The 51,341-nt window shown below is 71.4% G+C and carries 50 protein-coding genes and 2 pseudogenes; 28 read left to right on the top strand and 24 right to left on the bottom strand.

Annotation, left to right across the window (positions count from 1 at the left end):
• From ABT186_RS35600 to ABT186_RS35620, 5 genes are all read right to left on the bottom strand, one after another.
• The coding region (locus tag ABT186_RS35600) for a DUF5682 family protein (protein ID WP_351928590.1) at positions 1 to 518 on the bottom strand (518 nt) is incomplete at its 3' end.
• Complete coding sequence (locus ABT186_RS35605; RefSeq protein ID WP_351235964.1) at positions 505 to 1,632, bottom strand: ATP-binding protein; 1,128 nt, start codon at positions 1,630 to 1,632, stop codon at positions 505 to 507. The genes ABT186_RS35605 and ABT186_RS35600, both read right to left, overlap by 14 nt.
• The gene (locus ABT186_RS35610; protein WP_351928592.1) at positions 1,629 to 6,494 is read right to left on the bottom strand and encodes a hypothetical protein; all 4,866 of its coding nucleotides are present in this window, start codon (positions 6,492 to 6,494) and stop codon (positions 1,629 to 1,631) included. Before ABT186_RS35610 ends, ABT186_RS35605 begins: the two co-directional genes overlap by 4 nt.
• Positions 6,491 to 7,372: a DUF4132 domain-containing protein gene (locus ABT186_RS35615; RefSeq protein WP_351235968.1), complete on the bottom strand. Its 882-nt coding sequence runs from the start codon at positions 7,370 to 7,372 to the stop codon at positions 6,491 to 6,493. Before ABT186_RS35615 ends, ABT186_RS35610 begins: the two co-directional genes overlap by 4 nt.
• 106 nt (positions 7,373 to 7,478) lie before the next feature.
• Entirely contained in the window at positions 7,479 to 9,512 is a 2,034-nt protein-coding gene (locus ABT186_RS35620) for a HEAT repeat domain-containing protein (RefSeq protein ID WP_351235978.1), read from the bottom strand.
• 161 nt (positions 9,513 to 9,673) lie between these two features.
• On the opposite strand from ABT186_RS35620, the gene ABT186_RS35625 reads away from it, so the two are divergent.
• Positions 9,674 to 11,059: a rhodanese-like domain-containing protein gene (locus ABT186_RS35625; protein ID WP_351928594.1), complete on the top strand. Its 1,386-nt coding sequence runs from the start codon at positions 9,674 to 9,676 to the stop codon at positions 11,057 to 11,059.
• A complete protein-coding gene (locus ABT186_RS35630) occupies positions 11,056 to 11,802 on the top strand; it encodes a sulfite exporter TauE/SafE family protein (protein ID WP_351235972.1) in 747 nt (248 codons plus the stop codon). Before ABT186_RS35625 ends, ABT186_RS35630 begins: the two co-directional genes overlap by 4 nt.
• Positions 11,803 to 11,839: 37 nt before the next feature.
• On the opposite strand, the gene ABT186_RS35635 is transcribed toward ABT186_RS35630, so the two are convergent.
• A complete protein-coding gene (locus ABT186_RS35635) occupies positions 11,840 to 12,127 on the bottom strand; it encodes a metal-sensitive transcriptional regulator (protein ID WP_351235974.1) in 288 nt (95 codons plus the stop codon).
• Between the two features lie 76 nt (positions 12,128 to 12,203).
• Here ABT186_RS35635 and ABT186_RS35640 point away from each other — a divergent pair, with 76 nt between their 5' ends.
• Together ABT186_RS35640 and ABT186_RS35645 are read left to right on the top strand one after the other, a co-directional pair.
• Complete coding sequence (locus ABT186_RS35640) at positions 12,204 to 12,803, top strand: rhodanese-like domain-containing protein (RefSeq protein WP_351235976.1); 600 nt, start codon at positions 12,204 to 12,206, stop codon at positions 12,801 to 12,803.
• A gap of 147 nt (positions 12,804 to 12,950) precedes the next feature.
• The gene (locus ABT186_RS35645; RefSeq protein WP_351928596.1) at positions 12,951 to 14,075 is read left to right on the top strand and encodes a sulfite oxidase; all 1,125 of its coding nucleotides are present in this window, start codon (positions 12,951 to 12,953) and stop codon (positions 14,073 to 14,075) included.
• A 383-nt stretch (positions 14,076 to 14,458) separates the two neighbouring features.
• On the opposite strand, the gene ABT186_RS35650 is transcribed toward ABT186_RS35645, so the two are convergent.
• A complete protein-coding gene (locus tag ABT186_RS35650) occupies positions 14,459 to 15,925 on the bottom strand; it encodes a nucleobase:cation symporter-2 family protein (protein ID WP_351233129.1) in 1,467 nt (488 codons plus the stop codon).
• A gap of 59 nt (positions 15,926 to 15,984) precedes the next feature.
• Positions 15,985 to 17,367 carry an FAD-dependent oxidoreductase gene (locus tag ABT186_RS35655; RefSeq protein ID WP_351233127.1) on the bottom strand — a complete coding sequence of 461 codons (1,383 nt, stop codon included), beginning with the start codon at positions 17,365 to 17,367 and terminating at the stop codon, positions 15,985 to 15,987.
• Positions 17,368 to 17,589: 222 nt separating this feature from the next.
• Between ABT186_RS35655 and ABT186_RS35660 the strand changes: the two genes are divergently transcribed.
• Entirely contained in the window at positions 17,590 to 18,054 is a 465-nt protein-coding gene (locus ABT186_RS35660) for a DUF6214 family protein (protein ID WP_351233125.1), read from the top strand.
• Positions 18,055 to 18,083: 29 nt separating this feature from the next.
• On the opposite strand, the gene ABT186_RS35665 is transcribed toward ABT186_RS35660, so the two are convergent.
• A complete protein-coding gene (locus tag ABT186_RS35665) occupies positions 18,084 to 18,767 on the bottom strand; it encodes a TetR/AcrR family transcriptional regulator (RefSeq protein WP_351233123.1) in 684 nt (227 codons plus the stop codon).
• Positions 18,768 to 19,025: 258 nt separating this feature from the next.
• Between ABT186_RS35665 and ABT186_RS35670 the strand changes: the two genes are divergently transcribed.
• Positions 19,026 to 19,271, top strand: coding sequence for a DUF2630 family protein (locus ABT186_RS35670; RefSeq protein WP_351233121.1), 246 nt, complete (start codon positions 19,026 to 19,028; stop codon positions 19,269 to 19,271).
• Between the two features lie 13 nt (positions 19,272 to 19,284).
• Here ABT186_RS35670 and ABT186_RS35675 read toward each other — a convergent pair whose 3' ends face one another.
• The 4 genes from ABT186_RS35675 to ABT186_RS35690 form a co-directional block, all read right to left on the bottom strand.
• Positions 19,285 to 19,983, bottom strand: a complete 699-nt coding sequence (locus tag ABT186_RS35675; RefSeq protein WP_351928598.1) for an HAD family hydrolase — start codon at positions 19,981 to 19,983, stop codon at positions 19,285 to 19,287.
• Positions 19,984 to 20,016: 33 nt separating this feature from the next.
• Positions 20,017 to 20,724 carry a phosphatase PAP2 family protein gene (locus tag ABT186_RS35680; protein WP_351233117.1) on the bottom strand — a complete coding sequence of 236 codons (708 nt, stop codon included), beginning with the start codon at positions 20,722 to 20,724 and terminating at the stop codon, positions 20,017 to 20,019.
• A 69-nt stretch (positions 20,725 to 20,793) separates the two neighbouring features.
• Complete coding sequence (locus ABT186_RS35685; protein WP_351233115.1) at positions 20,794 to 21,729, bottom strand: M56 family metallopeptidase; 936 nt, start codon at positions 21,727 to 21,729, stop codon at positions 20,794 to 20,796.
• Positions 21,730 to 21,843: 114 nt separating this feature from the next.
• Entirely contained in the window at positions 21,844 to 22,398 is a 555-nt protein-coding gene (locus ABT186_RS35690; RefSeq protein WP_351233113.1) for a DUF5134 domain-containing protein, read from the bottom strand.
• 137 nt (positions 22,399 to 22,535) lie between these two features.
• On the opposite strand from ABT186_RS35690, the pseudogene ABT186_RS48115 reads away from it, so the two are divergent.
• Positions 22,536 to 22,775 (top strand): annotated as a pseudogene (locus ABT186_RS48115) (FUSC family protein); the annotation flags it as partial.
• Between the two features lie 103 nt (positions 22,776 to 22,878).
• Positions 22,879 to 23,571 carry a carbohydrate-binding protein gene (locus ABT186_RS35695; protein WP_351928600.1) on the top strand — a complete coding sequence of 231 codons (693 nt, stop codon included), beginning with the start codon at positions 22,879 to 22,881 and terminating at the stop codon, positions 23,569 to 23,571.
• Here the strand turns inward: ABT186_RS35695 and ABT186_RS35700 are convergent.
• Both ABT186_RS35700 and ABT186_RS35705 read right to left on the bottom strand, forming a co-directional pair.
• Positions 23,550 to 24,323 carry a VOC family protein gene (locus tag ABT186_RS35700; RefSeq protein ID WP_351233111.1) on the bottom strand — a complete coding sequence of 258 codons (774 nt, stop codon included), beginning with the start codon at positions 24,321 to 24,323 and terminating at the stop codon, positions 23,550 to 23,552. The two genes, ABT186_RS35695 and ABT186_RS35700, sit on opposite strands and share 22 nt — an antisense overlap.
• A 62-nt stretch (positions 24,324 to 24,385) precedes the next feature.
• The gene (locus tag ABT186_RS35705) at positions 24,386 to 24,778 is read right to left on the bottom strand and encodes a VOC family protein (protein ID WP_351233109.1); all 393 of its coding nucleotides are present in this window, start codon (positions 24,776 to 24,778) and stop codon (positions 24,386 to 24,388) included.
• A gap of 72 nt (positions 24,779 to 24,850) precedes the next feature.
• Here ABT186_RS35705 and ABT186_RS35710 point away from each other — a divergent pair, with 72 nt between their 5' ends.
• Positions 24,851 to 25,399 carry a GNAT family N-acetyltransferase gene (locus tag ABT186_RS35710; protein ID WP_351928602.1) on the top strand — a complete coding sequence of 183 codons (549 nt, stop codon included), beginning with the start codon at positions 24,851 to 24,853 and terminating at the stop codon, positions 25,397 to 25,399.
• A 48-nt stretch (positions 25,400 to 25,447) separates the two neighbouring features.
• On the opposite strand, the gene ABT186_RS35715 is transcribed toward ABT186_RS35710, so the two are convergent.
• Positions 25,448 to 26,131 (bottom strand): glycerophosphodiester phosphodiesterase, encoded by a 684-nt coding sequence (locus ABT186_RS35715; protein ID WP_351233105.1) that lies wholly within the window; start codon positions 26,129 to 26,131, stop codon positions 25,448 to 25,450.
• 378 nt (positions 26,132 to 26,509) lie between these two features.
• Here ABT186_RS35715 and ABT186_RS35720 point away from each other — a divergent pair, with 378 nt between their 5' ends.
• From ABT186_RS35720 to ABT186_RS35740, 5 genes are all read left to right on the top strand, one after another.
• Positions 26,510 to 27,907 carry a DUF6421 family protein gene (locus tag ABT186_RS35720; RefSeq protein WP_351233103.1) on the top strand — a complete coding sequence of 466 codons (1,398 nt, stop codon included), beginning with the start codon at positions 26,510 to 26,512 and terminating at the stop codon, positions 27,905 to 27,907.
• A gap of 35 nt (positions 27,908 to 27,942) precedes the next feature.
• Complete coding sequence (locus ABT186_RS35725; protein ID WP_351233133.1) at positions 27,943 to 28,689, top strand: SDR family NAD(P)-dependent oxidoreductase; 747 nt, start codon at positions 27,943 to 27,945, stop codon at positions 28,687 to 28,689.
• Positions 28,686 to 29,756, top strand: a complete 1,071-nt coding sequence (locus tag ABT186_RS35730; protein ID WP_351233101.1) for a threonine aldolase family protein — start codon at positions 28,686 to 28,688, stop codon at positions 29,754 to 29,756. The genes ABT186_RS35725 and ABT186_RS35730 overlap by 4 nt, the downstream gene beginning before the upstream one ends.
• An 84-nt stretch (positions 29,757 to 29,840) precedes the next feature.
• On the top strand, positions 29,841 to 30,434 hold the full coding sequence (locus ABT186_RS35735) for a transglutaminase domain-containing protein (protein ID WP_351233099.1): 594 nt from the start codon (positions 29,841 to 29,843) through the stop codon (positions 30,432 to 30,434).
• Positions 30,435 to 30,442: 8 nt separating this feature from the next.
• Complete coding sequence (locus ABT186_RS35740) at positions 30,443 to 31,135, top strand: B3/B4 domain-containing protein (protein WP_351233098.1); 693 nt, start codon at positions 30,443 to 30,445, stop codon at positions 31,133 to 31,135.
• A gap of 6 nt (positions 31,136 to 31,141) precedes the next feature.
• Here ABT186_RS35740 and ABT186_RS35745 read toward each other — a convergent pair whose 3' ends face one another.
• Entirely contained in the window at positions 31,142 to 31,870 is a 729-nt protein-coding gene (locus ABT186_RS35745; RefSeq protein ID WP_351233096.1) for a lysophospholipid acyltransferase family protein, read from the bottom strand.
• A gap of 237 nt (positions 31,871 to 32,107) precedes the next feature.
• Between ABT186_RS35745 and ABT186_RS35750 the strand changes: the two are divergent.
• The 5 genes and pseudogenes from ABT186_RS35750 to ABT186_RS35770 all read left to right on the top strand — a co-directional run bounded on the left by ABT186_RS35750 (position 32,108) and on the right by ABT186_RS35770 (position 35,319).
• Positions 32,108 to 32,520: pseudogene (locus ABT186_RS35750) on the top strand (TlpA family protein disulfide reductase).
• A 129-nt stretch (positions 32,521 to 32,649) separates the two neighbouring features.
• Positions 32,650 to 32,730 (top strand): putative leader peptide, encoded by an 81-nt coding sequence (locus ABT186_RS35755; protein ID WP_351928618.1) that lies wholly within the window; start codon positions 32,650 to 32,652, stop codon positions 32,728 to 32,730.
• Between the two features lie 81 nt (positions 32,731 to 32,811).
• Complete coding sequence (locus ABT186_RS35760; RefSeq protein WP_351233092.1) at positions 32,812 to 33,321, top strand: flavin reductase family protein; 510 nt, start codon at positions 32,812 to 32,814, stop codon at positions 33,319 to 33,321.
• Between the two features lie 193 nt (positions 33,322 to 33,514).
• On the top strand, positions 33,515 to 34,300 hold the full coding sequence (locus tag ABT186_RS35765) for an electron transfer flavoprotein subunit beta/FixA family protein (protein ID WP_351928604.1): 786 nt from the start codon (positions 33,515 to 33,517) through the stop codon (positions 34,298 to 34,300).
• A 56-nt stretch (positions 34,301 to 34,356) separates the two neighbouring features.
• The gene (locus ABT186_RS35770; protein WP_351928606.1) at positions 34,357 to 35,319 is read left to right on the top strand and encodes an electron transfer flavoprotein subunit alpha/FixB family protein; all 963 of its coding nucleotides are present in this window, start codon (positions 34,357 to 34,359) and stop codon (positions 35,317 to 35,319) included.
• 60 nt (positions 35,320 to 35,379) lie between these two features.
• Here ABT186_RS35770 and ABT186_RS35775 read toward each other — a convergent pair whose 3' ends face one another.
• Positions 35,380 to 36,288, bottom strand: coding sequence for an endonuclease/exonuclease/phosphatase family protein (locus tag ABT186_RS35775; protein WP_351928608.1), 909 nt, complete (start codon positions 36,286 to 36,288; stop codon positions 35,380 to 35,382).
• Between the two features lie 220 nt (positions 36,289 to 36,508).
• On the opposite strand from ABT186_RS35775, the gene ABT186_RS35780 reads away from it, so the two are divergent.
• Positions 36,509 to 37,813: a DUF6986 family protein gene (locus tag ABT186_RS35780; RefSeq protein WP_351928610.1), complete on the top strand. Its 1,305-nt coding sequence runs from the start codon at positions 36,509 to 36,511 to the stop codon at positions 37,811 to 37,813.
• Between the two features lie 58 nt (positions 37,814 to 37,871).
• Here the strand turns inward: ABT186_RS35780 and ABT186_RS35785 are convergent, their stop codons facing one another.
• Both ABT186_RS35785 and ABT186_RS35790 read right to left on the bottom strand, forming a co-directional pair.
• The gene (locus ABT186_RS35785; protein WP_351235023.1) at positions 37,872 to 38,645 is read right to left on the bottom strand and encodes a hypothetical protein; all 774 of its coding nucleotides are present in this window, start codon (positions 38,643 to 38,645) and stop codon (positions 37,872 to 37,874) included.
• A 7-nt stretch (positions 38,646 to 38,652) separates the two neighbouring features.
• Positions 38,653 to 39,717, bottom strand: coding sequence for a LacI family DNA-binding transcriptional regulator (locus ABT186_RS35790; RefSeq protein ID WP_351235025.1), 1,065 nt, complete (start codon positions 39,715 to 39,717; stop codon positions 38,653 to 38,655).
• 221 nt (positions 39,718 to 39,938) lie between these two features.
• Between ABT186_RS35790 and ABT186_RS35795 the strand changes: the two genes are divergently transcribed.
• Positions 39,939 to 40,892 (top strand): ROK family protein, encoded by a 954-nt coding sequence (locus ABT186_RS35795; protein ID WP_351928620.1) that lies wholly within the window; start codon positions 39,939 to 39,941, stop codon positions 40,890 to 40,892.
• Positions 40,893 to 41,112: 220 nt separating this feature from the next.
• Here ABT186_RS35795 and ABT186_RS35800 read toward each other — a convergent pair whose 3' ends face one another.
• A complete protein-coding gene (locus ABT186_RS35800) occupies positions 41,113 to 42,108 on the bottom strand; it encodes a phospholipase D-like domain-containing protein (RefSeq protein WP_351928612.1) in 996 nt (331 codons plus the stop codon).
• Between the two features lie 244 nt (positions 42,109 to 42,352).
• Here ABT186_RS35800 and ABT186_RS35805 point away from each other — a divergent pair, with 244 nt between their 5' ends.
• The 3 genes from ABT186_RS35805 (at position 42,353) to ABT186_RS48120 (ending at position 44,381) form a co-directional block, all read left to right on the top strand.
• Complete coding sequence (locus ABT186_RS35805) at positions 42,353 to 42,547, top strand: hypothetical protein (RefSeq protein WP_351235029.1); 195 nt, start codon at positions 42,353 to 42,355, stop codon at positions 42,545 to 42,547.
• Between the two features lie 197 nt (positions 42,548 to 42,744).
• On the top strand, positions 42,745 to 43,785 hold the full coding sequence (locus ABT186_RS35810) for an NUDIX hydrolase (RefSeq protein WP_351235030.1): 1,041 nt from the start codon (positions 42,745 to 42,747) through the stop codon (positions 43,783 to 43,785).
• Positions 43,786 to 43,868: 83 nt separating this feature from the next.
• Entirely contained in the window at positions 43,869 to 44,381 is a 513-nt protein-coding gene (locus tag ABT186_RS48120) for a hypothetical protein (RefSeq protein WP_502973428.1), read from the top strand.
• A 140-nt stretch (positions 44,382 to 44,521) separates the two neighbouring features.
• On the opposite strand, the gene ABT186_RS35820 is transcribed toward ABT186_RS48120, so the two are convergent.
• On the bottom strand, positions 44,522 to 45,877 hold the full coding sequence (locus ABT186_RS35820) for a dipeptidase (RefSeq protein WP_351235032.1): 1,356 nt from the start codon (positions 45,875 to 45,877) through the stop codon (positions 44,522 to 44,524).
• Between the two features lie 192 nt (positions 45,878 to 46,069).
• On the opposite strand from ABT186_RS35820, the gene ABT186_RS35825 reads away from it, so the two are divergent.
• Positions 46,070 to 47,302 (top strand): geranylgeranyl reductase family protein, encoded by a 1,233-nt coding sequence (locus tag ABT186_RS35825; RefSeq protein ID WP_351928614.1) that lies wholly within the window; start codon positions 46,070 to 46,072, stop codon positions 47,300 to 47,302.
• Here the strand turns inward: ABT186_RS35825 and ABT186_RS35830 are convergent.
• Entirely contained in the window at positions 47,292 to 47,741 is a 450-nt protein-coding gene (locus tag ABT186_RS35830; protein ID WP_351235035.1) for a nitroreductase family deazaflavin-dependent oxidoreductase, read from the bottom strand. The two genes, ABT186_RS35825 and ABT186_RS35830, sit on opposite strands and share 11 nt — an antisense overlap.
• 272 nt (positions 47,742 to 48,013) lie before the next feature.
• Here ABT186_RS35830 and ABT186_RS35835 point away from each other — a divergent pair, with 272 nt between their 5' ends.
• The 3 genes from ABT186_RS35835 to ABT186_RS35845 all read left to right on the top strand — a co-directional run bounded on the left by ABT186_RS35835 (position 48,014) and on the right by ABT186_RS35845 (position 50,926).
• The gene (locus ABT186_RS35835; protein ID WP_351235037.1) at positions 48,014 to 48,706 is read left to right on the top strand and encodes a TetR/AcrR family transcriptional regulator; all 693 of its coding nucleotides are present in this window, start codon (positions 48,014 to 48,016) and stop codon (positions 48,704 to 48,706) included.
• A gap of 319 nt (positions 48,707 to 49,025) precedes the next feature.
• A complete protein-coding gene (locus tag ABT186_RS35840) occupies positions 49,026 to 50,264 on the top strand; it encodes a sensor histidine kinase (RefSeq protein WP_351928616.1) in 1,239 nt (412 codons plus the stop codon).
• Positions 50,261 to 50,926 (top strand): response regulator transcription factor, encoded by a 666-nt coding sequence (locus ABT186_RS35845; RefSeq protein WP_351235041.1) that lies wholly within the window; start codon positions 50,261 to 50,263, stop codon positions 50,924 to 50,926. The genes ABT186_RS35840 and ABT186_RS35845 overlap by 4 nt, the downstream gene beginning before the upstream one ends.
• On the opposite strand, the gene ABT186_RS35850 is transcribed toward ABT186_RS35845, so the two are convergent.
• Positions 50,887 to 51,198 (bottom strand): DUF6332 family protein, encoded by a 312-nt coding sequence (locus tag ABT186_RS35850; protein ID WP_351235043.1) that lies wholly within the window; start codon positions 51,196 to 51,198, stop codon positions 50,887 to 50,889. The genes ABT186_RS35845 and ABT186_RS35850 overlap by 40 nt on opposite strands.
• Between the last annotated feature and the right edge of the window lie 143 nt (positions 51,199 to 51,341).

A 51,341-nucleotide genomic window follows, 5' to 3' on the forward strand; every position in this document is an offset into this window, starting at 1 on the left:
GCCCACAGATCGTCCTCCGCGCGGCCGCCGGCCCGTGCCCGCAGGGCAGCGGCCAGCCTCCCAGGCGCACCACGGGCACCCTCGTTGTCGGCGGGCGCGCCCGCCGACGCGGCCCGCTCCCGTCGGCCGAGCGGCAGATCGAACGGAACGACGGGCACCCCCTCCTCGCGCGCCCAGCGCATCGCCACCAGCTCCGGCGAGAACTCGGCGAAGGGCAGGAAGACCAGCCTGCCGTCCTCATCGCTCCCGGCGAGAGCCACCGGCGGAACCGTTGCCGGATCCGCCAGATGTTCCAGCCACGGCGCGAACTCCTCCGGCAGCTCCACGAACACCACTTCCGGAGCCGCCTCGGACAACATCGCCGGAACCGCCGCCGCGAGCGCGGGGGAATGGTGCCGTACCCCGATCAGGAAGGGTGCACGGCACCGCGCGAGCACCTCGCGGGCCGCCTCGGGTGCGTCATCCGGGGCAAGTCCGGTGCCCTCGGACGCCGCCCCGGAGCCGTCACCTGAGTTCATCGCGCAGTTCCCACAATGTCCGCCACAGCGCCGCCCCCTGCTCCGCGCGCCGCCGCACCGGACCGTCCCAGTAGCCGAGCAGCCGGGCATGGTCGGCCGGATCGTCCTTGCGGACCGTGCCCAGCAGATGCCCCGGCAGCGTCCGTACGACATCCCGGCCGTCCCCGAGGTACGCGGCGCCGAGCCCCATCGACGTGGCGACCTGTACGGCCTCCGCCGTCGACATCACCGTGGTGGGACGCTCCACCTCCCAGCCTTCCGCACTCCTTCCGGACCGCAGGTCCCGGAACGCGGTGACCAGCGCCTCCAGGACCGTGTCGTCCACGGCGAACCCCGCCCCGGAGCGCTTCAGCGCCGCCGTGGCCTGGCTGCGCACCAGCTCCGTCTCCGCGTCGAGGTCGTCGATCGGGCCCACCGTCTCGAAGTTGAAGCGGCGCTTGAGCGCGGCCGACATCTCGGACACACCCCGGTCGCGCAGATTCGCCGTGGCGATCAGCGTGAAGCCCGGCACCGCGTGCACCACGCCCGCACCGCTCTCCTCACCCGCCAACTCCGGTACCGACACGCGCCGTTCGGACAGCAGCGACACCAGCGCGTCCTGCACCTCGGGCAGACAGCGGGTGACCTCCTCGACCCGGGCGACGGCACCCCGCTCCATGGCGGTCAGCACCGGCGAGGGCACCAGGGCCTCGCGGCTCGGGCCCTTCGCGAGCAGCATCGCGTAGTTCCAGCCGTAGCGGAGCTGGTCCTCGGTGGTCCCGGCGGTGCCCTGCACGGTGAGGGTGCTGGTGCCGCACACCGCGGCGGCCAGCAGCTCGGACAGCATCGACTTGGCCGTGCCCGGCTCGCCGACCAGCAGCAGGCCGCGCTCCCCGGCGAGCGTCACCACACACCGTTCGACGAGTCCCCGGTCGCCCACGAACTTGCGTGACACGACCAGTCGCCGTCCGTCCGTTCCGGTCAGCTCCTCCCCGTCCGAACCGCACACGAACGTCACCACGGCACGCGGCGTCAGACGCCAGCCGGGCGGCCGTGGCCCGTCGTCGTACCCCGCGAGGAACGCCAGCTCCTCGGCGTAACGGTCCTCGGGCAGTTCGATCTGCCTCGCGCTCATCGGTTGCCTCCGCTCCTGCCGCGCCGGCCGCCCCGCCCGGCGAACTCCTCGAACCCCGGCGCGTCCCCCTCGACGACCCTCCGCCAGGCCCGCGCGAACAACCCGGGCACCGGGCAGTCCGGCACCACGAACCCGTACCCCGACTGAGGCAGCAGGGGCGTCTTCCAGCTCTCGACGGGCAGTTGCGGTGCCCTGGCCTCCAGCCAGCCGCCCGGCAGGAAGTGCGAGCGTCCGGCACGTGCCCGCTTCGCCTCCACCACCAGTCCGGCGGCGGCCAGTTCGGCCCTGGCCTTCTTGAGCCGGGCGGGCTTCCAGCCGGTCCAGGCCGCCTGGTTGCGGTCCGTCGGATCGGGCAGCGCGAGCAGCATCAGATAGATCGCGGCCGCGTCCTGCGACAATCCGAACCGCTGCGCCGCCTCGGCCGCCAGTTCAGGGGCGCTGTGCGTCGGGTCCTGCGCCGCACCGGGTGGACCGTCCGCCGTGACCAGCGCGGTGAACTCCTCGCTCAGCAGGGTCCGCAGCGCCTGCACCTCCATGGCCGGCCGTCCCAGCGCCGCGAGCAGCTTCAGCGCCGGATGGTCGGGTCCGCCGCCCTCCGCCAGCACGGCCGAGGGCCGGACCCACACCGTTTCCCACTCCTGCCGCACCGGCACCAGCACGATCGCCGAGCCCGCCCGCACCAGACCGTCGGCGTCCGCGCCGCCCCGCTCCGGCAGCCCGAACGACTCCCGGATGCGGCCCGACGCCGGGGTCCCGTCCAGTCCCCAGCTCACCTGCAGATCGAGCAGCAGCCCCGGGTCCGTGAGCCGCTCGCGCAGCACACCCAGCGTGCGCGGCAGCACCGCCCGCAGCGGATCCCCATAGGGCAGCCGGTAGGCGAGCCAACTGAGCATGGTGACGTAGGCGGCGAGTTCCCGGCCCGTCAGCAGCGCATGCTGGTCCGCCGCCTCGAGCCCGCCCGCATACCGCTGCTCCGTACGCCCCGTCAGTTCCGGCCGGGTCTCCGGGTTGAGGACGGAGTCGAGCATCCGGCCCGGTCCGATCTCGGCGACCATCCGTGCGACGAGTTCGGGCGGAGCGACCAGGCGCTTGCCGCGTCGTTCGGTCCACACCTGCACCACCGGCTCCAGGTCGAAGCCCTCGTCCCACAGCCTCGCCACCTGCGCGGGGTCCCGGGGCAGTAGCGCCGCGCAGTACAGCTGCCGTTCGGGGACGGTGAGTTCCCCCAGCGCGCCCCGTGCGGCCTCGGCCTCCGCGCTCTTGGCGCCCAGCGGCTTGAGGTAGTCGGCGGACAACAGGTTCGACCTGCCGTACCCGCTGATCCCCGGCAGCCCGAGCAGCAGCAGTGCCCCCGCCACTGCGCTCACCCCGACCCGGTCGGCGAACTCCCGCGCCTGCTCGTGCCGGTAGGGCAGCACACCCCGCTCGCGCACCAGGGCGACGAGCCGACGCAGCGCCGGCGCCCACCGGCCGTCGTCCGCCGTGCCCCGCACCTCGGAGGAGACGAGCGCGAAACCCTCCCAGGGTCCGAAGGCACCGCTCGGGTCGTACTCCACGGCGTTCCAGAACGCATCGTCGCCGTCGACCTTCTGGCAGGACAGGATCAGCAGCCGCCGCGCACCGGAGACCAGCAGCTCGCCGAGCCGCTCCGGACGCTCGGTGCGTGAGGCCTTCAGCTGCACCACCCGTAGCCGGCCGCGCGGGTCGACGAACACCGAGTCGTCGCCCACGGACAGCACCACGTCGAGGAACTCGAGCAGGGCGGCCCGGTGCGCTTCGTCCGTCGTCGGCGAGGCTGCGCGCAGCCCGAGCGCCACCATGCCCGGTCCGGTCAGCGTCAGCCAGGCCACGCCCGTGCCGGCCAGCGGGACCCTGCCGGCCGCGGTGTGGGCGCCCAACGCCGTGCGCAGTGCCAGGAGCTGCTCCACCGCGGTGGTCGCCTGGTCCTGCCGGCCGAAGTAGTAGCCGTAGGAGTGCTGGCTGCCGGAGAGCGCCTGCATCCCCTCGCGCAGCGCCTGGTCGAAGGCGTGCCGCACCGTCACCTCGGCGTCCTTCGGTGAGGTCGCGGCGTGCCGGGCACGCTCGGCGATGGTGGCGATCCGCTTGGCGCAGCGGGCGGTCTCCTCCACCAGCCCGGCCACACCGAGGGCCAGCCGCTCGTCCGTGACGGCCGGGAGCATTCTCGCCACCGCCTCGGCCGGAGTCTTGCCCCCGCGGACGGCGGCCAGCAGTGCCGCGGCGTCCGCGTCGGTCACCGCCCGCAACGCGGCCGAACCCCGCTCGTCGCGCGGCCGGAGCGCGTGCCAGTACCACAGCGGCGGCACGAGGCGCGTACCGGCCGCGTGTGCGCTGCCGCGGTCGCCCTCGCGGATGTGGGCGACCGCCACACCGTCGGCGTCGTACAGATGGATGTGGGAGTGGTTCCAGCGCCGCACGGGGTGGACGACGGCACCGCCCGGCAGCCGCAGGGGTGGCACAGGCGTCCCCTCGGTCGTGGCCGGGCTGCGCGTCCCGTCGGCCGAACAGGCGGTCCGTGTCCCGGACTTCTCGTCGTGCGTCACCCACCAGCCGAGCAGCCCGTCCGCGGTGCCGAACGGCGACCCCATCAGACCAGGCTGCACCGGCAGCAGACGGCACTCGGCCTGGGCCAGGCGCACGCCCGGCCGGGCACCGGCGAGGGCCGAGTCGAAGAACGCCGGCACTGACGCCCGTCCGCGCTTCGCCGACGTCGGGTCGTACTCGTACCAGCTCCCCTCGTGCAGCACCCAGTACGAGATGCCGTCCGAGGCGACCTCCCGGCGCTGCTCGGCGAACGAGGTGTCCCCGGCGTGCACCGGCCGTCCGCCGAAGCAACGGCCGCCGTCGGGGAGCGCCAGCGACACGGGATCGCTTCCGTACCAGCCGGCGGGCAGTCCGGCCGGGGTGAACACGTCGGCGGGGCGGCCGGACCAGGCGGCACGCCGCTCCTTGCCGTACCCGGACGCGATCAGCCACTGTCCGTCCACGAACCGCACGGTCGGCTCGCTGCGGTGCGGTCCCTTGGACGGCAGCGTGAGCGCACGCGTGTCGAGGACGGCGTCAGGGCCGACGAGCGCCACCTGGGTGCCGACGCGGACGATCAGCGCAGGCCAGGCGTCCGTGCACCGGTACGAGGAGTTGTGCGGATACGCGTGGTGCTGTCCCGCGGCCATCGGATTGACCTTGCCGAAGGTGCCGAGGGCCTCTTCCAGCGCGGGCCAGCCCAGTTCGTCGAGGATGCCGGCGCGCAGGGTCCGGCCCAGCACCGGAGCCGGGTCGAAGGCGGTGATGCGGCGCACCGCGTCGGGTGCCGTGGCCAGCACGACGGGCGCGGAGAACCGGCCCACCCTGCTCAGCAGGTCGTCGAGGCCCGGAAGTCCGATCGGGCGCGTCAGGTCCTCGGCGCGTTCCTCCAGCCAGCCCGCCAGCACCGTGCGCAGCACCGGGTGCTCGGCAAGCCGCTTCAGCCGCGCCGAAGGACCGGCCGCGGGGCCGTCGGCCAGGGACAGGTTCTCCACGCCCTTGCGGAGCAGAACGGCGAACCGGGGGTCCGCCGCGAGGGCCGCCAGGTCCCGGCGGCCCTCGCTGTCGTCCATGATCCAGTAGCGCAGCTCCAGTTCATCGGTCCCCGGATCGGGGTCGGCCACGGGCACGCCCGCCGCCAGCGCCGCGTCGAGGAGGTCGAGGTCGACCGCCGAGTTGTAGCCGTACGCCCGCAGCAGCCGCAGCGGTCGCCCACCCCCGATCAGCCGCGGCGCCAGCCGCTCCACCAGGGCGAGTTCCTCCGGCAGCCGCCGCTTCTGCCGCCAGCCGCGCTGCCGGTGTCCGGCCCACGCATTCAGCCAGTCGGCAGCGTCCACCGTCCCGTCCAGCAGCAGATCGAACGCCCCGCACCTTTCAAGGAGCGCGAGCCAGGCCGCGTCGAACTCCTGCTGCTGGTCACCGCCCGCCGTCGGCAGCAGCGCGAGCAGCCGTTCCCGTACGGCACGGTCGTCCTGGGCCAGCTCCGCCAGCACCGGCAGGGCGGCCTTCCAGAAGCTGCCCGCAGCGCGGTTCATGACCCCCGAGTGGATGATCTCGGCGAGCAGTGACCGCTCCTCGGTTTGCGCATCGAGCCCCGCGGCCTTCGCCAGCCGGCGCAGGTCCTCCAGCATGCCCGCGTACGGGGCGATCCCGGCCGCGCAGCGCTGCAGCGAAAGCGCCCGGAACTGCTCGTACGCCTTCTCTCCCGACAGCCGGGCGGCCAGCCCCTTGGCATGGTCGCGCAGCGCCTTCCCGCTCAGCGCGCCCGCGCCCGCGAACTCCAGGAACACCTCCCGCAGTCGCTCCTCGTCCACCTCCAGCGCATGCCGCTGCTCGGCGGCGCGCGCCTTCCCGAAGAACGACGAGGCGTGCTGGCGCGACTCCGCCGCCAGGAACAGCCGCGCCACCTGCTCGTAGTACGTCGGCAGGAAGTGCGGCACCGAGCGGTCCAGCCGTTCACCGATCTCGTCGAAGCCGTCCTTCGCGTGCCCCGGCTTGGTGGACACCAGACGGGTCAGACGCTCCATCTCCTTGACGACGGCGAGCGCGTGATGCCCGTTCGCCGGGTCGTTGACCAGCGCCCAGGCCGGGAAGCCGAGCGACTGCCGTTTCACCCGCCCGACCGGCACCGACGCCCCGGCCCCGAACCCCAGGTACTCCAGCGCCAGATCCTCGGCCGCACCGATCGCCTCCGGCACCAGGCGCACCACCGTGCGCCCCTCCAGCACCGGGTGCTCGTACGCACGGGCGGTCAGCACGTCTCCGGTGCCGGCGCCCAGCGGCAGCACCCCGCCGGCCTCCAGCACTTTGTCCCCGCTCACAGGTCCCCCTCCTCGTCCTCGCCCTTCACCACACGCCCCGCATGCACCAGCGCCGCCATGCGCACGCCCTCCGACCAGGCCACCGGCCCCACCTCGCGCAGGGGCAGCCGTCGTCCGTCGCCGGCCCGCCACTCCAGGCCGCCCGTGAGCGCCTCGTACTCCGGGTAGTCCTCGCCGAGCCAGTACGCGGCCTCCAGCGCGACGCCGTCCTCGACCAGCGGGCAGACGACGTACCCGCCGCGCACCCGGTAACCGAAGGAAGCCGCCCGTGCCGTCGCGTGCCGCAACTGGTCGAACCGCGCGTTGGCATAGGCACCCCACTCCTGGGCGCCGTCCTCAAGATCCTCCGGCTTCGCCCAGACCTCCCGGAACAACTGGGCCACGGCCTGCTCGACCCCCAGCTCCGCCGCGAACTCCCGCAGATCCTCCAGGTCTTCGAGGAGGACCGGGTGCGGTATCACCACGGTCTGCGCATCCAGCCGCACCGAGTCGCCGTCCAAGTCCACGACACCCAGGCCCCGTTCGGGATCGGCGTCGCGCAGAAACCCGGCGCGCTCCATGTCGGCGGTGCCGTCCGCGTCCACCGGCGCGACCACCAGGTCCCGCAGCGCCGTCTGCCATGCCGTGTCGGGCCAGACCCGGGCAAGCAGCTCCGCCGGCACCGGCAGGCACCGCACGAGCCAGGCGTCGGCCTGGACGCGGCACTCCTGCGTGTGCCGCTCCAGCCATTCCGCCAACTGCCTCAGCCGCACGACCTCCGCGTCGTCCCGCAGTTTCGCGGGTACCTGCTTCAGCGTCCGCCCCGCGGCGTTCCGGCACCGCACCTGTGTCCCGTCCAGCGTGACGGCGTACCCGCCCGATGTCTCGATCCAGCCCATGGCAGGACCCCTCCCCGATCTGCGTTCCTGCGATGGTGATCACAGTAGGGGAGGGGTCTGACAATGCCCCGTCGGAGCTGGCGAAGCCGCCTCTGACCTGCGGAATCTATTCCCCGGCCAATGCCTCGCGGCAGGCGCTCAGCAGTTGTTCGTCCTGGAGCACGTCATGGCTGCCGTATCCCCCGGACCGGGCCATGTGTCGTCGCGGTGTGGCCAGTTCCGTGCGCAGCAGATCGTGGGCGGGCGCGGCGGCCGGGCCCATCTCGGCGAGGCACGCGGCGATGGTGCGGCGCGTGTACGGGTTCTGCTCCCAGGCGGTGCGCAACGCCTGCAGGACGGGATCCGGATCGCCCTCGACCCGCCACAGCGCGCACGCGGCCGTCGTACCCTCCCACACGTCGTCGGACACGGCCATGGCCCGCAGCCCGGGCACGGCGGACCGAGCCTCGGCCCCGATCCGGCCCAGTGCCTCGGCGGCCGCCCGGCGGCGATGCGTCCGTTCGGCCCCCAACTCCCGTCGCAGCACGGGCAGTACGGCGTCCGTGTCTCCTTCGACGGACCACAGTGCCGTGGCCGCCGTCAGCGCGCACGCGCCGTCCAGCAGCCCACGCAGCACGGGTATCGCGTCCTGGGCACCGAGGGCGCCCAGGACGCGCGCGGCCGCTTCCATGAGCGAGTCACGGCGCGGCAGATCGTCGGGCGCGCCGTACAGCAGGCGGAGCACCTCCGGCAGCGCGGCGGGATCACCCACTCGGCCGAGTGCCCCCAGGGCGGTCTCGGCGCGGTGGTAGGTGTCGGGGGAGTCGAGCGGGATGCCGCCCAGATACTCGCGCAGGGGCGCGGCCAGTCGGATCGCCTCGGGCCCCAGGTACTCGACGACGTACCCCAGGTCGTGCGGAACGGCAGGCCGGGCGAGCACCTCGGCCAGCACCGGTATCGCCCTGGCGTCCCCGGTCCGTGCCAGGGCCCTCAGCGGACGGCCCAGCGCGGGCGCTCCGTGCTCCGGGTGCCGCACCCAGGAATCCGGGCGAGCGGTCACCAGCTCGGCGAGCCGGTCGGCGGCGGGGGCGGCCAGGTGGAAGAGGTCCTCCAGGACGGAGATCGCCGCGTCGCGCAACCGTTCGTCGTCCGCGGCGAGTTGCTCGCCGACCAGTGCGACGGGCTCCTCGTACGAGGCGCGCCATTCGCGGAACAGCCCGGCCGACATCCACACCGCGTTACAGCGGTCGGCTGCAGCGGGACTCCTCAACTGGCCGTTCAGCAGGGCGATCCGGTCGGCGGTGCGGGCGCCGAGCCCCGCGTGCAGCGTACGCAGTAGCCGGGAACCCTCCTCGTCCGCCGGGCGCAGCCGCCGTAGATGGCCGATGAGCGTGTTGGTGTCAGGGCGTTCGGTCGCCTCGGACGGGTGGAGTCCGCGCGATCTGTCCCGCAGCAGTGTGACGACCGTCGGGACCAGGTCGTCCGGCAGCCGGTCGGGAGCGCAGCCGGCGAGCTGGCCGAGCGCGGCGAGTCGCAGCCCTGGTTCGGCCGTCACGCCGTACAGCTCCTCCAGAAGGTCCACGGCCTTGGGCGCCGACTTGGGGCGGAGCGCCGCCAGGAGACCGACCGCCTCGATCACCGCCGTCTTCACCGCGTCGTCGGGCTCGTCCTCGATCCGCTGCCGCAGCAGCGTGAACACCCGTGCCGCGTCGTCGGCGAACCGCACCACCGCCTGTGCCGCCGCACGGCGCACTTCCGGATCCGGGTCCGAGGCCAGGCCGAAGAACACCTCGGCGCCCGCCCGCACGGCCGCATGGGCCATCGCGTAGTTGTCCGGCCCCTCCTCGGCCGCGTCCCTGTCATCGAGGAGACCGTTGTCCTCGACGTCCGTCCCGCCGATGCTCGTCAGCAGTTCCACGACGCCCCCTCGGTCCGGAAGCCCCGGGCACCCTATGAGGTCGAACAGGAACGGGATACAGGCGAGTGTCGAGTCGTACACATCGCCCTGGTGGTGGACGGCGCCGTACATGCCGTCGAGCGCGCTTTCCCGCTCCTGCGGGCACTGCGAGGCAAGTCCCCGCAGCAGTGCGGGCACGTCCTCGGCGCTTCCGTAGGCATGCTCCATCGAGGCCCAGTCGACCTCGTCGATCCCCGTGAACACGGCTCCTCCTCGCAGGTCCGTCGTCTGATCGCGAGTGTGCACCACGCCACTGACAGTCACGTCGATCGAGAACCCGAGGCTCCCGAAATACCCCCCGGGGTAATCGTGCTAGCCTGCCCGTATACCCCGGGGGGTAATTTCACCAGGGAAGGGAGTGTCCGGTGTTCTTCATCGACACCATCGAGCTGTCGGGGCTCGGCAACCGCAGCTATCTCGTGGGCGGGGCGCACACGGCCGTCGTCGTCGACCCGCCCAGAGACATCGACCAGGTGATCGCCGCGGCCGCGCGGCGCGGCGTGCGGATATCGCACATCGTGGAGACGCACCTGCACAACGACTACGTCACCGGCGGACTGGAGCTCGCCCGCGTCACCGGCGCCCGCTACCTCGTTCCGGCCGCCGCGCGGGTCTCGTTCGAGCGGACCCCCGTGCACGACGGCGACACGGCGGAGATCGACGCCGAGCTGACGCTGCGCGCCCTGGCGACTCCGGGACACACGCCGCACCACACCGCGTACCTCCTGGAGGAGAACGGGACGGCGGTCGCGGTGTTCACCGGTGGGTCGCTGCTGATCGGCACGGTCGGCCGCCCCGACCTGGTCGAACCACGGCTGACCGAGCGCCTCGCCCGCGCCCAGCACGCCTCCGTCCACCGCTTGGCCGCCGAACTCGCCGACGAGACCCCCGTCCTGCCGACCCATGGCTTCGGCAGTTTCTGCTCCTCCGCGCAGGCATCGGGTGCGGCCACCACCATCGGCAAGGAGAAGGAGGTCAACGAGGCCCTCGTACGGGACGTCGACACCTTCGTGGCGGACCTGTTGGCCGGTCTGGACGACATACCCGCGTACTACGCGCACATGGGCCCGGCCAACGCGGCCGGTCCCGCACCCGTCGACCTGACCCCGCCCGCGGTCGCCGATGCCGAGGACATCGCCGCGCGCCTGGCCACGGGGGAGTGGGTGGTGGACCTGCGCAACCGGGTCGCATTCGCCGAGGGGCATGTCGCGGGCTCGTTCAACTTCGAGGCCCAGGGGCAGCTCGCCACGTATCTGGCCTGGCTGATCCCATGGGGCAAGCCGGTGACACTGCTCGCCGCCTCGCCGGAGCAACTCGCCGCCGCCCAGCGCGAACTGGTCCGGGTCGGCATCGACCGTCCGGCCGCCGCGGCCGTCGGCGGACCCGGTTCCTGGATTCGGGACGGTGAAGCACCCGCCTCCTTCCGGCGCGCCACCTTCGCCGACCTCGTGGACCGGCGCACCGCCGGCGATATCGTCGTCCTGGACGTCCGCCGCGACTCCGAACGCGCCGGCGGACACATCGAGGGATCGGTCCACATCCCGGTCCACACCCTGCACAGGCGCCTCGACGAAGTTCCGGCGGGCCAGCTGTGGGTGCACTGCGCGGGCGGTATGCGCGCCGCCATCGCCGCGTCCCTGCTGGATGCGGCCGGCCGTGACGTCGTCGCCGTCGACGACGGGTTTCAGGCGGCCGTCGCGGCGGGTCTCACCGTGTGCGGGTGTCGCGGCGACGGTGGCCCAGCCACGTGAGCACCCTGATCCTTGCCCTCGCAGCCGGGGCCGTGATCGGACTCGCGCTCGGGGCACTCGGCGGCGGAGGAAGCGTCCTGGCCGTCCCCGCCCTGATCCATCTGCTCGGCTTCACTCCGGTCGCCGCCACCACCGCGAGCCTGCTCATCGTGACCGCGACCTCCGCGACCGCCCTGGTCGCGCACGCCCGCGAGGGCAACGTCCGCTGGCTGACGGGAAGCCTGTTCGCCGCCGCGGGCATCCTGCCCGCCCTGCTCACCGGAGTCCTGGCGGCCCGGGTGCCCGACGCGCTCCTGAGCGGCGCCTTCGCCGTCGTCGCACTGATGGCCGCGCTGCGCATGCTGCTCCCACGGTCCGTGTCCGACGGTGCGCGCGAGGTGCGGGCCGTCCCGGCCGCCGCGGCAGGTGCGGGCCTCGGTGCGGTCACCGGTTTCCTCGGGGTCGGCGGGGGCTTCCTCGCCGTACCGGCGCTGGTGAGCGTCCTCGGGCTGCGGATGCGGCTCGCGGTGGGCACCAGCCTGCTGGTGATCACGGTCAACTCGCTGGCCGCGCTCGCGGCCCGCACGGGCATGGCCGGCGGGCTGGACTGGTCCGTCGTCGCACCTTTCGCCGGGGCGGCGGTCCTCGGCGCCTGGGACGGGAAGCGGCTCAGCGCCCGGGTGCCGGGAGGCATGCTGCAGCGCGTCTTCGCGGTCGTGCTGCTGGCGGTCGCCCTGTATATGCTGATCGACGCGATGGCGTGAGCCGCACCTCCAGTGACTCAGGCCCGTGCGAAGGGCCTCACGCCAGTGACAGGAACAGCTTCTCCAGCCGCGCCCGCATCGCCTCGCGGTCCTCCGCCGGCTTCGCGCCGTCCTCGCCATCGGTGAGGCACTGCTGCAGGCCGGTCGCGATGATCGCGAAGCCCGCCCGGTCGAGGGCCCGGGACGCGGCGGCGAGCTGGGTGACCACGTCCTCGCAGTCGCGGCCTTCCTCGATCATCCGGATCACACCGGAGATCTGGCCCTGCGCACGACGCAGTCGGTTCAGCACCGCTCGTAGCTCGGCTCCCGCGAGATCCAGGTCCACGATCCACTCCTCACAAATACCCCTGGGGGTAATCTACCCCGCTTCGGGGCATCAACGACAACCAAGGATGACACTCATGTCCGACCCGCTGATCAACACTCCGTCCGCCCCGCTCGCCGTCGACGTCGCCCAGGCCCGTGCCCGGCTCGCCGACCTCACGGTTCTCGACGTCCGGACGCCCGCGGAGTACGCCTCCGGACACGTCCCCGGCGCGCTCAACATCCCCCTCGACGAACTCCGGCGCGCACTGCCGGCCCTCCGGCAGGCTGCCTCCCGCGGTGACCTTCTCATGGTCTGCGCCTCCGGAAACCGTTCCGCGAACGCCTGCCGGATCCTCGCCGAGCACGGGATCACCGCCGCCACCCTCGTGGGCGGTACGAGCGCCTGGTCCGCGGCCGGTCACGAGGTGCACCGCCCGAAGGCGGCCGCCCGGGGAGTCTGGGGCATGGAGCGGCAGGTCCGGTTCACCGCCGGTTCGCTCGTGCTGATCGGTCTCGGACTCGGCCTGTTGGTCCATCCGGCGTTCCAGCTGCTGTCGGCCGGTATCGCGGGCGGCCTCGTCTACTCGGCCGTCAGCGACACCTGCGGCATGGCCTACGTGCTGGGCAAGTTGCCGCACAACCGCCCGCGCGGAGCCGCTCTCGACACCACGCTCGCCCGCCTGAGCGAGCGTTGACGGGCGGCGTGGTGTGGCGCGCCGCACCACGCAGGCGCGAGCAGTCGCCGCGCGTGCGGATGTTCACGCGGGCCGTGGGCCACGCCAACCGGGGGCCCACGGCCGGCTGGGCGGGTGCCCACACCGGCCGGGGCGGATAATACGGGCATGGGCCCACGACTCGCAGACGTGAGCGCACGCGCCCGGCTGGCCGGCCCCGACGAGGGCATCGGCCCGGACGAGCTGGCACTCGCCACCCGCAATCACGGCCTGCCCCTGGAAGCGCTGCGCTACGACGTCACACCACCGGGTCTGCACTACGTCCTGACCCACTACGACATCCCGTACGTCCCCGAGGACGCCCCCTGGGGCCTCACCCTCGGCGGCCGGGTGCGCCGGCCGCTCCGGCTGACCATGGCCGACCTGCGGACGTATCCCGCCGTCACCACCAGGGTGACGCTGGAGTGCGCGGGCAACGGCCGGGCCCTGCTCAACCCGAGGCCGGTGAGCCAGCCGTGGCTGGTCGAGGCCGTCGGCACCGCCGACTGGACGGGCGTGCCGCTGCGGCTGCTGCTCGCCGACGCCGGTGTCGGCGGCGAGGCCGTGGATGTCGTCTTCACGGGCGCCGACCACGGTGTGGAACGCGGGGTCGAGCAGGACTACCAGCGCGCCCTGCCCCTGGACGTGGCCGCCGGGACCGAGCCCGAGGTCCTGGTCGCATACGAGATGAACGGCGCGCCGCTGCCGCCCCAGCACGGCCGGCCGCTGCGCCTGGTGGTCCCCGGCTGGTACGGAATGGCTCACGTCAAGTGGCTGTGCGACATCACCGTGACCGACGCGCCGTTCACGGGTTTCCAGCACACCGTGGCGTACCGGCTGCGGCACGGTCCCGAGGACGAGGGCGAACCGGTCACCCGGATCGCACCGCGCGCCCTCGTAGTGCCGCCCGGTTTCCCGGACTTCATGTCGCGGGCGAGGGTGGTGCGGTCCGGCCCGGTCCCGCTGGAGGGGCGCGCCTGGTCCGGGCGGGCGCCGATCGTGTCGGTCGAGGTGAGCACCGATGACGGAGGGACCTGGCAGGAGGCTCATCTGGACGCGGACAACCGGCACCGGTGGGCCTGGCGCCGGTGGCGCTGCACCTGGACGGCCACCCCCGGCGAGCACGTACTCGGCGTGCGGGCCACCGACGCGGAGGGGCACACCCAACCGCTGGACCAGCCCTGGAACCGCGGTGGCTTCGCCAACAACCTCGTCCAGAAGGTTCCGGTCCTCTGCCTGGACCGGGACGGCTGATCACCTCACTTGGGCGGCAGGCCGGCCGCGAAGGCGTACCCCTCGTCGATCCACTCCGCGAGCACGCCGTCCTCGGCCACCGCGGACGCGGCGACAACGACCCAGCCGCGCATCGGGCGTGCCCGTCATGTCGAACAGCCGCGCGCCGGGCCGGGCCAGGGCCGCGTCGGTGCCGTCGGGTCCGACCCGCACCATGAGGTCTTCGCCGGTCGCACCCACGGCCATGTTGCCGCGGTGCAGAAAGGCGATCCCGCCGAACATCCTCCCCCAAGCTCTCGGCTTCGCTCGAGCAGGGGGGACCCCCATCTCCACGATGTCCGGATCAGCGCCCAGCCGCTCCCTGATCCGCTCCGCCAGTCCTTCGTCGTACGCCATGACGGTCCTCATTCCCGATCCGGCTCGGTCACGGGTCCAGGATCGCCGGGACGGGAGCGGTGCGCCCGCCGAGCCGCGCCGCTCTCCGCTCGGACCGAGCGGTGGTGGTTCTGGTCCGACCCCCGTACCTCGTCGTCGCCGCCCACCCGGCCGTCCGCCTCGAAGGCAGCCGAACCGGCCTTCGAGGGAAAGTGGTTGAAGAGCAGATTCAGGACGATCGCGGTCAGGCAGCCGGCACTGATCCCGCTGTTCATCACCGTCTGGAACCAGTGCGGAAACTTCTCGTACGCCGTCGGCACGCCGACCGGCAGCACGCCGACCGCGACCGAGACGGCGACCACCGTCAGATTGTGGTTGTCCTTGAAGTCCACCTCGGCCAGGGTCCGCAGGCCGCTTGCCGCCACCGTCCCGAACATCACCAGGCCCGCACCGCCCAGCACCGGCGCCGGAATCGCCGCGACCACCGCGCCCAGTTTGGGCAGGAGGCCCAGCAGTACGAGGATGCCCCCGGAGGTGGCCACGACCCAGCGGCTGCGCACCCGGGTCATGCCGACGAGGCCGACGTTCTGTGCGTAGGCCGTGTAGGGGAAGGTGTTGAACACGCCGCCCAGGATCGTCGAGAGCCCGTCTGCCCTCAGTCCGTCCGCCAGTGACCGCGGCTCGGCCCTCCGCCCGGTCATCTCGCCGACCGCGATCAGGTCACCCGTGGTCTCCGTCATCGTCACGAGCGCCACCACCAGCATCGACGCGATCGCCGAGGCATGGAAGGCAGGCATGCCGAAGTGGAACGGAGTGCTGATCCCGACCCAGTCGGCGTCCCGGACCCCGCTGAAGTGCGTGAACCCGAACGGCACCGCGACCGCGAGCCCCACCACGATGCCGATCAGCACCGCAATCCGGCTCAGGAAAGCCGGTGCGAACCGCTGGACCCCGAGCACCACGGCGAGCACGAAGGCCGCCAGCGCCAGGTTCTTCGGCTCCCCGAAGTCCTTCGAACCCTGGCCGCCCGCGGCCCAGTTGCCCGCGACCGGCAGCAGTGAGACGCCGATGATCAGGATCACCGTCCCCGTGACGAGCGGCGGGAAGAAGCGCAGCAGTCTGCCGAAGACCGGCGCGAGCAGCACGATCGCGAGGCCCGCCACGATCACCGAGCCGTAAATTGCGGGCAGTCCGCCGCCCGTCGTCCCGATGAGCACCATCGGCGAGACGGCGGCGAAGGTGCAGCCCTGCATGATTGGCAGCCGCACGCCGAAACGCCAGAAACCGATGCACTGGATGAGCGTCGCGATGCCGCACACCAGCAGATCGGCGGTGATCAGGTAGGCCAGGTCCGCCGCCGACAGCTTCATCGCGCCGCCGACGATCAGCGGAACGGCCACCGCGCCCGCGTACATCGCGAGGACGTGTTGGAGGCCGAAGGCTGCCAGTTGGCGTGCGGGGGGTACTTCGTCGACCGGATGCACGGGTGTCGTCATGGGTGACACCGTAGGCCGGTTGAACAAGTTGTTGATTTCAGGGTGGTTGCAGCCCGGTGTCAGGGCGCGCTGCTGTGCGCGGCGGTCAGCAGGGACTGCCAGTCGGGGAGCTTCACCACTCCCCGGCCCAGCGACGCGCCCAGCTCAGCCTCCGCCCGTTCGATCGCCTGCCACCCCGACCACTCCACGGGTGCCGGGCCGTCCGCGCGCAGGGCCGTCAGCGGGTCGTCGGGTACCCGGCGTCGTACGAGCCCGGGCGCGTCCTCCAGCAGTGAGATCACCGTCTCCTTCGCGCATGGCCGGTTCGTGCCGATGACGCCCGTCGGGCCGCGCTTGATCCAGCCCGCCACGTACTCGCCCGGCGAGACCGTCCCGTCGCGCAGCACCCGCCCCGCCCGATGCGGCACGGTGCCGGTTCCCGCGTCGAACGGCAGCCCCTCCAGAGGCACTCCGCGATAGCCGACCGAGCGCAGGACGAGCTGCGCCTCGATGTCCTCGAACCGTCCGCTGCCCGTCACACCGCCGTGTCCGTCGGGGAGCGTGCGCTCGAAGCGCACCGCGCCGACCCGCCCTCCCCCAGGCTCTCGGCTTCGCTCGGGCAGGGAGACACCCCCAGCGGCGAGCAGTTCGGCCGGCCGGAGGAAGAAGCGCAGCCGGATCCGGCGTGCGGCGCCCCGGGGCGGTGCCGCGGCCCAGCCGCGCAGCACCTCGATGTTGCGGCGCTGGGGGGCGGGCAGCGCGGACGGATCGACGTATGCCGGGTCGAGCGCCAACTCCTCCTCGTCCACGATCACCTCGGTGTCCGGCAGGGTCCCGAGCTCGCGCAGCTCCTTCGTGGTGAAGCGGGCCTGCGACGGGCCGCGCCGCCCCACCATATGGATCTCGGTGACCTGGCTGGCGGCCAGCGCGGTGAGCGCCGCCTGCGGCATGTCGGTGGGGCTCAGCTCCGTCGTCCCGCGGGCCAGCATCCGGGTCACGTCGACCGCGACGTTCCCGACGCCGATCACGACGGCCGTCCGCGCGCCGAGCACGAAACCGTCGGTGGAGGAGTCGGGGTGGGCGCTGTACCAGGACACGAACTCCGTCGCCGACCAGCTGCCGGGCAGTTCCTCGCCAGGGACGCCGAGGTGCCGGTCGGTCGCGGCGCCCACGCAGTAGACCACCGCGTGGTAGAGCTCGCGCAGCCGTGCGGTCGGGACCCCGCCCACTCCCACCTGGACTCCTCCGAGGAACCGGATCCGTTCGTGCTCCAGGACCGTCCGCAGATTGTTCTGGAGGGACTTGATCTTCTCGTGGTCGGGCGCGACGCCGTACCGCACCAGCCCGTACGGGCAGGGCAGCCTGTCGAGGACGTCGACGCGCACCTCGGGATCCTGCTGTACAAGGCTCTGGGCGGTGTAGACCCCGCTCGGCCCGGAGCCGACGACGGCGACATGCAGCACGGCGGAACTCCCTCGCTGAGGAGATCGCTGGTGACTCCAGCATTGCACCGCGCACGGCCCGAAGGGAGGGGGAGCGGGCGTGTGGCGCTGGGCCGACGGGGTACGGTGCGCGCCCCTCCCGTGCGTGGCTCTTCGCATGGTATGTGATCGTTCGCTTACGTTGCGTATATGCGGGAGGCGTCCTTTCAGGATTTTTCTGATCGATTCAGATCGGATGGGGCCGTGTCCGTGTGGCCTGCATGGGAAGTGCAGGAGGACGGGAGTGCCACGTCGTGGTTCGGTGTGCGGCTCGACTTCCCCGACGGGGGCCGGGTCGACGTCCTCGCCGTGGCGGTCGGCGGATGCGTGTCGATCGAGGAGGTGCGGGCGCAGCCACCCCTGTCGCTCCACGACCTGTCGGCGCTCGCCGACTGGATCGAGGAACCCCTGCTCGATGTGTGCGGCGCCGAGCCCGGTGTGTCGTGCGAGCCCGCCGGGGCGCCCCAGGGCACCGAACGCCCCGTCTGGCCGCGCGGCATGGAGGGGTGGCGCCTCGTCGCCGAGAAGTACCTCGCGGCCCAGAAGGAGGGTGCCGACCCCGTGTTCGCGGTGATGTGTGCGACGGGGCGCAGCCGCCGCAGATCCCTGAAACTGATCGCCGGGGCGCGCGACGCGGGCTTCCTGACGCCGCGTCACGCCCGGCGCTGAACAGGCCCTGTGGGCCGGGCCCTCACCGGCTACTCCGACTGAACCTTCGACTCCGGCTGACGGCTCTCCGTCGCGAAGAACCGCGACAGATTCCTGTCGTACGTCCCGCCGGTCCCCTCGCGGTCCGGCGGGGAACCCATCTCCCGGTCGAGGCCGTACCGCTTGAACAGCTCGGCCCGCAGCGCGGGAAGCGGCATCGGAACGCCGGGCACCAGCGCCGCGTAGACCGCTCCCATCAGCAGCGCCCGCAGCATCGGGTAGTCGGTGTCGGTGTCCGTCGATCCGCACCGGGCGACCGTGTCCCGCAGCAGCTCGGCCAGCCGCTGCTGCTCGGGGCACTGCACGAACCCCTCGGCCTGAAGGATCCCCGCCATGTGCTGGCGCATGAGCACGGGGTGGTGAACGGTCAGGCCCAGGATCGCGTCGATGGCCCGGGCCATCCGTTCCCGGCCGTCCTCCGTGTGCGGCTCGCGCTCCAGCGCCTCTTCCAGGGTGCGGTGCATCAGGCGGTGCACGGCCGACTGGAGGAGCTGCCGTTTGCCGGGAAAGTAGTACGACACCAGGCCCCGGGCGGAGCCGGCGCGGTCCGCGATGTCGCCGAGCGTCGTCGCCTCGTAGCCGCGTTCGCTGACGAGTTCGACCGCGGCCTGTAGGAGTCGTTCGCGGGAACGCCGCCGCAATTCTTCATTGACCGAGGCGCTGCGCGGGGACATCCTGTACTCCTGCGTTGACTGGCTGCCAGCCAACTATACTCAACGCGTCCCGGATCCGGCGGGGCCGGGTCTGGGTGGTGTCTGCCCTGGGCCACGCGGGGGATGGTCCAGGGCGGTCGCCGGTGCCATCGGGTCGTACACGTCGTCTCCGCTGTTCTCCGTGACCAAGCAATGGTTCAGCCTGCTTCCTGCACAGGTGTCGCAGAGCCGTGGAACCGTCCCTAGAGTGGGCACGAGTCCCCGAGGAGGCATACGGACATGGATCAAGAGCAGATCCTGGCCAGAATCACGGCGATGGTGGACGAGGAGCGCGGTCTGCGGGACGCGCTGTCGTCCGGCCGGATCGACAGCGAGACGGAACACGCGCGCCTCGGCCAGCTGGAACGCGAGCTGGACCAGTGCTGGGACCTGCTGCGCCAGCGCCGCGCGAAGGCCGAGTTCGGCGAGAACCCGGACGACGCCCGGGTTCGCCCCTCGTCGCAGGTCGAGGGCTACCAGAGCTGAGCGCCCGGGCGGCTCAGCCGATCAGGTCCAGCACGGGACGGAGCCCGTCCGGGCGCTCGGTCACCGGCCGGTGCTCCACGAAGTGCACCGCGCAGCCCAGATCCGCCGCACCACCGTCCGCGCGGCGGTCGTCGCCGACCATCAGCGTGTCCTGCGGGGCGATGCCCAGCGCGTCGCAGGCGAGGGCGAACAGCCGGGTGTCGGGTTTCTGGATGCGGTGTTCGTACGACAGGACGTACGTGTCCACGTACTGGTCGACGTCGTGCTCGCGGAAGACAGGGCGCAGGTCCCAGCCGATATTGCTGACCACGCCGACGGCGACGCCGCGCCCGCGCAGTTGGCCGAGCACCTCGACCGTGTCGGGGTAGGGCCGCCAGGCGGCGGGCGTCATGTGGCGGGCGTACAGCGCGTCGTGGAGTCCGGGATCCGGCAGGGGTACCTGACGCGAGAGGCCTGTGTACGCGGCCCGGTGTTCCTCGGCGCTGCGGTCCCGGACCGCCCACAGAGGGGCGAGGTCGTCGGGAACCGGCTCCGCGGGGAAGGCGCCCCCGGGCAGCGCACCCGCGGTCTCCAGTTGTTCGGCTCTGCGGACCAACTCCGGCTCGGGCAGGGTGACATCGGCCTCCGCGAGCACCGCGCGCAGCCATGACTCGGTCGGTTCGATGCGGAAGAGGGTCCCGGAGAAATCGAAGAGCACGCCTTTGATCGCCATGGGGCCGATCTTTCGTGACGCGCTGCCCACGGGTCAAGAACGTCCTTCGCGCGGCTCCGCGTCCTGTACCGGTCCGTGCCACCGTTCGTACGACGCCACCGCGAGTGCGACCAGCAGGGCCCCGAGCAGCCAGCCGCCCGCCACGTCCGACGGCCAGTGCACACCGAGCCAGACGCGGGTCACCCCTACGCCCAGGACGGACACCATGGCCACCACGAGCGCCGTATTCCACAGGACGCGCCCTGCGCCGTACCGGTGGAGGAGCCACAGCAGCAGGCCGCAGACCACCGTCGCCGTCATAGCGTGGCCGGAGGGGAAGGCCGCGTTGTGGGCCGAGTCGACGGGGTCGGGCCACACGGGGCGGGCACGGCCGACGGCCGCCTTGAGGGAGTTCTGCACCAGTGCGGCCGACGCGCAGGTCGCCGCCACCCACAGTGCGAGCCACCACGCCCGGTGCCGCCAGAGCAGCAGGACCACGGCGGCCGCGCACAGGATGCGCATGGTCGCCGGGTCCCACACCCAGTCCGTCAGGACGCGGCACGTGTGCGTGATCCCTCGGTGACCGACCGCCCAGCGGTGCGTGGTGCGCGCGATGTCGCCGTCCAGGGCGATGAGCGGATGCCAGGAGGCGGCGACCAGCACCAGGAGCAGCCCCGACGCGATGGCCAGGAACACGGCGGTGAGCGCCGCGGCCCGCGGGCGCGGCCGGTGGGGCGGTGAGCCGACGGGTGTGAGGTGCATACGGCGATCCTCGCCGATGCGCGGGGACCGTGGCGGCAAGGGGCGGCGCCGACTCCGTTGCCCGGTGGGCTATCCCAGGGCCCGCAGCCCCGGCACGAACGCCACCAGCACCGGAATCACCGGCACCAGCGCCGCGGTCGCTGTCAGCCGCAGCCGGTGCGCTGCAGGCAGCCGGTCCGGAGGGGTGAGGAGGCGGTGGACGCGCTGCGGGACATGGGCCTGCGGGGTGGGGCAGGGCCCGAACACACCCCGGCCCTCGTTGAGTTCCACCAGCGCCAGCGCGGTCGTGAGGCGGCCGTAGCGGCGCGACGCCATGTCATCGGCGGCGAGTTCGACCAGCCGGTGCATCTCGTCGCGGAACGCGGCGAAGACCGGCACCTGCGGGAATCCGTTGGCCAGCGCGGTCGAGGAGTGCAGCAGCCAGTCGTGCCGGGCCCGCGCGTGCCCCTGCTCATGGGCGAGCACCGCGTCCAGCTGCTTGCCCTTGAGCCGGCGCAACGCGGCCGTGGTGATGACCAGTTGGGGTGTGGGGCCGGGCAGCCACCAGGCGTCAGAGCGCTCCCCCTCCAGGACCACCAGCCCGTCGCCGGCTGAGTCCTCGCCCGGCAACAGCGGGGCCCGCACGAGCAGTTCGGCCCGGCTCTGCCGGCGTCGCGCCCGCGCCCGGGTGACCTCCCGGACCAGCATCGCGGCGCTCCACACCCCGCCGCACGCCAGCGCCACGGCGGTCGTCGCGGCCCAGGGGCTCCCGGTGCTCAGCGCGTAGGCGTCCACCACCGAGTGCGGCGCGGAGGCGAACACATGGCCCCGCACGGCCACCCAGGCGGCGGCCGCGCTCAGCGTCATCGACAGCGCGCAGCACACCAGGACGGCCGCCACCACGCACTGCCACACCCACAGGGCGACTACCGGTTCTCGGTCCGGCCAGTCCGCCCGGGCGAGCAGCCGCGGAGCGAGGACGGCGGTCAGGGCGCCGAGCAGCAGCAGTGCCGCGGGGACCATCATGGGCCGAAGCCTATGAGCCGGGCGGCGCCACGGGGTACGTACTGTTACGGCAAAGTGACGTACGCCACGGTTTCGTACAGCCGTGGCCGCCGGTGTGCGAGACGCCACCGGGTGTCAGAGCGTGAGCAGCATCGCCAGCATGCCGATGGCCATGGACAGGCGGCAGGCGCGCGCGAGTTCGGGCCGGTCGCCCCAGCCGACGGCGCGCGCGCCTCCGGCCGTGGCCACCGCCGTGACCGGCACCAGCCGTACCCCGGACCACAGCACGTAGACCGCGAAGTAGACGAGGAGCACCCCGGTGAGCAGGGGGACGCCACTGTGCCCGCCATGCCCGTGGTGCCCGGGGGAGACGGCCATCGCCGCAGCCATGTAGACCATCGCGAGCGCGCCGACCAGATGGTGCAGATGATGGGCGCTCGAGCGGACCGCCCACAGCGCCCGCACCGCCGCCCCACCGAAGACCACCGCATAGGCGATCCAGGCCCAGCGCGGCGGCGCCGCGACCGCCGCGGGAACGGCCATCACCGCCATCCCGAACCCCATCAGCGCCTCGCCGCCCGCGGCCCGGCGCTGTTCCTCGACGGCGCTGCGCATCCGCAGCAGACAGTAGGCCCCGGTCGCCGCGCACAGCGCGACGAGCAGCCAGCCGGGCGAAGCCGGTCCGTGCACCGCGCACCTCCCCGCTCGACGGTCTCGGACGGACGCAGGGGGCATGCCCGTCACGGACGGTGCGCAAGCGAGCGCACAGGGGTACACGGGGGCGCGGGGGGTGCAGCATCGCCGTCATCGCCGTCATCGCCGTCATCGCCGTCATCGCCGTCACCGACCGGCGCGCCGGCGACTGCATCGAGCATGCCCTCGCCGCCATGGAGCGGGCCCGTGAGCGTGCGGCAGTCGTCGCCTCCGTGGAGCGGCCCGAGCCGGGAGCCCTGGAGGCCGCACGTCGCGGTCCGGCCGCCGCCGTCGTGGAGCTGCGTGCCACGGCCGACGCCGCGGCCGGCGAGTGGTGGCAACGCGCCCTGCCGGGAGAGCGCGTGGTGCGCGCCACCTTGCGCCCGGGCACCCCGGAGCCTCCGGCCCAGGAGCCGCTGTGCTGCCGCGTGGCGGGACTACGACGTTCTGGGTGCACGCGGAGACCGACGGGAGGCGATGCTGACGGTCGGTCAACTGGGCGAGGGCGAGATCGAGGGCACCCTGACCGTCAACGGCGAGGAGGCCGCCCCGCTCGGCCGGGACGGGACGGCGCTGTTCCTGGCGGGCGGCGTCAACAAGGTGACGGTGACGGCCACGTCGGACCGGCTGGTCCTGGACCGGCTGAGTGCGGGACCCGGGCAGGGACGTCTCATGACCACGGTGTTCCCGGCGAAGGAGGGCAGCGTGACGGGCGACGCCAGGGTGACCGGCGCGTACCCGCTCGCCATGGGCGGCAAGGCGGTCGACGGCATCGGCCGGGGCCCGGCGAACGCACTCGGGCTCAGCGTCACCGCCGGGCACAGCGGCCGGTACGCGCTGACGATCCGCTACTCGAACGGCGAACAGGCCCCGGCCACCCACTACAACTCCGACCCGCTCTGCCGCCACGCCGACCTCTCGGTGAACGGGGCCGCAGCCCAACGCGCACGCCTTCCGGGACCTCACCGTCCCGGTGACACTGACGGAGGGCGTGAACACGCTGACGTTCACCGCCGACGAACTCCCCGACCACGACGGCGACACCTGCAATCCCTACGGCCGGCGCTCGGCGTACGCACCCGTCATCGACCAGGTGACGGTCATGCCGCTGACCGGAGCTCTCTGACCGGCACCACACCGCCTGACCGTCACTCGGACCCGCCCTCCTGACCTGCCGCGTAGATGCCGAACACCGCGCCCTGCGGGTCCTTCAGAACGGCGATGCGCGGGCCGTCCGGGACCGACGTCGGTTCCATCAGGACGTTCGCGCCGGCCTGCGTCGCGGCGGACGTCATGGCGTCCACGTCCTCGACCGCGAAGTACGGCAGCCAGTGCGACGGCACCTCGGGCGGGAACCGGTCGCCCATCGTGAGCATGCCGCCGAAGTCGGCGCCGTCGATGCCCCACTGGGTGTAGTTCTCGGAAGGGTTCACGGTCCAGCCGAAGACCGTCGTGTAGAAGTCGGTGACCCTGTCCGGGTCTCGGGTGAGCAACTCCACCCAGCCGAGCGAACCCGGCGCGTTGAACAGCCCCGCACCGGCGAACGCCCTGGGCTGCCACATCTGGAAGGCCGCGCCGCCCGGGTCGAGCGCCACCGCGAAACGGCCCACGTCGAACACGTCCATCGGTCCGAGGACCAGCGTGCCGCCGGCCGACTGCACCGCAGCGGCCGCCGCGTCCGCGTCGGCGACCTGGAACGACACGTTCCAGGCGACCGGCTGCGACTCCTGGTACAGCGGTGTGAGGGCGGCGACCGCCGCGTCGCCGAGGTGCGCGACCGTGTAGCCGCCTGCCTCCTGCCGGGGGTCGGTCTCCGGCCGCCAGCCGAACAGTTCGGCATAGAACCGCTTGGCGGCCTCCAGATCGCTGGTCCCCAGCTCCGTCCAACAGGGGCCACCCGTCACCGGCTTCTCGAGCTTCATGGGCTGCCTCCCGCCACTCGTGCCCCTCTCAGCAGGCTAAGCCCGCGTCCGCCCGGGGGCCATCAGATCCCCGGGCGGTACCGCAGGGGATGGTCGGCCGGGATCTCGACCAGCACGATCTGGGTGCCGTCCGGGTCCTCGAGCCACATCTCGATCAGACCCCACGGTTCCTTCACGGGAGGCCGTACGATCGCGACCCCGGCACCGGTCAGCTCCTTGTGTGCGGCCGCCACGTCCGGCACCTGCAGCCAGAGTTTCAGCGCGGGGGAGGGCGGAACCTCGCCGCGGCCCGCCACCTCCAGGAAGCCGCCGCCGAGGAAGTACACGACCCCCCGTTCCGGCCCCGTACCGAACTCCCGGTAGACCGGGAGCCCCAGTTTCTCGCCGTAGAAGGCGCGGGAGCGCTCCGGATCGGTGGGACGCAGGAGGGTGCGGCTGCTCAGGACGTGGACCATACATGCGGAGCCTAGTGCGAGCGTTACCCTCGTCGATGTTTGCGCCGCGCCACCGAATTGGAGAAGCCGCCCATGGACACCGCCGCCACCGCCACGACCGGCCTGACCTTCCGCGACGCGACGGACGGGGACGTCGACGCGTTGGTCGCGCTCATCGAGTCGGCGTACCGTGGCGACTCCAGCCGGGTCGGCTGGACCACCGAGGCGGACATCCTCGAAGGGCAGCGGACCGACCCCGAGGGCGTGCTCGCGGTCATCAAGTCGCCCGACAGCAGGCTGCTCACCGTCGAACGCGACGGTGTGGTCATCGCCTGCTGCCAGCTCGAACACCGCGGCGATCACGCCTACTTCGGGATGTTCGCGGTCAGCCCCGACCTCCAGGGGGCGGGCCTCGGCAAGACGGTCATCGCGGAGGCGGAGCGGACAGTCCGTGCGACCTGGGGCGTCTCGGAGATGCACATGACCGTGATCTCCGTACGGGACGACCTCATCGCCTGGTACGAGCGGCGCGGCTACCGCCGTACGGGACGGATGACCCCCTTCCCGTACGGCGACGAGCGCTTCGGTATCCCGCAGCGCGAAGACCTGCAGTTCGAGCTGCTGGTCAAGCCGCTGGTCTGAGCCCCGGCGCGGCGCCCTGTCCGGCGTGCTTGCGGTGCGCCCGGCCGGTCACGCGGTGAAACGGCCGGTGCGCTTGATTTCCGGGTAGTCGGTCGTCGCGCCGTCCAGCTCCAGTGCGCGGACGAGTCGCAGATGGTCCTGGGTGTTGACGACCCAGCCGATGATCCTCAGGCCGGCCTTGCGCGCGTGCTCGACGACCTCGAGGGTCAGCCGGCGGATGTTGAGGCAGACGGTTCCGGCCCCGGCGTCGACGGCGCGCTCGACGACGTCGGGGCCGTAGCGGCTGGCGACCAGCGCGGTCCGCGCGCCCGGTACGAGCCGGGCGATCTCGGCGATCGCGTCGTCGTGGAACGACAACACCTCGACGCGGCCGACCAGGTCCCGCCGGTGCATCACCTCGGCCAGCGCCCGCGCCGCCGCCACATCCTTGATCTCCGCCTGCAGAGGCGCCCGTACCGCGTCCAGGACCTCCTCGAAGACGGGGATGTGCTCACCGCGGCCCGCGTCGAGCGTGCGGAGCTCGGCGAGTGTCTTCTCGGCGATCGGCCCCGTGCCGTCCGTCGTACGGTCCACATCGGCGTCGTGCATGATCACGAGCGCGCCGTCCTTGCTCAGATGCAGATCGAGTTCGATCAGGTCGAGGCCCGCGCGCTCGGCGGCGACGAAGGACCGGAGGGTGTTCTCGGGCTCGACACCCATGACTCCGCGATGACCGATGGTGAGGAAGTTCAAGGTTCAACTCGCTTCCGTCGACGGCGGCTCGGCTGCCGCGCTCGGCGCTCCAGTACCCGCGCGGCACGGCCGCAGCCTAATGGTCCGGCTGCGAGCTGAACCCGTTCGTACACGGGGCAATGGGCGCACGGTACGGCGTGAATCCGGACAGCACGGCCGAGTGTGTGTCACCCCCGCGTGGGCGCGTCACGCGCGTGTTGACCCGCTTGTGCATGCTTGGCGGAGTATGACGGAAATCACTGCCCATCCCGTGTCCGGCAGGAAAAAGTGCGGTGAAGGTGGAGCCTCACAGGATAATTTCCCGATCCTCTACTTGCTGGGAGAAACCACATATGCATACGGTGTCCTTACGCGAGGTTCTCCCGTGAAGGATGGGTCATGACGGAAATTCTTGTGCAGGCGGGTACGGAGGAGCAGGTTCCTTCGCAGGGCAGGGTGGTGGATCACCCGGCTTGGCCCTCGCTCAAGGATGCCGTGGAACAGATCCGGCCCTGGCAGTCCAAGGACGGCTCGATCGACTTCGACGCCGAGGGCGCGCCGGACCCCGCGGACGCCGAGCTGGCCGTACGCCGGGTGGCGCACGCCGTCGAGAAGCTCTCCCCCCTGCTGCCCCACGACGCCGCCTACCACGAGGCGCTCGTGAAGGACCTGCGCCGCTGGTCCGACGAGGGTTTCAAGGTGCCCGACTTCCTCGACTCGCTGCTGGCCTTCCAGCCCGCCGCGGACCGCCGGGACGGGCTGCAGCACCTGGTCGTCTTCCCGATGTACACGCAGAACGGCAACCCGGACCGCAACCTCGAAGCGGTCGTCCTGCGCATGGTCTGGCCGGACTGGCTCGCAGAGCTGGAGGCCGCCCGCTACGACAACCCGCTGTTCTGCGGTATCACCTTCGAGGACTTCACCGCGGGCTACGACACCAACTCGGCCGTCCTGTTCCCGGAGACCATCGCCGTGCGCGAGGCCCCCGAGCGCTTCTCCTGGGGCGGCATCTTCTGCGACCGCGAGGCCGCCCGCTTCCGCCGGGTCACCGCGGCCGCCGTCGACATCCTGGGCCTCGAGCTGCCCGAGGACATCGCCGCCATGGTCCACGACCAGGAGCGCTGCCAGCAGGCCTTCGTGCTGTGGGACATGGTCCACGACCGCACCCACAGCCGCGGAGACCTGCCGTTCGACCCGTTCATGATCAAACAGCGCCAGCCGTTCTGGATGTACGGCCTGGAGGAGCTGCGCTGCGACCTCACCGCCTTCAAGGAGGCCGTGAAGCTGGAGGCCGACGGCTTCCCGCAGGGCCGTGACGTACAGTACGCGGTGCTGTTCGACCGCATGTTCCGCTTCCCGGTCACCGGTGAGCGCGTCCGCAACTACGACGGCCTCGGCGGCCAGCTGCTCTTCGCGTACCTGCACCAGCACGACGTCGTCCGCTGGACCGACAACAAGCTGCACATCGACTGGCAGCGCGCCCCGCAGATCACCAACCAGCTCTGCGCCGAGATCGAGCAGCTGTACCGCGAGGGCATCGACCGCCCCAAGCTCGTCCACTGGTTCAAGGCGTACGAGCTGGTTTCGGCGTACCTCGCCCCGCACCCGGGTTCCCGCTGGGCAAAGGGCCCGGACGCCCTCGATCTGACGCAGCCGCCGCGTAAGCTCGTGGACGACGTGCTTCCGGACGAGTTTCCCCTGAGCATGTTCTATGAGGCGCTCCAGAAGAAACTGAAGAACGTGATCGCCTCCACCAAGGGGATCACCGCCGGGAGCGCCGAGCGGGTCGCCGCGTGAGCGACCGCATCACCACGGCTCAGGAGGCGAAGACCATGCGGAACGGGGCTCTCAGCGGTGCGGTGATCGCGGTGGCCGGTGCGGGTGGACCCGCCGGCCGGGCGGCGCTGCTTCGGCTTGCCGAGGCGGGGGCGACCGTCGTCGGCTCGGACAACGACCCGGAGCGGCTCGCGGAGGCCGTGGACGCGGCGCGCTACGCGCACGGCGGCGCCACCGTCACCGGGGACACGGTGGACCTGCTCGACCTGCAGTCCACCCGCGACTGGGCCACCCACATCGAGAAGGACTTCGGCCGGGTCGACGGCCTGGTCCACCTCGTCGGTGGCTGGCGTGGGAGCGAGACCTTCACCAAGACCAGCCTCGACGACTGGGATTTCCTGGAGTTGCTGCTCATCCGCACCGTGCAGCACACCTCCCTCGCCTTCCACGAGGCGCTGCAGCGCAGCGACCGCGGCCGGTACGTCCTGATCAGCGCGGCGGGCGCGACCAAGCCCACCGCGGGCAACGCCTCGTACGCCGCGGCCAAGGCGGCAGCCGAGGCGTGGACGCTGGCCCTGGCCGACTACTTCCGCAAGGCCGGGGGTGAGGAGGGCCCGACGTCCGCGGCTACGATCCTGGTGGTGAAGGCGTTGGTGCACGACGCGATGCGCGCGGAACGCCCCAACGCGAAGTTCGCGGGCTTCACGGACGTCAAGGACCTGGCCGAGGCCCTCGTCGGAGTCTGGGAGAAGCCCGCCGCCGAAGTGAACGGAAACCGTCTGTGGCTGACCGAGAAGCCGTGAACCCTCCCAAGACCGACGCGCGTCGCCATCACGACCCGGAGGTCCGCGGTTTCGCCAGTGACAACTACGCCGGGGCCCATCCGGAGGTGCTGGCCGCCCTGGCGCTGGCCAATGGCGGCCATCAGGTCGCGTACGGCGAGGACGACTACACCGAGCACCTCCAGCAGATCATCCGCAGCCACTTCGGTGCCACGGCGGAGGCCTTCCCGGTCTTCAACGGCACCGGTGCGAACGTGGTCGCGCTCCAGGCGGTCACCGACCGCTGGGGCGCGGTGATCTGCGCCGAGAGCGCGCACATCAACGTCGACGAGGGCGGCGCCCCCGAGCGCATGGGCGGCCTCAAGCTGCTCACCGTGCCCACGCCCGACGGCAAGCTCACGCCCGAGCTGATCGACCGGCAGGCGTATGGCTGGGAGGACGAGCACCGTGCGATGCCGCAGGTCGTCTCGATCACCCAGAGCACCGAACTGGGCACCCTCTACACGCCCGAGGAGATCCGAGCGATCTGCGAGCACGCCCACGCGCACGGCATGAAGGTGCACCTGGACGGCTCCCGGATAGCCAACGCGGCCGCCTCCCTGAACGTGCCGATGCGGACGTTCACCAACGCGGTCGGCGTGGACATCCTCTCCCTGGGCGGGACGAAGAACGGCGCGCTGTTCGGCGAGGCGGTCGTCGTCATCAACCAGGACGCCGTCAGTCATATGAAGCATCTGCGCAAGCTGTCCATGCAGCTGGCCTCGAAGATGCGCTTCGTGTCGGTGCAGCTGGAGGCCCTGCTCGCCAAGGACCTGTGGCTGCGCAACGCCCGTCACTCCAACGAGATGGCCCAGCGGCTGGCGGAGGGCGTCCGCGCCGTGCACGGGGTGGAGATCCTCTACCCCGTGCAGGCCAACGGGGTGTTCGCCCGCCTCCCGCACGATGTGAGCGAACGTCTGCAGAAGCGATTCCGCTTCTACTTCTGGGACGAGGCCGCCGGCGTCGTCCGCTGGATGTGCGCCTTCGACACGACCGAGGAGGACGTGGACCGGTTCGTGGCGGCGCTCAAGGAGGAGATGGCTCGCTGACCTTCACATGGAGCTATGCATAGATATGCGATCGCCTGAAAAGTCATTGACTCTCGGGTGATCGCATTTCTATGCTCTACAGGCATGGAGCTGATCCAGGAAACTTCCGACCTGTCCGCTTATTTGGCTGCCGACGAGGTCGTCGACCATGACCATCCGCTGGTGCGGGGGGCGGCTGCCCGTCTGGCGGAGAGTGTGCCGGACTCGTATGCCTATGCGCGAGCGGCCTTTGAATTCGTCCGTGACACCATTCCGCACTCCGCCGACAGCGGCGACATGCGGGTCACCTGGCGCGCCTCCGACGTCCTCGAACAGCGCACCGGCATCTGCTATGCCAAGGCGCATGCGCTGGCCGCCCTGCTGCGTGCCGAGGACATCCCCGCCGCTCTCTGCTATCAGCGGCTGGCGCATGACGACGGCAGTGGCCATGCCGTGCACGGTCTGGTTGCGGTGCGGTTCAACGGCGCCTGGCATCGGCAGGACCCGCGTGGCAACAAACCGGGCGTCGACGCCCGGTTCTCCCTCGACGGCGAGCGGCTCGCCTGGATCCCTGACGAGAAGTCCAATGAGATGGACTATCCGGTCCTGTATGCTGAACCACACCCGGCCGTCGTGAGCGCCCTCCGGGCCGCGCCCGACCGGCCGTCCCTCTGGCAGACGCTTCCCACCGCACTCTGAGGCAGGCGATGACTCTCACCCTGACCGTGTCCGACGAGGTGCGCGCCCTCGCGCCCGCCTTCACCCATGTCGCGATCGAGGCGCACGGACTCGTCAACGGGCCCAGCACCGACGCCACTTCTGCGCTGCTCGACGACGCGGCCCGTCGGCTCGCCGCACGACTGGACGGACGCGCCCCGCACGAGGACCCGCACATGGCGGCCTGGCGTGCGGCTTACACGGCCTTCGGCGCCAAGCCGTCCCGTACCCGCAACTCCGCCGAGGCGCTCGCGAAGCGGTCCCTCACGGACGCCGGTCTGCCCCGGATCAACGTCCTCGTCGACGTCTACAACGCGATCAGCGTGGCCCATCTGATCCCGGTCGGCGGCGAGGACCTCGACCGCATCCAGGGCGGAATGCGCCTCGTGCGGGCCACGGGGCAGGAGGAGTTCATGACGGTCGCGGCGGGGGAGGAGAGCGTCGAGCATCCCGACGCGGGCGAGGTGGTCTGGCGTGACGAAGCCGGCGTGACCTGCCGCCGCTGGAACTGGCGCCAGGGGCCGCGCACCCGGCTCACCGAGGAGTCCACCTCGGCGCTCTTCCTGCTGGAGAGCCTGGCTCCGATGCCGGTGGCCGACGTCGAGACGGCCGGCGCGGAACTCGCCGAACTGCTGGAGAAGTTCAGCCCCGGGGCGCGGGTGACCGTCCACGCCCCCGTCTGACGTACGTCAGAGCGCCTCGGCGGCGCGCAGCTGCTCCGGGGTCGGTGCCGTGCCGCCGAGGTGGGCCGGCATCCACCATGTGTCCTCCGGGCCCTTGGGGCGGACCGGGTAGGCGCGCTGTGCGGCCTCCAGCAGCTCCTGGACGCGCCCGCGCAGCTGGCGGGTGAGCGCGCCCGCGTAGGTGTCGCGCGAGGCCTCGATCGCCTCGCCGACCCGGATCGTGATCGGGGTGTGGCTGCGCTTGAAGTTGCGCGGGTGGCCCTTGGTCCACAGCCGCTGCGTGCCCCACAGGGCCATCGGGACCAGCGGGACGCCCGCCTCCTGGGCCAGGCGCACGGCACCCGACTTGAAGCTCTTCAGGGTGAAGGACTGCGAGATGGTCGCCTCCGGGAAGACCCCGACGACCTCGCCCGACTTCAGCGAGTCCAGCGCGTGCGCGTAAGCCGCCTCGCCCTGATTGCGGTCCACCGGGATGTGTTTCATGGCGCGCATGAGCGGGCCGGAGATCCGGTGCCGGAAGACGGACTCCTTGGCCATGAAGCGCACCAGACGCTTCTGCGGGAGCGCCGCCAGTCCGTTGAAGATGAAGTCCAGGTAGCTGATGTGGTTGCTCACCAGGACCGCGCCGCCCGAGCTCGGGATGTTCTCCGATCCCTTGCAGTCGATCTTCAGGTCCCAGGCCTTGAACATCGTGAGGGCGAGACCGACGACGGGACGGTAGACAAGCTCAGCCATGGACGGGACGGACCCTTCTCTTTGCCTGGGAAGGGACTCCCGGCGGGAAGTTACGCAGCCGTAGGTTTACGGCCTGTCGCAGATCGTGCCCCAAGAACGGACGGGGGGCCAGTCCTGGTGCCTTTGAACGGCGAGATCCTCGTCACGTCAATCCGTTCGGACCACTTCGGGGTTTTCGTCCCCCGGCGAACCGTGGAGGCGGGAATCTTTGCAGCCGCATGAATGCTGGATCGGATGATGACCGGACTCGTGGTGTGCCTGGCCGTGCTCGCACCGGCGAGCGCGTACGAGTGCTGCACCGGCGGCGGAGCGGGAGAGTGAGAGTGCGCGGGCGCGACGACGGACTGCGGATCGGTGCGGCCGAGTTGGGCCAGGGGCTGGGTGAACGGGCCACGCTCGTCCAGTTCTCCAGCGCCTTCTGCGCCCCCTGCCGGGCGACACGCCGGATCCTCACGGAGGTGGCCGGGATGGTGCCCGGTGTCGCCCATGTGGAGATCGACGCCGAGCAGCGGCTCGAACTCGTCCGTGCGCTCGACATCCAGAAGACACCGACCGTGCTCGTCCTGGACGCGGACGGTCGGATCGTGCGGCGTGCGGCGGGGCAGCCGCGCAAAGCGGACGTCATTGCCGCGCTCGGCGAGGCCGTCTGACGCCCCCTCCGCCGGATGGGCGCAGCCCGTACTCCAGCCTGCGAGGTGACCGTGAGGCAGCCGGTGACACATCTCCCAGATGCCGGGACGCACTTGACTGCACGCACCACGTATCGTCAGCCTGACTGTATGCCCCTGGAACTCCTTCTCTTCGAGCGTGTCCACGTGGACCTGGCCCGCACCGCGAGTGCGTGCTGTCCGGCGTGCTGAGCACCCACGGATCCTCCCCCACTCTCGACTTCGCTCGAGCGGGCGGGACCCCCACGTCACCTCTCGAAGAAGGACAACTCCATGACGGCCACCCCCGACCTCGGCACCCCTCAGCTCGCATCCCCTGACCTGCTGCGCTCCGTCTTCCGCCGGCATGCGGCGGGAGTCGCCGTGATCACCGCCCAAATGGGCGGCAGGCCGGTCGGCTTCACCGCCACCTCCCTCACCTCCGTCTCCGCCGAACCCCCGATCGTCTCGTTCGGTATCGGCGTCGGCGCCTCCAGCTGGCCCGCCGTCTCCGAGGCCGAGCACGTCGGCGTGCACATACTCGGCGAGCACCAGGAAGCATTGGCCCTCACCTTCGCCAAGAGCGGAGCGGACCGTTTCGGGGCGCCCACCAGCTGGCGTGAGGGCCCCGAGGGCGTTCCCGTCCTCGACGACGTGCTCGCCTGGCTGGTCTGCCGCGTGGTGGCACGTGTGCCCGCGGGAGACCATCGCATCGTCCTGGCCGAGGTCGTCCTCGGTGATCCTTCGGGCGTCGGACGCCCGCTGCTGTACCACCAGGGGCGCTTCAACGGTCTGCGCGACTGACCTACTGGCCGGTTACACAGCGTTGCCAAGGTCACAGTTCAAAGCGCTTGCTTAGCGGGCATTCAGTGGGTGTACTGGCGAGTAATATTTCGTTCGGAGCGCGGGGTCGCCCCGACCGGGATCGGCCGCTTCAGGCGCCTATGCTGCCTGCAAGAAGGCAGCCCAGAAATGACGATGCAGTAGGAGAGCCGGCGTGAGCTTGAGGATCGTTGTCACTGTGAAGTACGTGCCCGACGCCACTGGCGACCGGCACTTCGCCGATGACCTGACCGTCGACCGGGACGACGTGGACGGTCTGCTCTCCGAGCTGGACGAGTACGCGGTCGAGCAGGCGCTGCAGATCGCCGAGAACGCGGACGACGCCGAGGTCACCGTGCTGACGGTGGGCCCGGAGGACGCCAAGGACGCGCTGCGCAAGGCCCTGTCCATGGGTGCCGACAAGGCGATCCACGTGGAGGACGACGACCTGCACGGCACGGACATCATCGGTACCTCCCTGGTGCTGGCCAAGGCGATCGAGAAGGCCGGCTACGACCTGGTGATCTCCGGCATGGCCTCCACCGACGGTACCGCCGGTGTCGTACCGGCGCTGCTGGCCGAGCGCCTGGGTGTTCCGCAGGTGACCCTGCTGTCCGAGGTCTCCGTCGAGGACGGCACGGTCAAGGGCCGCCGCGACGGCGACACCGCCTCCGAGCAGCTGGAGGCCCAGCTTCCGGCGGTCGTGTCGGTGACCGACCAGTCGGGTGAGGCGCGTTACCCGTCCTTCAAGGGCATCATGGCGGCCAAGAAGAAGCCGGTGGAGTCCTGGGACCTGTCCGACCTGGAGATCGAGGCCGAGGAGGTCGGTCTCGACGGTGCGTGGACGAAGGTCGAGGCCGCGGCCGAGCGTCCGGCGCGCACCGCGGGCACGATCGTCAAGGACGAGGGCGAGGGCGGCAAGCAGCTCGCTGAGTTCCTCGCGAGCCAGAAGTTCATCTAGGGCTCCTCAGCCTGACCGCCCCTCAGACTTCGCAATCCGCAAGGAGATCCATTCCCATGGCTGAAGTTCTCGTCTACGTCGACCACGTGGACGGTGCCGTCCGCAAGCCCACCCTGGAGCTGCTGACCCTGGCCCGCCGCCTGGGCGAGCCCGTCGCCGTCGCGCTGGGCAACGGCGCCGCCGACACCGCCGCCACGCTCGCCGAGCACGGCGCGGTGAAGGTGCTCACGCACGAGGCCGCAGAGTACGCCGACTACCTGGTCGTCCCGAAGGTGGACGCCCTGCAGGCCGCCTACGAGGCGGTGTCCCCGGCCGCCGTTCTGGTCCCCTCCTCCGCGGAGGGCAAGGAGATCGCCGCCCGTCTCGCGGTACGGATCGGCTCCGGCATCATCACCGACGCCGTCGACCTCGAGGCCGGCGACGAGGGCCCGGTGGCCACCCAGTCGGTGTTCGCCGCCTCTTTCACCACCAAGTCCCGTGTCTCCAAGGGCACTCCGGTCATCACGGTCAAGCCGAACTCGGCCCCGGTGGAGTCGGCCCCGGCCGCCGGTTCCGTGGAGGCCCTGTCGGTGTCCTTCTCCGACAAGGCGACCGGCACCAAGGTGACCGCCCGTACGCCGCGTGAGTCGACGGGCCGTCCGGAGCTGACCGAGGCCGCGATCGTGGTCTCCGGTGGCCGTGGTGTCAACGGTGCCGAGAACTTCGCGATCATCGAGGCGCTCGCCGACTCCCTCGGTGCGGCCGTCGGTGCGTCGCGTGCCGCGGTGGACGCGGGCTGGTACCCGCACACCAACCAGGTCGGCCAGACCGGCAAGTCGGTCTCTCCGCAGCTGTACATCGCCTCCGGCATCTCGGGTGCGATCCAGCACCGTGCCGGTATGCAGACCTCGAAGACGATCGTGGCGATCAACAAGGACGCCGAGGCCCCGATCTTCGACCTGGTCGACTACGGCGTGGTCGGCGACCTGTTCGACGTCGTCCCGCAGCTGACCGAGGAGATCAAGGCCCGCAAGGGCTGAGCATCCTCACCGGCTGTACGAGGCCTCCGTGACCGCAGACGCGGTCACGGAGGCTTTTCCTCATCCCAGGGTCAGCGACGCCTGTACCGGCAGGTGGTCGCTCGGGAACTGCCCGTCGAGCGAGAAGGAGTTGACCGACGCCCAGTGCGCCCGCACGCCGGGAGTGGCCAGGATCCAGTCGATGCGGTCGCCGTACGGTTTCAGCGGACGGTAGCCGTGGAAGGTGCCGTAGAGCTCGGTGCGCTCCACCGCCGTGTCCCAGGTGTCGACGAGACCGGCACCGAGCATCGTGTCGTAGACGGGGTTCTTGTGGGCCGCTGCGTTGAAGTCGCCGGTCACCACGAGCGGCAGGGAGCGGTCGAGTCGGGAGATGCGGTGGGCGATGAGGCCGGCGGCACGCGCGCGTGCGTACTGGCTCGCGTTGTCCAGGTGGGTGTTGAGGACGTAGAACTCCTGCCCTTCGCGGCGCAGATCGCGGAAGCGGACCCAGGTGACCATGCGGGTGCAGGCACCACCCCAGGTGTTCGAGCCGATCACGTCGGGAGTGTCGGAAAGCCAGAAGTGGTCGTACTCGACCGGGGCGAGCCGCCGCGTGTCGTAGAAGACGGTGACGAACTCGTCGCGGCTGCCGCCCGCGCGTCCCGTGCCGATCCAGGCGTAGTCGGCTCCGAGGTCGGCCGCGATGTCGCGCACCGGGGCGTAGAGGCCCTCCTGGGTGCCGAGGACGTGCGGCCGCTCACGGCGTAACAGTGTGCGCATCACCGGGCGCCGCACGGCCCAGCTGTCGGGTGGTTTGGCGGAGCCCGCGCGGCGCAGGTTGAACGTCATGACCTCCAGGTGACGGTCGTGCCGGTCCGCCGCCGAGGCGTGCTGCAGGGACAGTGCTGTACTGGACAGGGGCAGGGTGACCGCGGCGGCCACGGCGGTCTTGAGGCCCAGACGGCGAGTGACCCGGCTGTGGTGGGACACAGGAGGCTCCTTCTGTGGCGGGTGCCGGACGCGCCGTGCGCCCCGGAGTGTGACAGAGCCGTATGAGATGGGCGTGAACATGGCAAAGGTGGGGAGTGTCCCTCCATGGAAGGGGAGGAGCTCCTGGCGCGCAAGAGGGTGTTGACCTGTAGCGGGAGCCGCCGATAGCTTCATTCTACGGATTGTTGATTCCGTGAAGCGGAAAACAGGAGGGTGCGGGATGGGGCAGGGCCAGCAGGAGAGGGTGACCACGAGCCTCGCGGGCGCCGTCACCGAGGAGGTCAGCGCCTCCCTCGCCCCGGTCGACCGCGAACTGGAGCGCCTGTACCCAGGCGACCCCGGCACGCGCCAGCCCGTCCACACGGTCTACGTCCCCGGTGATGTCTTCGCCGCGGACACGATCCGTTCCTGGGGCGACCAGGCTCTTGCCGCCCTCGACGAACACGCCCCGGACGCCGCTTCGTTGGCCGCCGTCCTCGGTCTGGCGGACGACCTGGCCGGACCCGTGCACGACCGCGTGCGCGCGAAGCTGGAGCGCGAGCCGATCGAGGACCTGCGCGTCGACTTCGAGGACGGCTACGGGCCGCGCCCGGACGCGGAGGAGGACGAGGCGGCCGCCCGCGCGGCCCGGCTCATCGCGGAGGCGTACGCGCAGGGAACGGCCGCCCCCTGCATGGGCATTCGCATGAAGTGCATGGAGGCACCGGTACGGGACCGCGGCATCCGCACGCTCGACATCTTCCTGACGGGACTGGCGGAGGCCGGGGGTCTCCCGGACGGCCTGGTGCTCACACTGCCGAAGGTGACCTACCCGGAGCAGGTCACCGCCATGGTGCGGCTGCTGGAGGAGTTCGAGAAGGCGCGCGGGCTCGAGCCAGGGCGGATCGGCTTCGAGATCCAGATCGAGACCAGCCAGGCCATCCTCGCCGCCGACGGCACCGCGACCGTCGCCCGAATGATCCAGGCCGCCGAGGGCCGCGCCACCGGACTGCACTACGGCACCTTCGACTACAGCGCCTGCCTCGGCGTGTCCGCCGCGTACCAGGCGAGCGACCACCCGGCCGCCGACCATGCCAAGGCGATCATGCAGGTCGCGGCCGCGGGCACCGGCGTACGCCTCTCCGACGGCTCCACGAATGTCCTGCCGATCGGCCCGACCGAGAAGGTCCACGACGCCTGGCGGCTCCACTACGGGCTCACCCGCCGCGCCTTGGCCCGCGCCTACTACCAGGGCTGGGACATGCACCCCGGCCATCTCCCGACCCGGTACGCGGCCGTCTTCGCCTTCTACCGCGAGGGCTTCGAACAGGCCGCGGCCCGGCTGGCCCGCTACGCCAACCGCACCGGCGGCGATGTGATGGACGAGCCGGCGACCGCGAAGGCGCTCAGCGGCTATCTGCTGCGGGGCCTCGACTGCGGTGCCCTCGACATCGCGGAGGTCGCCAGGGCCACCGGGCTGACCCGGGCGGACCTGGAGGGCTTCGCGGCACCGAGGCGGGGGGATCTGACGGCCTCGGCCAAGTGACGGGCCCCGGCGATACGGAGGTCTTCGCGGGCGACGCCTGTCCCGGGGGCGGCGGCAGTCAGGCGCCGATTGTGGGGCTGTCGGTCCGCCCTTCTCGGACGTACCCCTCCAGCCCCGAGGCCATCACCAGCTTCTCCTTGACGAACAGACGCGTGCCCGCCGCGCACAGCTCCCGGTTCAGGCGTGCCCGGGCGCAGAACTCCTCCGGCGTGGCCCCGAACAGTGCACGCAGCCGCGGTGATTCGAGCAGGAGGTCGGTGAGCAGGAGGCGTTCGCCCGGATGCCGGCGCGGAGTTCCGTCGCCGTTGCGCAGCACGCCCACGCGGTTGACGTACGCATACACCCCCGGGAGGAGCTCGCCGGACTCCAGCTCCACCGATACGGCGGAGGAGGGAAGCCAGGCCCGGTGGTACGGCCCCGACGGCACCCCGACGCCCTCGCTGGCGTCGATCACGTCCAGCTGCTCCGCGTCGAGCCAGGTGACGAACAACTCCCTTGCGGTGCCCGGCGCGTGGAACGGCGACGCGGACACGTATCCCAGAAGGCTCACATGCGCCGAAACACCGACGTCGACGCCGGTGACCCGCGCCTTCACCAGGGGAATGGGCGAGGTGATCCCGGACTCGTCCATCTTGTGGCGCAGTTGGCCGGGGCAGGCGTTGGAGCCGACCGCGAGGACCGGGACGCGGTCCTCGTGCACGAGGCGGTCGAGGGGTAACAGGCGGTTGCCGTTCAGGAGTCCGGACTCCTCGGGCCAGGCGCCCGGATAGGCGAGGGGATGGTCGAGCGGTGCCTCGGCCAGGCCCAGAGCCTCCAGGGTGCGGTCGTCCATGGGCTCCTCAGTCGGCGGGCGGCAGTTCGCCCGAGCCGCGGGTGATCAGCCGGGTGGGGAGTTCGATGCGTTCCGGGGTGATCAGCGTGCCGTCGAGCTGGCGGAAGAGGCGCTCGGCGGCCGTGCGCCCGAGCGCGGCGGCGTCCTGGGCGACGACCGTGACAGCGGGCCTGAGGAGGTCGGCGAGCTCGAAGTCGTCGAAGCCGACGAGGGCCACGGGGCGGGGGCGCTCGGCGAGGACACGGACGACGGTGACCGTCACGCGGTTGTTGCCCGCGAATATCGCGGTGACGGGGACGGGACCCGTGAGCATCTGCTCGGCGGCCCGCCGCACCCGCCCGGGATCGGTGACGCCGAGGGACATCCAGGAGTCCTCGACGGGTATGCCGGCGTCCTCCATGGCGGCACGGTAGCCGCGCAGCCGCTCGGCCGCGGTGTGGATGCGGGGCATGTCGCCGATGAAGCCGATCCGGCGGTGGCCGTGCGCGATGAGGTGCGCGACCCCGTCGCGGGCACCCCCGAAGCTGTCGGACAGCACCACGTCGGCGTCGATCTTCCCAGCGGGGCGGTCCACGAACACCGTGGCGACGCCCGCCTTGATCTCGGGCTCCAGATAGCGGTGGTCGTCACCGGCCGGGATGACGACCAGCCCGTCCACGCGGCGCGCGCACAGCGCCAGCACCAGCTCCTGCTCGCGGTCCGGGTCCTCCGCGCTGGAGCCGTTGATCAGCAGGGCGCCGTGGGCCCGGGCGACCTCCTCGACCGCGCGGCTCAACGGCCCGTAGAACGGATCGGCGAGATCCTCCAGGACGAGTCCGATGCTCGCGGTGCGGCCCTTGCGCAATACCCGCGCGCTGTCGTTGCGGCGGAACCCCAGTGCGTCGATGGCCTCTTGGACCCGGCGCTCGGTGTCCGGGGTGACCCCGGGCTCACCATTGACGACGCGTGAGACCGTCTTCAGGCCCACCCCGGCTCGTGCTGCCACGTCCTTCATGGTCGGACGGTTGCCGTAGCGGTTCTCGGGTCGGCGGGCGGTGTCGGGCACGATGCGCTGTCCTGTCCTGTCGTCCACGGGGGGTGCGTCGGTCCATGGGGTTGTATGAGGATGTGGCGTCGAGCATAGAGCCTGGACAACGTTGTCAGATGCGGGAGAGACTGTCCACCGCAATCTCCGGCCTGCGCCTTCCCCCAGGGGCGCCTCCTGCCCGGTCCGGGCCGGACGCCCGGACCCCGCGTCGGCGGCCGCCGAACGTCGGGAACGGTACAACTGAAGCATTGGGAGATCTGACACTGATGCACACCGACCTGGTGGCCGCGCTCGACATCGGCGGCACAAAGATCGCCGGAGCGCTGGTGGACGGCCACGGCCGCATCCTGCTGCGCGCACAGCGCGCGACGCCCGCGCAGGAGGACGGCGACACCGTGATGGGTGCCGTGGAGGACGTCATAGGGGAGCTGACCGCATCCCCCCTCTGGGGCCGGGCGGGTGCGGTCGGCATCGGCAGCGCGGGGCCGGTGGATGCCTCCGCGGGCACGGTGAGCCCGGTCAATGTCCCGGGCTGGCGCGACTATCCGCTGGTCGAGCGGGTCCGGGCGGCGACCGGAGGCCTGCCCGTCGAGCTGATCGGCGACGGCGTGGCCATCACGGCCGCCGAGCACTGGCAGGGCGCGGCCCGTGGCCACGACAACGCGCTGTGCATGGTGGTGTCGACAGGCGTCGGCGGCGGTCTCGTCCTGGGCGGGCGACTGCACCCGGGCCCGACCGGCAACGCGGGCCACATCGGGCACATCAGCGTCGACCTGGACGGCGATCCGTGCCCGTGCGGCTCGCGCGGCTGCGTCGAGCGCATCGCGAGCGGGCCGAACAACGCGCGCCGCGCGCTTGAGGGCGGCTGGCAGCCGGGTCCGGACGGCGACACCTCGGCCGCCGCCGTGGCCGCCGCCGCGCAGGCGGGCGACCCGGTGGCCGTGGCCTCCTTCGAGCGTGCCGCTCAGGCGCTCGCCGCCGGGATCGCCGCGACCGCGACGCTCGTCGAGATCGACATCGCGGTCATCGGCGGGGGAGTGGGCAAGGCCGGTGACGTCCTCTTCACGCCCCTGCGCAAGTCTCTGGCCGACTACGCCACGCTGTCCTTCGTGCAGCGTCTGAAGGTGACGCCCGCGCTGATGGGCACGGACGCGGGCCTGGTTGGCGCGGCGGCGGCCACGTTCACCAAGAGGACGGACACGACGGCGGCGGGGGTGTAGCTCCCGCAGGACGACGGGAGTTGGGGCAGTTCGTCCCCCATGCTCAGCAACTCGGCTTCGCGTCGAGGCGAGCTCTCCGCCGTCGGCCCGGAATTCTGCCCACGATCCTTGTCTTCCTGCTGCTGCAGCGGTACTTCATCGCGAGGCCGACGCCGGGGTTGACGACAGGGCAGGGGGGCTGGGCGGCCCGCCATACGGGCATGGCGGGCCGCCCGGCACATCAGCCGCCGAACGGAGTTCCGCCCGCGAAGTCGGAGTTGAAGGCGGACTCGACACCGCCGAGCACGCCCGAGTCGTTGATGATCAGGCCCAACTCCCGGTTGTGGTTGAGCGAGTTGTCGGAGAAGTTCTCCGACCCTGCGAACACCTTCGCGGTGGCGGTGCCGTTGTCGGCGACGATGGCCTTGGCGTGGATGTACAGACCGGTCTGGCCGTCGTAGGTCACGACCTTGCCTCCGGCGTTCACCACGCTCTGGAAGTTGCTCTGGTAGCTGTCGGGGTTCATGCCGACCACGCGGACCGTCACCCCGCGCTTCTCGGCCGCGACGATCGCGTTGACCAGCGCGGTGTCGCCGAACTCGAGCTGCTCGACGTCGAGCGAGTGCTGTGCGCCGTTGATCAGGGCGAGCAGCCGGTTCTGGGAGTCGGTCGGGGACCAGACCAGGTCGTCGCCGTCGGAGGGGGTGATGGAGGTCTTGGCGTAGTCGGCGTTGAAGACCTGCTCGATCGCTGCGACGTCCGCGGTGTCGCTGTCGAAGACGCCGTAGTCACGGTCGCCGGCGTAGTAGGTGGAGTCGAGGTTGCCGGTCATGATGAGCGACTTGGCGCCGTCGACGGTGATGGTCTTCTGGTGGGTGTAGACGAAGCGGGAGGAGGAGTAGGTGACGCCGACACCGTTCGCCTTCAGGGTGTTGTACGCGGAGCCGTTGACCGAGGTGTGGGCGGCGTCCAGGATCACGCGCACGTTCACGCCGGCCTTCTTGCGGTTCACCAGATCCGTGACGGCGGTGGTGTCACGCAGCTCGTACATGGTCATGTCGATCGACGTCGTGGCCGAGTTGATGAAGTCGTAGACAGCCGTGTGGCTCTGGTCCGGGAAGGTGAGCAGGGAGTAGGTGCCGGCGGCCTGGGCCGTGCCGGTGGCGAACGTGGTGACGGCCGCGGTGGCGCAGGCGGCGATGGTCAGGGCGGCGCGACGCGCAAGCGTGCGGAGCATTCGGATCTCCCGGCGATGACGAGGAGCGCGAAGCCGGCGGACACCCAAGGTGCGGTGGAGTCGCCGGCCGGGACAGGTCGTGCCTTGCGGGAGGGTGGCGTCCGGGAGTGTGGCAGGGCACGGTTTACGCGCATTGCCCCTGAGCGTGACATGCCCATGAACCCTGGGTGCGGCCGATGCCTCCTAGGGTGCGGAGCGTCGATTCCGCCCGTGACCCCAGACCGGTTCCGCAGTTGAACAGGGCATGAAGAAGCGCAGCATGCTCGCCCTCGCCTCCCTCGCCACCGGATTCGTCGTGGCCGCCGTCACCCCCTCCCACGGTGCCGACCACGACACGCTCGGCGATCTGAACGTCAAGGACACCCTCAGCACCGTCGACCACACCATCAGCCAGGACAGCCTCGCCATGGACGAGGACGCCCTGGGGCAGAACGGCTGAGGGGGAGCCGAAGTCGCGGCGCCGGGCCCCGGACAGCAGGGGTACCGGCGCCGCGGCGTGTGGACGGCCGGGGAAGCGGCGTCGCAGTGCTGCCCGGTGACGCCACGCCGGCCCCGGGACGCGCCCTCATCAGCGACGGGTTTCCGTGGCAGGGTGGAGCGGGCAAGCCTCAGGGGGCCAACAGAAGAGGGGGAACCGTGATCGTCTGGATCAACGGTGCGTTCGGTGCGGGGAAGACCACCACCGCACGGGAACTGATCGAGCTGATCCCGAACAGCACGCTCTTCGACCCCGAGGTCATCGGCGGAGCGCTCACGCACCTGCTCCCGCCCAAACGCCTCGCCGAGGTCGGCGACTTCCAGGACCTGCCGATCTGGCGACGGCTCGTGATCGACACCGCCGCCGCGATGCTCGCGGAGCTCGGCGGAGTCCTCGTGGTTCCGATGACCCTGCTGCGCCAGGAGTACCGCGACGAGATCTTCGGCGGCCTCGCCGCCCGCCGCATCCCCGTACGCCATGTCCTGCTCGCCCCGGCCGAAACGATCCTGCGCGAGCGCATAGCCGGCCGGGAGGTCCCGCCCGACCTCCCCGACGGCGAGATGCGGATCCGCCAGTGGTCGTACGACCACATCGAGTCCTACCGCACCGCCCTCGCCGCCTGGCTGACCGCCGACGCGCACCCCGTCGACACCAGCGCCCTCACCCCGTACGAGACCGCCCAGCGGATCGCCGAGGCCGTCCGCACCGGCGACGCCCCCGTCTGCGACATCGTGCAGACCCCCGAGCCGACCGCCGAGACCATCGCCGCCGGTGTGCTCCTCTTCGACGAGCAGGACCGCGTGCTGCTCGTCGACCCCACCTACAAGGCCGGCTGGGAGTTCCCGGGCGGTGTCGTGGAACGCGGAGAGGCGCCCGCCCGCGCAGGTATGCGCGAGGTCGCCGAGGAGACCGGTATCACGCTCGACGAGGTGCCCCGGCTTCTCGTCGTCGACTGGGAGTCGCCCGCACCGCCCGGCTACGGCGGGCTGCGTCTCCTCTTCGACGGCGGCCGTCTCGACAGCGCCGAAGCCGGCCGCCTCCTGCTGCCCGGGCCCGAATTGCGCGACTGGCGGTTCGTCACGGAGGAGGAAGCGGCCGGTCTCCTTCCGCCTGTGCGTTACGAGCGGCTGCGCTGGGCGCTGCGGGCGCGTGAACGTGGCGCGGCGCTCTATCTGGAGGCGGGCGTCCCGGTCGGCTGAGATGGGACGCATGGAATCCCCTGGCGGCAGGCGACACTGACGGCGCGTCCGATGTGGGTGTTGGCCGAATCACTTTGCCTGGCATGTGGAGTTCCGCCTGCAGCAGCAGCAGCAGCAGCGGCAGCGGCAGCGGCGGCGGGGGCGGGGGGCGGGGGCGGGGGCGGCTCCAGCAAGAGCAGCTCGGCCGGGCTCACGTCCTGCACCACTCAGGGAAAGGCCAACACCTGCGCACCAACAACGGCAAGGACTTCCCGCCGCCGCCCGCCAGTGACTCCGCGCAGATCAAGGGCTGTCTGCCGCAGAGCACGGCCGGCTACTACCGGATCAAGTCCCTCACCGCCTCCGACGGCGGAAAGACCGTCACCACGGTGATGAGCAAGCCCTACTCCGACTGGAAGTCGCTGTTCGGGGCGGGCTACCCGCTGTATCCGGCGCACGTCGCCGAGAAGCTCTCCGGCGCCACGGTCGGCGGCGCCGCGCACATGACGGCGGCCACCCACTTCCACGAGGACTGCACGGTGGGGCGGCCGAGTTCGCCGCGCGCATCGGCGCGGAGGTGCTCGCTCACCACCTGGACGCACCCGTCGTCGGGGTGAGCTCCCGGGCCCGCGGCCCGTACTGGAGGACTGGGAGCGGCCGATTCACGCGGAAGCCGAGAAGCTACGGCCATGGGGCGACCGTAGAAAGGGCCCCCGCCCGCGGCGAATTCGAGGGCCCTTTGCTGTCAGCAGAGCGTTCAGCTCGCCGCGTAGTTGCGCAGGAACAGCGCTTCTGCGACCGACAGGCGCTCCAACTCCTGCGGGGACACGCTCTCGTTGACCGCGTGGATCTGCGCCTCCGGCTCGCTCAGGCCTATGAGGAGGATCTCCGCCTGCGGGTAGAGCGACGCGAGGGTGTTGCACAGGGGGATGGAGCCGCCCTGGCCCGCGTACTGCATCTCCTGGCCCGGGTACGCGACCGCCATCGCCTCGGCCATCGCCGCGTACGCCGGGCTGGAGGTGTCCGCACGGAACGCCTGCCCCTGTCCGATCTGCTCCGTCCGCACCCGGGCACTCCACGGCGTGTGCGTCTCCAGATGGGCCTGCAGCAGCTTCGTCGCCTCGGCAGCGTCCACGCCCGGCGGCACCCGCAGGCTCACCAGCGCGCGGGCGCTCGCCTGCACGGACGGGGTCGCGCCCACGACCGGCGGGCAGTCGATACCGAGGACGGTCACAGCCGGACGCGCCCAGATGCGGTCGGCGACCGAGCCGGAGCCGATCAGCTCCACCCCGTCGAGCACCTTGGCGTCCTTGCGGAACTGCTCGTCGTCGTACGCGAGACCGTCCCACCGCGTCTCGGAGGCCAGCCCGTCGACGGTCGTCGACCCGTCCTCGGCCCGCAGCGAGTCCAGTACGCGGATCAGCGCGGCCAGGGCGTCGGGCGCGGCTCCGCCGAACTGTCCGGAGTGCAGGTTGCCTTCGAGCGTGTCGACCTGCACCCGGACGAGAGTCATGCCGCGCAGCGTCGAGGTGACCGTCGGCAGGCCGACACGGAAGTTGCCCGCGTCACCGATGACGATGGTGTCGGCCGCGAGAAGGTCCGGGTTTTCCTCGGCGTACCGCTCCAGACCGCCCGTGCCCTGCTCCTCCGAACCCTCGGCGATCACCTTGACATGCACGGGCACGCCGCCGTTGGCCTTGAGCGCACGCAGCGCGAGCAGGTGCATGATGACGCCGCCCTTGCAGTCGGCGGCCCCGCGCCCGTACCAGCGGCCGTCACGCTCGGTCAGCTCGAAGGGCGGGGTGGTCCAGCCGGCCTCGTCGAGCGGCGGCTGCACATCGTAGTGCGCGTACAGCAGAACCGTCTTCGCACCCTCGGGGCCGGGCAGGTAGCCGTACACCGACTGCGTACCGTCCGGAGTGTCCAGCAGCGCCACGTCCTGGAAGCCCTCGGCGCGCAGCGCATCCGCGACCCACCGCGCGGCGCCTTCGCTCTCGCTCTTCGGGAACTGGTCGAAGTCCGCCACCGACTTGAAGGCCACCAGTTCGGCGAGCTCCTCCTTCGCCCTGGGCATCAGCGAGGCGACGGCCTCGGCGACCGGATTCGACGACATGGGCACGCTCCTTGTGGGTGCGACGTTGTACTGGTGAGTACTTCTGTGTACGTGTGATCGTGCGGGCGTAGGCGCGTACTGGTGTGCAGGGCGCATACGCTGCCGATCCTCCCACAGCGGCCTGCGACGACGCCGCCGTAGGATGCGGGAGACAAATGCGGCAGGCGGCTTGATCGGGAGCAGTAGACCATCGTGAGCAGCGAGAACTCTTCGGCGGACGGCGTGCAGCGGGTGTGGGACGTCGTCGTGGTGGGCGCGGGACCCGCGGGGGCCTCGGCCGCCTACGCGGCGGCGGTCGCGGGACGCAGCGTGCTGTTGCTGGAGAAGGCGGAGCTGCCCCGATACAAAACGTGCGGCGGCGGCATCATCGGCCCCTCGCGCGACGCCCTCCCGCCCGGCTTCGAGCTGCCGCTGCGCGACCGGGTGCACGCGGTCACCTTCTCGCACAACGGCCGCTTCACCCGCACCCGCCGTGCCAAGCACATGCTCTTCGGTCTGATCAACCGGCCCGAGTTCGACCAGCAGCTCGTCGAGCACGCGCAGAAGGCGGGCGCGGAACTGCGCACGGGCGCCACCGTCTCACGGGTGGAGCAGCACGGCTCGGCGGTGCCGGACCGGCGCACGGTGGCCGTCGTCCTGCAGGGCGGCGAGACGCTGCTGGCCCGGGCGGTGGTGGGCGCGGACGGCAGCGCCAGCCGCATAGGAGCACACGTCGGGGTGAAGCTCGACCAGGTCGACCTCGGTCTGGAGGCGGAGATCCCGGTGCCGGAGACCGTCGCCGAGGACTGGAGGGGACGGGTGCTCATCGACTGGGGGCCGATGCCCGGAAGCTACGGCTGGGTGTTCCCGAAGGGGGACACGCTGACGGTCGGCGTGATCTCCGCCCGCGGTGAAGGCGCGGCGACCAAGCGGTACTTGGAGGACCTCGTCGCCCGGCTCGGGCTCTCCGGCTTCGAACCGAGCATCTCGTCCGGGCACTTGACCCGCTGCCGTGCGGACGACTCTCCGCTGTCGCGGGGGCGGGTGCTGGTGTGCGGGGACGCGGCGGGGCTGCTGGAGCCGTGGACCCGCGAGGGGATCTCGTTCGCGCTGCGGTCGGGGCGGCTCGCGGGGGAGTGGGCGGTGCGCATCGCGGAGGCGCACGACGCGGTGGACACGCGCAGGCAGGCACTGAACTACGCGTTTGCGATCAAGGCCGGACTGGGCGTCGAGATGAGCGTCGGCAAGCGGCTGTTGACGGCGTTCGAGCGCCGGCCCGGTCTCTTCCACGCGGCACTGACCGGCTTCCGGCCCGCTTGGAACGCGTTCAAGGAGATCACACAGGGGTCCACGTCCCTGGGGGAGATCGTCCGCAACCGTCCGATCGCCCAGCGCGCCCTGACCGCGCTGGACCGCGGGCCCGTGGGTGACGGCGTCAGTTCTTGACCGTGATCTGGAAGACCGGGTGGTCGGGGGCGATACGACGAAGCTCCTCGTCCGGGGAGTCGGGGCCGACACCGTTGAAGAAGACCCCGACCTCGGCCTTCCAGCGCTTGAGGTAGGCGCGCAGGAGCGGAACCTTGTCGTCGTCGGCGACCTCGGTCGCGGTGAACACGTCCACGTTCTTGCCCAGACGCAACTCGCCCCCGCCGGCCGCGCGCATGTTGTGCGTCCACTGGACGTGGCCGCGGGGGGCGACCAGGTACTGCTGTCCGTCCACGGTGAGCAGGTTCACGGGGGTGGTCCGCCACTCGCCGCTCTTTCGGCCGCGGACCGCCAGGACGCGGGAGCCCCAGATGCTGAGGCCGCGGCGGGTCATCCAGGCCACGGCGCGGTTGAAGACGTTGACGGTGAACCAGCCGGGCTTCTGAACGTGGGTGGACATGACGTCGGTCCTCCTGGAGGTGGAAAGTGTGAGCGGTGCTCTCGCTTGAGATGAGTATGGGTGTGATCGGCGACCCAAAGCAAGAGCAGTGCTCTCGATAGTGTGCGGTGCTCTCGAATTTGAGCGCCGCTTTGCAGTGGAGGGCGCCGTTCCGTGACGTGAAGCGCTCGCCTCTGCCACGTGGTCGCCCAATGGCCGAAGAGCGTTACTCCATCTACAGAGCACTGCTCTGCTTTGTGTGCACTGCTCCGACTTCGTGCCACACTGCCTCCATGAGCACAGCACGAGGGGCCCGCGCCCGCGCCCGGATCGAAGTCACCGCCGCCATCAAGGACGAGGCGCGCAGACAGCTCGCCGCGGAAGGCGCCGCCAGGCTTTCGCTGCGTGCCGTGGCCCGCGAGCTCGGCATGGTCTCCTCTGCGCTCTACCGCTACTTCCCCAGCCGCGACGACCTGCTCACCGCGCTCATCATCGACGCCTACAACTCCCTCGGCGAGACGGCCGAGGCCGCCCATGCCAAGGTCGGTGACGTCGCCCCCGCACAGCGCTGGGTCGCCGTGTGCGAGGCCGTGCGCGGTTGGGCGCTCTCGCATCCGCACGAGTACGCGCTGATCTACGGCTCGCCCGTGCCCGGGTACTCCGCGCCCGAGACGACGATTCCCGCCGCCGCCCGCGTGGGCGTTCTGCTGATCGACATCGTGCGCGACGCGTATCGGCAGCGCGGCGTGGCCCGCACCCCGCTGCCCGACGACCTCGGGCCCGAGGCGCGGCGCATGACCGCCGAGCTGGCGCCCGACCTCCCGCCGGAGGTGGTCGCGGCCCTGGTCGCCGCCTGGGCGCAGCTGTACGGACTGGTCGGGTTCGAGTTGTTCGGGCAGTTCAACAAGGTCGTGGAGGACCGCGAGGCGTTCTTCCGGCACTCCGCGGCCCAACTCGCCCATGGCGTGGGGCTGGTGTTCCCGTAGCGGGCCATCCGCTGGAGCCGCGCCCTACGCTTCTCGTCGTGGGTCACGGCGCTGCCGTGGGCGACTCCGCCGGGGCGAGCTCGTGGCCCCGGGCGGGCACATCCTCGGCGCAGTGGTCGATGGGCGCCACACCGAGCTTCCGCAACGGGTCGTGGTGGCGCGGACGCCGTGCCGATCACCCGCAGTCGTAGCCCGGCCGAGGCCTACGACCTGACGATGAAGCGGTGAGCATGCGGACAGGCGTACTTCCGGGGGAGTACGTCTGATCACCTCGCACGGCTGACGTCGTCCATGGCCCGGGACGTCTAGCGTGAACCTCATGGAGGAGCAGCGCACAGACGTCCCGTGGCGGTGGCACGGACCGCCGTGGATGCGCCGCTGGGACGACGAGCCCCGCGGCTCCCGCCTGCCCTGGCGCTCCACCGTGCTGATCACCGCCTTCGTGATCATGGGTTCGCACTTCTCCGCCCGCAGCCAGCAGGCCGACCGCGTACACCTCGGCGTCCTCGCCTACGCGCTGCTGATCGTGGCCTCGGGAGCGCTCCTGTGGCGCCAGAGGCACCCCGTGCCCGTCGCGTTCGTGACCGCCGCGGCCGCCATGGTCTATCTGGGCGCCGGATATCCGTACGGCCCGGTCTTCTTCACGGTTGCCGTGGGCTGCTTCAGCGCGCTCGTCGCCGGACGCCGCAAGGCTGCGTTGACGGCCGTCGGGCTGTTCTGGGCCGGGCACGTCCTGGTGACGCACTGGCTGTACCGATGGCTGCCGCCGCCCGGGGACTCGGCCGCGTCCTGGGCGCAGGAGCTGATCATCGCCACCTGGGTGGTGGCGATCGTCGCGCTGGCAGAACTGGCGCGCGTCAGGCGCGAACAGTGGGCGCGCGAGCGGGCCGAACGGGCGCAGGCCGCGCGGCGGCGCGCCGACGAGGAGCGGTTGCGCATTGCCCGCGAACTCCATGACGTGCTCGCCCACAGCATCTCCGTGATCAATGTCCAGGCAGGCGTGGGCCTCGCGCTCCTGGACTCCGACCCGGAGCAGGCGCGCACGGCCCTCACCACCATCAAGGCCGCCAGCAAGGAGGCGCTCGGAGAGGTGCGCCAGGTGCTCGACACGCTCCGCGCGCCCGGTGACGCGCCGCGCGCTCCCGCGCCCGGGCTCGACCGGCTGCCGGAACTCGTCGAGCAGGCCGCGAGCGCCGGGCTGACGGTCACCGTCCAAGGAGAGTCGCCGAAGCTCGCGCCGGGCACCGACCTCGCGGCGTTCCGCATAGTCCAGGAGGCACTCACCAACGTCGTGCGGCACTCGGGTTCGCGGCACGCGCGCGTGCACGTCGACAGCGCCGAGGGGGTTCTGCGCCTGCGTGTCGACGACGACGGGCCCGCGACCGGCGCCGACGCGGGCGGCAGCGGCAACGGCCTTGCCGGAATGCGGGAGCGGGCCGCGGCGCTCGGTGGCACGATCGAGGCGGGCCCGCGTGCCGACGGCGGTTTCCGGGTGCTTGCCGTGCTGCCGCTGAAGGCGTCGTCCGAGGGACCCGTCAAGCGCAAGGAGGACCGGTGATCCGTGTACTGCTCGCCGACGACCAGTCATTGGTCAGGGCAGGGTTCAAGGCCCTGCTCGACGCCCAGCCGGACATCGAGGTGGCCGGGGAGGCCGCCGACGGCGAGGAGGCCCTGCGCAAGGTGCGGGAACTGCGGCCCGACGTCGTGCTGATGGACATCCGCATGCCGCTGGTCGACGGGCTCGCGGCGACCCGCCGTATCACCGAGGACCTGGGCCTGGACGGCGTGAAGGTGGTCATGCTCACCACCTTCGAACTCGACGAGTACGTCTTCGAAGCGATCCGCTCCGGTGCCTCGGGCTTCCTCGTCAAGGACACCGAGCCGGACGAACTCCTGCGCGCGGTCCGGGCCGTGGTCGAGGGCGACGCATTGCTCTCGCCGAGTGTGACCCGGCGGCTGATCTCGGAGTTCGCGGCCCGCTCGAAGGAGCCCGCGGTCGCCGCGTCGCTCGCCGAACTCACGGAGCGGGAACGGGAGGTGATGGCACTGGTGGGCATCGGCCTGTCCAACGACGAGATCGCCCGCCGCCTCGTCGTCAGCCCGCTCACGGCGAAGACCCACGTCAGCCGCACCATGGTCAAGCTGGGCGCCCGTGACCGGGCCCAGCTGGTCGTGCTGGCCTACGAGTCGGGGCTGGTACGGCCGGGCTGGCTGGGCTGAGGCCCGGCGCCGCGCCGGAAGCGGACCAGCACGCCGACCACGCGTGCCACGAAGAGCAAGGAGGCCATGGTGGCCCCCGCGACGACGACCGTACGGCGCGCTCCACCCGACAGGTCGAAGGCGAAGGCCGGTCCCGCCACGGCTCCGAACACCAGCGCCGCCGCGAACACCGCGCTGCACAGGGCATACCCGATCTCGATGGTGATCGCGTCTCGATCGGCCTGAGTACGCCGTGTCCGCCCCCTGAGCGAACGTTCCCCCTGGTCCTTCATGCACCGAGTCAAACAGCCGTGGGGGGGGGGGGGGCGGGGGCGTCCGGCGACGAGCCGGCCGGCGCGGGGGGACGGGTCGGGGGTGCCGGGCGCCACCCGCGCGGGGGGAACCCAGGTCGAGGGGGTCTCGATGGGTTCCGGGG

The organism is Streptomyces sp. NPDC001634, from assembly GCF_040298185.1.
Taxonomy (GTDB): Bacteria; Actinomycetota; Actinomycetes; order Streptomycetales; family Streptomycetaceae; genus Streptomyces.

What these genes read in the sequence shown, in the direction of transcription:
- ABT186_RS35605 (WP_351235964.1), bottom strand. Translation starts at nt 1,632, where the DNA reads ATGAGCGCGAGGCAGATCGAACTGCCCGAGGACCGTTACGCCGAGGAG.
- ABT186_RS35615 (WP_351235968.1), bottom strand. Translation starts at nt 7,372, where the DNA reads ATGGGCTGGATCGAGACATCGGGCGGGTACGCCGTCACGCTGGACGGG.
- ABT186_RS35640 (WP_351235976.1), top strand. Translation starts at nt 12,204, where the DNA reads ATGTCCGACCCGCTGATCAACACTCCGTCCGCCCCGCTCGCCGTCGAC.
- ABT186_RS35645 (WP_351928596.1), top strand. Translation starts at nt 12,951, where the DNA reads ATGGGCCCACGACTCGCAGACGTGAGCGCACGCGCCCGGCTGGCCGGC.
- ABT186_RS35650 (WP_351233129.1), bottom strand. Translation starts at nt 15,925, where the DNA reads ATGACGACACCCGTGCATCCGGTCGACGAAGTACCCCCCGCACGCCAA.
- ABT186_RS35665 (WP_351233123.1), bottom strand. Translation starts at nt 18,767, where the DNA reads ATGTCCCCGCGCAGCGCCTCGGTCAATGAAGAATTGCGGCGGCGTTCC.
- ABT186_RS35670 (WP_351233121.1), top strand. Translation starts at nt 19,026, where the DNA reads ATGGATCAAGAGCAGATCCTGGCCAGAATCACGGCGATGGTGGACGAG.
- ABT186_RS35675 (WP_351928598.1), bottom strand. Translation starts at nt 19,983, where the DNA reads ATGGCGATCAAAGGCGTGCTCTTCGATTTCTCCGGGACCCTCTTCCGC.
- ABT186_RS35680 (WP_351233117.1), bottom strand. Translation starts at nt 20,724, where the DNA reads ATGCACCTCACACCCGTCGGCTCACCGCCCCACCGGCCGCGCCCGCGG.
- ABT186_RS35685 (WP_351233115.1), bottom strand. Translation starts at nt 21,729, where the DNA reads ATGATGGTCCCCGCGGCACTGCTGCTGCTCGGCGCCCTGACCGCCGTC.
- ABT186_RS35695 (WP_351928600.1), top strand. Translation starts at nt 22,879, where the DNA reads ATGCTGACGGTCGGTCAACTGGGCGAGGGCGAGATCGAGGGCACCCTG.
- ABT186_RS35700 (WP_351233111.1), bottom strand. Translation starts at nt 24,323, where the DNA reads ATGAAGCTCGAGAAGCCGGTGACGGGTGGCCCCTGTTGGACGGAGCTG.
- ABT186_RS35705 (WP_351233109.1), bottom strand. Translation starts at nt 24,778, where the DNA reads ATGGTCCACGTCCTGAGCAGCCGCACCCTCCTGCGTCCCACCGATCCG.
- ABT186_RS35710 (WP_351928602.1), top strand. Translation starts at nt 24,851, where the DNA reads ATGGACACCGCCGCCACCGCCACGACCGGCCTGACCTTCCGCGACGCG.
- ABT186_RS35720 (WP_351233103.1), top strand. Translation starts at nt 26,510, where the DNA reads ATGACGGAAATTCTTGTGCAGGCGGGTACGGAGGAGCAGGTTCCTTCG.
- ABT186_RS35725 (WP_351233133.1), top strand. Translation starts at nt 27,943, where the DNA reads ATGCGGAACGGGGCTCTCAGCGGTGCGGTGATCGCGGTGGCCGGTGCG.
- ABT186_RS35735 (WP_351233099.1), top strand. Translation starts at nt 29,841, where the DNA reads ATGGAGCTGATCCAGGAAACTTCCGACCTGTCCGCTTATTTGGCTGCC.
- ABT186_RS35740 (WP_351233098.1), top strand. Translation starts at nt 30,443, where the DNA reads ATGACTCTCACCCTGACCGTGTCCGACGAGGTGCGCGCCCTCGCGCCC.
- ABT186_RS35745 (WP_351233096.1), bottom strand. Translation starts at nt 31,870, where the DNA reads ATGGCTGAGCTTGTCTACCGTCCCGTCGTCGGTCTCGCCCTCACGATG.
- ABT186_RS35755 (WP_351928618.1), top strand. Translation starts at nt 32,650, where the DNA reads ATGCCCCTGGAACTCCTTCTCTTCGAGCGTGTCCACGTGGACCTGGCC.
- ABT186_RS35760 (WP_351233092.1), top strand. Translation starts at nt 32,812, where the DNA reads ATGACGGCCACCCCCGACCTCGGCACCCCTCAGCTCGCATCCCCTGAC.
- ABT186_RS35770 (WP_351928606.1), top strand. Translation starts at nt 34,357, where the DNA reads ATGGCTGAAGTTCTCGTCTACGTCGACCACGTGGACGGTGCCGTCCGC.
- ABT186_RS35780 (WP_351928610.1), top strand. Translation starts at nt 36,509, where the DNA reads ATGGGGCAGGGCCAGCAGGAGAGGGTGACCACGAGCCTCGCGGGCGCC.
- ABT186_RS35785 (WP_351235023.1), bottom strand. Translation starts at nt 38,645, where the DNA reads ATGGACGACCGCACCCTGGAGGCTCTGGGCCTGGCCGAGGCACCGCTC.
- ABT186_RS35795 (WP_351928620.1), top strand. Translation starts at nt 39,939, where the DNA reads ATGCACACCGACCTGGTGGCCGCGCTCGACATCGGCGGCACAAAGATC.
- ABT186_RS35800 (WP_351928612.1), bottom strand. Translation starts at nt 42,108, where the DNA reads ATGCTCCGCACGCTTGCGCGTCGCGCCGCCCTGACCATCGCCGCCTGC.
- ABT186_RS35805 (WP_351235029.1), top strand. Translation starts at nt 42,353, where the DNA reads ATGAAGAAGCGCAGCATGCTCGCCCTCGCCTCCCTCGCCACCGGATTC.
- ABT186_RS48120 (WP_502973428.1), top strand. Translation starts at nt 43,869, where the DNA reads ATGTGGAGTTCCGCCTGCAGCAGCAGCAGCAGCAGCGGCAGCGGCAGC.
- ABT186_RS35820 (WP_351235032.1), bottom strand. Translation starts at nt 45,877, where the DNA reads ATGTCGTCGAATCCGGTCGCCGAGGCCGTCGCCTCGCTGATGCCCAGG.
- ABT186_RS35830 (WP_351235035.1), bottom strand. Translation starts at nt 47,741, where the DNA reads ATGTCCACCCACGTTCAGAAGCCCGGCTGGTTCACCGTCAACGTCTTC.
- ABT186_RS35835 (WP_351235037.1), top strand. Translation starts at nt 48,014, where the DNA reads ATGAGCACAGCACGAGGGGCCCGCGCCCGCGCCCGGATCGAAGTCACC.
- ABT186_RS35840 (WP_351928616.1), top strand. Translation starts at nt 49,026, where the DNA reads ATGGAGGAGCAGCGCACAGACGTCCCGTGGCGGTGGCACGGACCGCCG.
- ABT186_RS35850 (WP_351235043.1), bottom strand. Translation starts at nt 51,198, where the DNA reads ATGAAGGACCAGGGGGAACGTTCGCTCAGGGGGCGGACACGGCGTACT.